43 protein-coding genes, 1 tRNA gene and 3 pseudogenes (1 of these 47 only partly in view) are annotated in these 57,671 nt (G+C 37.2%); 24 read left to right on the top strand and 23 right to left on the bottom strand.

Annotation, left to right across the window (positions count from 1 at the left end):
• Positions 1-11 precede the first annotated feature (11 nt).
• On the bottom strand, positions 12-1,322 hold the full coding sequence (locus tag HJG58_RS13360; protein WP_170249266.1) for a restriction endonuclease subunit S: 1,311 nt from the start codon (positions 1,320-1,322) through the stop codon (positions 12-14).
• A 2-nt stretch (positions 1,323-1,324) separates the two neighbouring features.
• Entirely contained in the window at positions 1,325-3,331 is a 2,007-nt protein-coding gene (locus tag HJG58_RS13365) for a type I restriction-modification system subunit M (protein ID WP_170249269.1), read from the bottom strand.
• Positions 3,332-3,498: 167 nt separating this feature from the next.
• On the opposite strand from HJG58_RS13365, the gene HJG58_RS13370 reads away from it, so the two are divergent.
• Positions 3,499-4,164 carry a hypothetical protein gene (locus HJG58_RS13370; RefSeq protein ID WP_170249271.1) on the top strand — a complete coding sequence of 222 codons (666 nt, stop codon included), beginning with the start codon at positions 3,499-3,501 and terminating at the stop codon, positions 4,162-4,164.
• Between the two features lie 444 nt (positions 4,165-4,608).
• Here HJG58_RS13370 and HJG58_RS19050 read toward each other — a convergent pair.
• The 7 genes and pseudogenes from HJG58_RS19050 to gmtY all read right to left on the bottom strand — a co-directional run.
• Positions 4,609-5,582: pseudogene (locus tag HJG58_RS19050) on the bottom strand (IS3 family transposase); the annotation flags it as partial.
• A gap of 381 nt (positions 5,583-5,963) precedes the next feature.
• Positions 5,964-7,835: a phospholipase D-like domain-containing protein gene (locus HJG58_RS19170; protein WP_170249273.1), complete on the bottom strand. Its 1,872-nt coding sequence runs from the start codon at positions 7,833-7,835 to the stop codon at positions 5,964-5,966.
• A 33-nt stretch (positions 7,836-7,868) separates the two neighbouring features.
• Positions 7,869-11,435, bottom strand: coding sequence for a DEAD/DEAH box helicase (locus HJG58_RS13385; protein ID WP_170249274.1), 3,567 nt, complete (start codon positions 11,433-11,435; stop codon positions 7,869-7,871).
• Between the two features lie 151 nt (positions 11,436-11,586).
• Positions 11,587-12,060 (bottom strand): transcription elongation factor GreB, encoded by a 474-nt coding sequence (greB, locus tag HJG58_RS13390; RefSeq protein WP_168378294.1) that lies wholly within the window; start codon positions 12,058-12,060, stop codon positions 11,587-11,589.
• Positions 12,057-12,668, bottom strand: coding sequence for a gamma-mobile-trio protein GmtX (gmtX, locus tag HJG58_RS13395; protein ID WP_168378293.1), 612 nt, complete (start codon positions 12,666-12,668; stop codon positions 12,057-12,059). Before gmtX ends, greB begins: the two co-directional genes overlap by 4 nt.
• On the bottom strand, positions 12,658-15,426 hold the full coding sequence (gene gmtZ, locus HJG58_RS13400) for a gamma-mobile-trio integrase GmtZ (protein ID WP_170249276.1): 2,769 nt from the start codon (positions 15,424-15,426) through the stop codon (positions 12,658-12,660). Before gmtZ ends, gmtX begins: the two co-directional genes overlap by 11 nt.
• The gene (gene gmtY / locus HJG58_RS13405) at positions 15,423-16,733 is read right to left on the bottom strand and encodes a gamma-mobile-trio recombinase GmtY (RefSeq protein WP_168378291.1); all 1,311 of its coding nucleotides are present in this window, start codon (positions 16,731-16,733) and stop codon (positions 15,423-15,425) included. The genes gmtZ and gmtY overlap by 4 nt, the downstream gene beginning before the upstream one ends.
• 108 nt (positions 16,734-16,841) lie before the next feature.
• Here gmtY and HJG58_RS13410 point away from each other — a divergent pair.
• Both HJG58_RS13410 and HJG58_RS13415 read left to right on the top strand, forming a co-directional pair.
• Positions 16,842-17,195, top strand: a pseudogene (locus HJG58_RS13410) (GreA/GreB family elongation factor); the annotation flags it as partial.
• Positions 17,196-17,284: 89 nt separating this feature from the next.
• Positions 17,285-17,374: transfer RNA gene (locus HJG58_RS13415), tRNA-Ser, on the top strand.
• A gap of 105 nt (positions 17,375-17,479) precedes the next feature.
• Here the strand turns inward: HJG58_RS13415 and HJG58_RS13420 are convergent.
• Both HJG58_RS13420 and HJG58_RS13425 read right to left on the bottom strand, forming a co-directional pair.
• Positions 17,480-18,262: an SDR family oxidoreductase gene (locus HJG58_RS13420; protein WP_170249278.1), complete on the bottom strand. Its 783-nt coding sequence runs from the start codon at positions 18,260-18,262 to the stop codon at positions 17,480-17,482.
• Positions 18,262-18,585 (bottom strand): nuclear transport factor 2 family protein, encoded by a 324-nt coding sequence (locus tag HJG58_RS13425; RefSeq protein ID WP_170249280.1) that lies wholly within the window; start codon positions 18,583-18,585, stop codon positions 18,262-18,264. The genes HJG58_RS13420 and HJG58_RS13425 overlap by 1 nt, the downstream gene beginning before the upstream one ends.
• 107 nt (positions 18,586-18,692) lie before the next feature.
• On the opposite strand from HJG58_RS13425, the gene HJG58_RS13430 reads away from it, so the two are divergent.
• Both HJG58_RS13430 and HJG58_RS13435 read left to right on the top strand, forming a co-directional pair.
• A complete protein-coding gene (locus HJG58_RS13430; protein WP_170249282.1) occupies positions 18,693-19,595 on the top strand; it encodes a LysR family transcriptional regulator in 903 nt (300 codons plus the stop codon).
• A 601-nt stretch (positions 19,596-20,196) separates the two neighbouring features.
• The gene (locus HJG58_RS13435) at positions 20,197-21,069 is read left to right on the top strand and encodes a MetQ/NlpA family ABC transporter substrate-binding protein (protein ID WP_046813551.1); all 873 of its coding nucleotides are present in this window, start codon (positions 20,197-20,199) and stop codon (positions 21,067-21,069) included.
• A gap of 80 nt (positions 21,070-21,149) precedes the next feature.
• Here HJG58_RS13435 and HJG58_RS13440 read toward each other — a convergent pair whose 3' ends face one another.
• From HJG58_RS13440 to HJG58_RS13450, 3 genes are all read right to left on the bottom strand, one after another.
• Positions 21,150-22,280 (bottom strand): DUF389 domain-containing protein, encoded by a 1,131-nt coding sequence (locus HJG58_RS13440; protein ID WP_170249285.1) that lies wholly within the window; start codon positions 22,278-22,280, stop codon positions 21,150-21,152.
• Between the two features lie 182 nt (positions 22,281-22,462).
• Positions 22,463-23,206, bottom strand: a complete 744-nt coding sequence (locus HJG58_RS13445) for a TSUP family transporter (RefSeq protein WP_170249337.1) — start codon at positions 23,204-23,206, stop codon at positions 22,463-22,465.
• Positions 23,207-23,407: 201 nt separating this feature from the next.
• Positions 23,408-24,226, bottom strand: coding sequence for an alpha/beta fold hydrolase (locus HJG58_RS13450; protein WP_170249286.1), 819 nt, complete (start codon positions 24,224-24,226; stop codon positions 23,408-23,410).
• A gap of 284 nt (positions 24,227-24,510) precedes the next feature.
• On the opposite strand from HJG58_RS13450, the gene HJG58_RS13455 reads away from it, so the two are divergent.
• Entirely contained in the window at positions 24,511-25,296 is a 786-nt protein-coding gene (locus tag HJG58_RS13455; RefSeq protein ID WP_170249288.1) for a hypothetical protein, read from the top strand.
• A 40-nt stretch (positions 25,297-25,336) separates the two neighbouring features.
• On the opposite strand, the gene HJG58_RS13460 is transcribed toward HJG58_RS13455, so the two are convergent.
• Positions 25,337-25,489: a phosphoglycerate mutase family protein gene (locus tag HJG58_RS13460; RefSeq protein WP_170249290.1), complete on the bottom strand. Its 153-nt coding sequence runs from the start codon at positions 25,487-25,489 to the stop codon at positions 25,337-25,339.
• A 6-nt stretch (positions 25,490-25,495) separates the two neighbouring features.
• Positions 25,496-26,317, bottom strand: a complete 822-nt coding sequence (locus HJG58_RS13465; protein ID WP_170249292.1) for an ROK family protein — start codon at positions 26,315-26,317, stop codon at positions 25,496-25,498.
• Between the two features lie 771 nt (positions 26,318-27,088).
• Here HJG58_RS13465 and HJG58_RS13470 point away from each other — a divergent pair.
• A pseudogene (locus tag HJG58_RS13470) lies at positions 27,089-27,649 on the top strand (TetR/AcrR family transcriptional regulator).
• 80 nt (positions 27,650-27,729) lie between these two features.
• On the opposite strand, the gene HJG58_RS13475 reads toward HJG58_RS13470, so the two are convergent.
• Complete coding sequence (locus HJG58_RS13475) at positions 27,730-28,347, bottom strand: TetR/AcrR family transcriptional regulator (protein WP_005073026.1); 618 nt, start codon at positions 28,345-28,347, stop codon at positions 27,730-27,732.
• Positions 28,348-28,425: 78 nt separating this feature from the next.
• On the opposite strand from HJG58_RS13475, the gene adeD reads away from it, so the two are divergent.
• Together adeD and adeE are read left to right on the top strand one after the other, a co-directional pair.
• Positions 28,426-29,550 carry a multidrug efflux RND transporter periplasmic adaptor subunit AdeD gene (adeD, locus tag HJG58_RS13480; protein WP_170249293.1) on the top strand — a complete coding sequence of 375 codons (1,125 nt, stop codon included), beginning with the start codon at positions 28,426-28,428 and terminating at the stop codon, positions 29,548-29,550.
• 9 nt (positions 29,551-29,559) lie between these two features.
• Positions 29,560-32,673 carry a multidrug efflux RND transporter permease subunit AdeE gene (gene adeE / locus HJG58_RS13485; RefSeq protein WP_170249295.1) on the top strand — a complete coding sequence of 1,038 codons (3,114 nt, stop codon included), beginning with the start codon at positions 29,560-29,562 and terminating at the stop codon, positions 32,671-32,673.
• A 78-nt stretch (positions 32,674-32,751) separates the two neighbouring features.
• Here adeE and HJG58_RS13490 read toward each other — a convergent pair whose 3' ends face one another.
• Positions 32,752-33,357: a nitroreductase family protein gene (locus tag HJG58_RS13490; protein ID WP_002118380.1), complete on the bottom strand. Its 606-nt coding sequence runs from the start codon at positions 33,355-33,357 to the stop codon at positions 32,752-32,754.
• A 51-nt stretch (positions 33,358-33,408) separates the two neighbouring features.
• Positions 33,409-34,551, bottom strand: coding sequence for a glycerate kinase (locus HJG58_RS13495; protein ID WP_170249297.1), 1,143 nt, complete (start codon positions 34,549-34,551; stop codon positions 33,409-33,411).
• Positions 34,552-34,950: 399 nt separating this feature from the next.
• Here HJG58_RS13495 and HJG58_RS13500 point away from each other — a divergent pair, with 399 nt between their 5' ends.
• The 5 genes from HJG58_RS13500 to epmA all read left to right on the top strand — a co-directional run bounded on the left by HJG58_RS13500 (position 34,951) and on the right by epmA (position 40,886).
• On the top strand, positions 34,951-37,359 hold the full coding sequence (locus tag HJG58_RS13500; protein ID WP_170249299.1) for an FdhF/YdeP family oxidoreductase: 2,409 nt from the start codon (positions 34,951-34,953) through the stop codon (positions 37,357-37,359).
• Positions 37,360-37,437: 78 nt separating this feature from the next.
• Entirely contained in the window at positions 37,438-38,229 is a 792-nt protein-coding gene (fdhD, locus tag HJG58_RS13505) for a formate dehydrogenase accessory sulfurtransferase FdhD (protein ID WP_170249300.1), read from the top strand.
• Between the two features lie 119 nt (positions 38,230-38,348).
• Positions 38,349-38,741, top strand: coding sequence for a YkvA family protein (locus HJG58_RS13510; RefSeq protein ID WP_069140875.1), 393 nt, complete (start codon positions 38,349-38,351; stop codon positions 38,739-38,741).
• A 106-nt stretch (positions 38,742-38,847) separates the two neighbouring features.
• Entirely contained in the window at positions 38,848-39,915 is a 1,068-nt protein-coding gene (locus HJG58_RS13515) for a 4-phosphoerythronate dehydrogenase (RefSeq protein WP_170249302.1), read from the top strand.
• Entirely contained in the window at positions 39,912-40,886 is a 975-nt protein-coding gene (gene epmA, locus HJG58_RS13520; RefSeq protein WP_170249304.1) for an EF-P lysine aminoacylase EpmA, read from the top strand. Before HJG58_RS13515 ends, epmA begins: the two co-directional genes overlap by 4 nt.
• A gap of 58 nt (positions 40,887-40,944) precedes the next feature.
• On the opposite strand, the gene HJG58_RS13525 is transcribed toward epmA, so the two are convergent.
• Positions 40,945-41,916 carry a Tim44 domain-containing protein gene (locus tag HJG58_RS13525; protein WP_032007052.1) on the bottom strand — a complete coding sequence of 324 codons (972 nt, stop codon included), beginning with the start codon at positions 41,914-41,916 and terminating at the stop codon, positions 40,945-40,947.
• Between the two features lie 82 nt (positions 41,917-41,998).
• Entirely contained in the window at positions 41,999-43,387 is a 1,389-nt protein-coding gene (gene radA, locus HJG58_RS13530; protein ID WP_005073053.1) for a DNA repair protein RadA, read from the bottom strand.
• A gap of 342 nt (positions 43,388-43,729) precedes the next feature.
• Here radA and HJG58_RS13535 point away from each other — a divergent pair, with 342 nt between their 5' ends.
• From HJG58_RS13535 to HJG58_RS13560, 6 genes are all read left to right on the top strand, one after another.
• Positions 43,730-45,223: an alanine/glycine:cation symporter family protein gene (locus HJG58_RS13535; protein ID WP_170249306.1), complete on the top strand. Its 1,494-nt coding sequence runs from the start codon at positions 43,730-43,732 to the stop codon at positions 45,221-45,223.
• 310 nt (positions 45,224-45,533) lie between these two features.
• Positions 45,534-46,940 (top strand): amino acid permease, encoded by a 1,407-nt coding sequence (locus tag HJG58_RS13540; RefSeq protein WP_046813161.1) that lies wholly within the window; start codon positions 45,534-45,536, stop codon positions 46,938-46,940.
• Between the two features lie 140 nt (positions 46,941-47,080).
• Positions 47,081-47,302 carry an LPS translocon maturation chaperone LptM gene (gene lptM, locus HJG58_RS13545; RefSeq protein ID WP_002118887.1) on the top strand — a complete coding sequence of 74 codons (222 nt, stop codon included), beginning with the start codon at positions 47,081-47,083 and terminating at the stop codon, positions 47,300-47,302.
• A gap of 22 nt (positions 47,303-47,324) precedes the next feature.
• The gene (gene lysA / locus HJG58_RS13550) at positions 47,325-48,575 is read left to right on the top strand and encodes a diaminopimelate decarboxylase (RefSeq protein WP_086265485.1); all 1,251 of its coding nucleotides are present in this window, start codon (positions 47,325-47,327) and stop codon (positions 48,573-48,575) included.
• Positions 48,576-48,580: 5 nt separating this feature from the next.
• Positions 48,581-49,426, top strand: a complete 846-nt coding sequence (gene dapF / locus HJG58_RS13555; protein ID WP_170249308.1) for a diaminopimelate epimerase — start codon at positions 48,581-48,583, stop codon at positions 49,424-49,426.
• Between the two features lie 110 nt (positions 49,427-49,536).
• Positions 49,537-50,142 carry an alpha/beta fold hydrolase gene (locus tag HJG58_RS13560; RefSeq protein WP_170249310.1) on the top strand — a complete coding sequence of 202 codons (606 nt, stop codon included), beginning with the start codon at positions 49,537-49,539 and terminating at the stop codon, positions 50,140-50,142.
• Between the two features lie 48 nt (positions 50,143-50,190).
• Here the strand turns inward: HJG58_RS13560 and HJG58_RS13565 are convergent, their stop codons facing one another.
• Complete coding sequence (locus HJG58_RS13565) at positions 50,191-50,814, bottom strand: LysE family translocator (RefSeq protein WP_216076576.1); 624 nt, start codon at positions 50,812-50,814, stop codon at positions 50,191-50,193.
• Positions 50,815-50,979: 165 nt separating this feature from the next.
• On the opposite strand from HJG58_RS13565, the gene xerC reads away from it, so the two are divergent.
• The 4 genes from xerC (at position 50,980) to gyrA (ending at position 57,109) form a co-directional block, all read left to right on the top strand.
• Positions 50,980-51,867 carry a tyrosine recombinase XerC gene (gene xerC / locus HJG58_RS13570; protein ID WP_170249339.1) on the top strand — a complete coding sequence of 296 codons (888 nt, stop codon included), beginning with the start codon at positions 50,980-50,982 and terminating at the stop codon, positions 51,865-51,867.
• 461 nt (positions 51,868-52,328) lie between these two features.
• Positions 52,329-53,078 (top strand): electron transfer flavoprotein subunit beta/FixA family protein, encoded by a 750-nt coding sequence (locus HJG58_RS13575; RefSeq protein ID WP_002118903.1) that lies wholly within the window; start codon positions 52,329-52,331, stop codon positions 53,076-53,078.
• A 17-nt stretch (positions 53,079-53,095) separates the two neighbouring features.
• Positions 53,096-54,028, top strand: a complete 933-nt coding sequence (locus HJG58_RS13580) for an electron transfer flavoprotein subunit alpha/FixB family protein (protein ID WP_002118921.1) — start codon at positions 53,096-53,098, stop codon at positions 54,026-54,028.
• A 366-nt stretch (positions 54,029-54,394) separates the two neighbouring features.
• Positions 54,395-57,109 carry a DNA gyrase subunit A gene (gene gyrA, locus HJG58_RS13585; RefSeq protein WP_032007057.1) on the top strand — a complete coding sequence of 905 codons (2,715 nt, stop codon included), beginning with the start codon at positions 54,395-54,397 and terminating at the stop codon, positions 57,107-57,109.
• Between the two features lie 44 nt (positions 57,110-57,153).
• Here gyrA and HJG58_RS13590 read toward each other — a convergent pair whose 3' ends face one another.
• A protein-coding gene (locus tag HJG58_RS13590; RefSeq protein ID WP_170249314.1) for an A1S_2622 family ABC transporter permease subunit crosses the window boundary here: on the bottom strand, positions 57,154-57,671 show its 3' end. It continues 580 nt past the right edge of the window; 518 of the gene's 1,098 nt are visible here — the last part of the coding sequence; its start codon lies off the right edge, out of view; its stop codon occupies positions 57,154-57,156.

The following is a 57,671-nucleotide window of genomic DNA, read 5'->3' on the forward strand; positions in this document are numbered from 1 at the left end:
TGCTAAAGAAATCATGCGCCAAACTCCCTTACGTCAATTTTGCCTGTAACTGCATGAGAGATAATCGAAGCTCGGTATTCTTTGAGTTTGTCGATAAGTTGATTTTGCTTTTCAATAAGAGTATCTATTTTAGAGTTTTCTATCTCTAGGTGATTAACAATCCCTTGTTGTTCGACTAATGGTGGAAGAACTACATCAACAATTCCTATTAGATCAGAGCTAATATTAGGAAAATTATCAGTTAGACCCACTCCTAGCATACGAATATTAGTTTGAAATCCATGACTAGAAACTAGGTAAAACACAAATTGCTTTATTGCGTAAGATGTTATATCAAGTCTACCTACACGTTGATTAATTAGAGCAAAACTTAACTCTTTAGGTAAAAGACCAACTTTCCCTAAACTTGCACCCGTCATGCAAAATATCAAATCCCCTGTATAAGCAGAGAATTGATTAAAAACTTTTTTAGTACAGCTATTAACATAGACAATTTTATCAGTTGAAATAGATTTATCTTGAATATTTGAAATTCGAATTACTGGATAATTACCTTCTTCAAAAAAATCATCACTTGAAAATGCAAATCCACCTTTACACCAAAATAATCTTTTGGATTTCACCACTTCCCAATGCTTAGGCACTTCCCCCAACCATTCCACACCACTGTCTTTCATCGGTGTATTAGGGTTTAAACCTTTGGTCACGGCATGAGAAATAATCGACTTACGCTGTTCTTCCAAAAGCTCAATTAACTTTTCTTGCTTGGCAATAAGGGTGTCAATTCGGGCAGTTTCGGTGTCGAGAAATGAAACAATGCGTTTTTGTTCATCTTTATTTGGTAAAACAACAGGCATTTTATTTAATTCGTCCATCTTTAAAGATTGACGCATACCTTCGCCCATCGAATAAAATACTTTCTGTAAGTCGTAAGCACGAAACAAATAATTATAAAAATCTGCATTCTGTTTGGTTTTGACGGCAATATATGCAGACGTAATAATTCCGTGATACTTTGAGATAGCACTTCTTAAACTACGTTTATCATTTTGCAAATCCGTAAAGCGGAAAACAATATTATTTGGTTCAATAATTTGATAAGTTTCAAAGGATTCAGGCAATAAACCTTTATTGTCATCAATATTCTTTTCTTTAATATTTCCATAACTTAAAGACAAAACATTAGTTTCTTTTAAGCCAATATTTTTCTTTTTGTTTTCATCAAAAAGATAACCAAACCTTTTTAAATTCCAATGTTCAGGTACATCACCTAACCATTCCACACCACTTTTTTTATAACTTGGGTATTGTTTAAATTCCATTTTTAAACCTCCCCAAGCAATTTTGCGACTTCGGCAGACAACTCTTTGATCTCCGCCATAATTTCATTTGGGTGGCGTGGCTGCTCGAATACATAGAAATAACGGTTAAAGTTAATTTCATAACCCACTACACCTACTTGACCATCTTTGGCATCGGTATAACTGGTATCAATTACCGCATCAGGCGCATGAGGAAGTACCTCTTTTGCCATATAGTCCTCAATATTTTGATTTAAAGGAATATTTTCATAGTCGGTGAGGTCACTGTCGATTTGTACTTCACCATTAATTTCAACGGCTTCGGCATCAGGATTTTGCACACCAAACGCAGCGATCAAAGCATTCTTTAAGCCCTTACTGACTTTGCTGAGTGGTAGATTTTTCAGGAATGTATTCTCAAACCAAGCATAGTCTTTGCTGTCACCAAACTGCTGCTCAATATAAGCTGATACCGCATTTTGGTCGCTGTCTGATAACTTGCCAAACTCTTTCGATGCTTTAAACGATTCCAGTTTTTCCGCATCAAATTGAAGATCAATCCGTAGAGGGCGCAAGACTTTGACTCTGCGATAGCCAAAGTCAGTATAGTCAAAGATTTTACTAACCAAACTTTCTTCAAAATCTGCATAAATACGGCTAATTTCATCAATCGAATTTTGGTCAATAAACTTGCGCTTGTTGCCCTCATTCTTGCGCATAGATGAACCCATGCCTGTAGCATCAATGAGCTGTACTTTGCCTTTGCGCTGTTCAGGTTTACGGTTTGAGATTAACCAAATATATGTACCAATACCTGTACGGAAGAAAATATCAGTCGGCAATGCCACAATTGCTTCGAGATAATCATTTTCTAAAATGAATCGTCTAATTTCCGACTCGCCTGAGCCTGCACCACCGTTAAACAATGGTGAACCTGATAGCACAATCGCACCACGACCACCACCATTTTCAGGCAGTTCTAGTTTGGAAATTAGATTTTGTAAAAAAAGCATTGAGCCATCACTGGCTTTAGGCAAGCCCGCACCAAAACGACCACTTAAACCCTTTTCTTTATGCTCTAACTGTACGGCTTTGGCATCGTTTGCCCAAGACAGTCCAAAAGGCGGATTGGAACATTGGTAATGAAAACGCTGATCTAAAAAATGATCTTTGCTTAATGTACTGCCTAATTTGATATTTTTGGAAAGATCACGACTTGGGTCAGATTCTAATTTTTTGAGTAACATTGCACCCAATGCGACAGCATGAGTTTCTTCTATCAGCTCTTGACCATAAGGCACAAGTACAGGAGCAACACTATATCGGTCTTTATAGCCTTCTACATAGTTCATCATGTCGGTTAAAAAACCCGAAGTACCACAGGTTTGATCGTAGATGGTACGAATTAAACCGTTCTTTTGTTCAAACAGCTCATTATCAGGCTCAAGCAATAAAGTTGCTGCTAAATGCACAATATCACGCGGAGTCATGAAGTCCTCAGACCCCGTACCGACTTCTGCACCAAACTTCGCAATTAAATGTTCATAGACATTACTCATGGTGCGGTCAGGCACAACATTCGGATGTAAGTCGATGGCAGCGAAATTATTGCAAATACGCAGTAATAGATTAGCTTTGGCTAATTTATTAATTGTTGTATTGAAATCAAATTGTTCAAAGATGACACGTACATTTTCAGAGAAATTGGCGATGTAATCTTCAAGATTAGCTTTGGTTTTTGTACCACCTAAATTAGAAAGATTATAGGTGGATTTGTTATAAAACGGATTTGTACTGACATTGGTTAGAATGTCATCAATGGCTAAACCTTGATCTTTAAATTGCGTATAAGTGTTGAGAACCGCTTCTTTCGTTGGCTCAAGTACACATTCCAAACGTCTTAAAATCGTAAAAGGTAGAATCACCTTGGCGAAATCTATATGCTGAAAGCCACCTCCACGAAGGTCATTGGCATTACTCCAAATAAAACTAGCGAGAGTAGATTCGGTATTGTTTGGTGTAGAAGCCATTTTATTTTCAACCTTATTTTGCAATAGTTAAATATTATGCAATTAATGCAAATTTTTCAACCTTGAAATGCAATATTTAAAAATTTCAAATCTGACTAATTTTCTATTTCAGAATAAAGACTTAATGTTAAAATTTATCACAGGATAATCATTAGGCTTGGTGTGAGATGCCAAATAAGCAAGAAAAAATGACAGCATTTGGACAGTTTCGTATCTTAAAAATTGGAACAAAGTATATTCAAGCTGAACTGATCGGTAGTGTAAAAAATTATCAAGCCCAACTTGTCAAAAATGCCGTGCTATCAGATATAGAAATAGGTGCAACCATTTTTCTGCGAGTAAATGATCAATCTATCCAAAACAGATACGGCACTAAAGTTCAGTTTGTACCAATTGAGCTTTTAACTGACCAAGCTGAAATAGAGAAATACATTTTGGCTGACAGGAAGCGAGTAGCAGAAATTTACATTCAAGCAGCACAAGAAAATTTGGATAAAGGTTGGTATAGTGGTGATGCCATAGATAAGGCACTATTTTTTAGCGCAAGTCATCCAACTTATAAACCAATCAATATTGAGCTACGCCACAGACGACTCAAAAATATCATTCATGCTTGTTGTAATTATCAGCACAAAACAACAGCACACTTCATTCATTTGTGTCGAGCAACTATAGATATGTACAAAGATGAACAACGATTGAGTGATTTGGAATTGAACCAGTTTGAACAAAGCATCATTAAGATTCAATCTGATTTGAATTTATCAGAAGAAAATACTCAACAAAAAGCAAATGAATATTTGAGTCAACTAAAAGGATTATTAAAAAGCTAAATTCACTTTCAACCTTATAATGCAAATTTTAAAATTGATTAGCTCAAGTAATTCAACCTTAGATTGCAAAAATTAGAGTTTTGGTAAGTTAAAAAATAAGGCGAGATTTAAAAAAAATCCCACCTTAAAATGCAAATAGCCATTTATTTAAACTTTTATTGGTTTACTGCTAAAAAATTATTAATAAGATTATCTTTTTGATAAGATTAGATTTAACAATTTTTCCATTGATTGAAGAAAATATTTTAAAATAAATACATGTATTTTGTTACACTAATTGATTTTTAATGCAAATAGGATATATTTTGGTTACTCCTACAAATTTTTGAAAGGAATGAAAATTAAGATATTACAGCTAAATACTGCTGGCTTTTGGCTACACTTGGTTATTAGATAACAATTTGATATATGTGCTGCTCCTAGTATCCTAGACATGAGATAGCCTCATTTTGAAGCTGCTTCAAAGGCTTCTGGACTCATACCATCGAGATGCGAATGACGCCTGATTCGATTGTAAAACATCTCGATATAATCAAGCACATATACACGGGCTATTTCTCGAGTTTTATAGATTCTTTTTTTAATTCTTTCCTTCTTCAAGCTGCTAAAAAAGGATTCAGCAGCGGCATTATCTCAACAGTTGCCCCTGCGGCTCATACTCGGAACTAAATTATGCTTCTGACAGAATTTCAGCCAGTCTCCGCTGCTGTATTGTGAGCCTGAGCAGCACTGCTGCGCAAAAGGGAGTGTATGATCCAGATTCATTGGGTCTGCGTCGCCATACTGCCATTAAAAGTGCATCTAAAACGATATCCTTGGCAAGCCTAGGTTTCATTGACCAACCAATGACTTTCCTTGAATATAAATAGCCAGACATAACCAGCCTTGCCAAGTATGTATGTAGGTAATATCAGTTACCTGAGAAACACTGTTTCGTAAGGTATCGGGTGTGTTTACAACAAACTCTCGATTTAAATGGTTAGGTGGCACAATCTGAGGAACGACCACAGCCATAACTCTTATGCTTTTTATATCCTCGAACAGCGGAAATACCATTATTCTTCTTCATGATCTTCAGCACAAGATTAGGTCCACAGCTTTCACCTAACTCTTTAAGATCCAGCATGATGCGATAATAACCCTAGATACCATAACTGGCATCATAAGATGAGCGGATGAGCTGTAATAACCGCTTATCTTTTCAATCGTTCTGCCTGATTTAGGTTCATGCAACCAAGCGCAATAACCAGCACGAGCAATCTTAAGAACCCGACACATCGTTTTAATCTTAAATTGATGGCTGTATTCAAGGATGAACTGGTACTTCACTCGGGCAGGCTTGCGAAGTACCTTGCGGCCTTTTTTAGGATATCTCATTCCTCTTCAGTCTGTTTAAGCTGGCTTTTAACTTCGGTTATTTATGGGAGGATTACCGGCAGTCCACAGAGACGGGAATCTATGAGGAAAAGACAAGGTAAAAACACAAACTAATTTTTAAAGAGGCTGAAAATATGCCTCTTTTATTTTATATTTATGTACGTAGAAAAATAGTCAGATCATAAGAGAATGGGTGGAGGTCGACAAATATTTTGTAAACATTACTCATAAGACATTGATAGAAAGTTATATATTATAGCGATACTTATTTGATCTTGACTGGAAAACTAAGACAACACAGTAAAGACTCATAGTATTTAGTATTAATGAGTCTTTACTTTTATTGATCTTTAGCTAGTTATAATGATCACTACACACATATAAGTTTCCTTGGGACTGCTCGAAATTTTGTGAAAGTATTTTTACATCTGTTCATGATTATTTTTATCATCAAAAAAAGTAATGAAACGTTTTGCAATATTGGGCGAATGTAAATAGATTCCAATTTCATGAAGTGATTCGTGATTATGATTAGATACTGAAGCATTTGATGATAGCCAGTTTAGGCTAGAAATTACCAAGTCGTTGTCGTCCCAAGCAAGTACTTTTGAGTGGTTAGTTTTTAATTTATTCCAGTTATGTCGTAAAAGTTTTATCCCTTTTACTAGAGCAGCTTTTTCCATAGCATTGACGGATTCTTTAGAAATTATATCTGTATCAAAAGTAGAATAAAAAGCTCTCTTGCTATTTGCCTTGCATTCTTCTAATGCGTTTAATATAGGACGGTTAGCAACATCACTAATTTTGTCGCTTAAAATTAATACTTTTTGTTTAGCTTCATTTTTAGCCTTCTGGATATAGGAATAATGTTGATCTTTTAATACAATTTCAACACGAGTTGTTTCTAATGAAGGGGTTGTCTGTCCGCTAATGCAGATATCATAAGTTAAATCAGCGATATACTTACTAGTAGCATCATAAATTCCACTCTTTCCAGTCGAGATGCTAGAAGCTAAGGTTAAAAAGTATTTAACAATATCATTGTTTTTAAATAATACAGATGCTTCAAATCGATCAAAATTTGAATATAACCAATTGCAAGAACCAACAATAACTATATTTCCAAACTCTGCATGATCAGAAATAATGAATTTAGCATGAGATCCGCACTGCTCTTGCAAGTGGATATATTTAGCCTGGGATGAACTTAAATTTTGACTAAAATAATTCAATACATTTTGATATTCATCAGTATTAGTAAATTCTTCATTATCTTTTCCCCATAAAATTGTTATTCTTACTTGTCTGTCGGCGGCATTTTTTAAATCATCAATTAAAGAATCTAGCGCCCATAAACCACCAATATAAGTGGTTTGAATTATTAAATAGCTTTCAGCATGATTTATTAAGTCCTTAAATTTTTTTCTGTGATCCATCCCACCAAGTACCAAATCAAATTCATTATCACCAATAGAGAATGAGATAGGGGGGCGATCTTGAGAGCTTAAGTTTGTATTATTTATCGCATCAACTAAATTTGTATTTCTTGAATTTTTTTTATGCTCATTGATTAATTCTTTTAATTTTTGTTCGATAAAGTCAAAAGTAGCAGCATCAAACCATTCATTGTATTTATTATAAAACCTATCAATAGATTCCTTTCCATTTTCTAAAGAGACATTAAATATGACAAAACGTTTATCTTTTGGAGAGGTTTCAAGTCTATCAACAATGGTTGCAACTTCATGAGAATAAGTTATTTCTTTCAATAAGCTATCTTCATTAACAAAAGAATGAGGATTGTCAATTTGTAGTATTGCAAGATTTTCACCAGCAGCTTTGAGTTCTTGAACTTTTAGATAGTTATATGTCCCGATATTTTTATGTCGTAATAATCCAATTACTTTACCAACTATAGGATCAATTAAATATTCTCTAGTTGCCGCATAACTAGATACAACAGGCGGAAGATCATTTCTATCTGCTGCTACTAACCCAATATTTGTAATCGCAACACATGTTGGATTTTTACTTCTATCTAGTTCAATCCATCCCATACGTAATAGAGGAATAATAATTTGAAGTATAATCTGTTTTGGTAATTGAGTGATTTCAGCTAAGTGCTCTAAAGTAAAAAAAGAACTACGTTTGGCAATTTCCCGTAATATAATAAAATCTAATACACTCCATCCATCAGTTCTTGTGACATTAAGCTTTTGTTGACCATAAGCAAATTCAATTGCAACTTTAAATTTACAGCTTCTATTCTGCTGTATGATGTTTTTAGTAATCACTAGAGGTGACCTCATGAAATTGGAAAAATTGCGTTAATTGTTTTGGTAAGCTATTGGAATATAATGACAAATTTCAAGTTCTTTAGCTTGAATTGAATTTGGAATTAACATATTCGTCATTTTGACCAAAAATTCTTCACTATCCTTTGCTCGCGAATCATTTGACCACCAAGCAAGCATATCTAAACTTCCCACAATAATCATTTGGTATTTAGCACGACTAAGCATTACATTCATTCTCCGCGCATCAAGAAGAAAGCCTAGAGCCTTGCGTATCGGCGTGTGTGTATTATGTCTAACTAAGCTTAATATAATTAAATCTGCTTCTCCTCCTTGAAAAGAATCTACAGTTTTACATAAGTTATCACCTTGAGCTATGCAAAATCCTTTCTGTTGTATTTTTTCCACAGTTTTGTGTGTTAAAAATAAACTATTTAACATATCAACTTGCTTTTTATATGGACTCAGTACCATTAATTTAATTGGCTTATTATTTTCAGCATTCAATTGAGATTTTGATTGAATGAGTTCAAGTGATTTTATAATAATTTGGGCTTCAAATTCATTAGTATAATCTTTTTCTTGGGGAAGAAAATTATATTTATTTGGGTCTTGAATTCCCAACCATACAATTCCTTTGTCTGAGTTAATGTTTGGGAAGTGATCATTAGTAGAGAAAATAAAAGGCTTTGTAGTAATATCTAAATATTTATTTTCTGTCTCTTTATGGTTTATTAATTGATCTTTATAAAATAAGGAGGATATTAGTTTTGATATATTTGGGTGCATTCGATACTGTATCTTAAGCAAATCGCCCATAGAGGATGAGTTATTTATATTGAGGCGTTCAGATGTTTCAACTAAATGTTTAAATAGAGAAAAATGGGTTTTGGTTTTAGTAAAAATACGTTTTATTGTCTGATTGAGTTGTTTGATGGTGTCATTGTCTAATTCATCTGACTGCATTAGCTCCGATAGCTCATCAAGTCCAGATATTCTAGTTAAATTGGTTTTAAAACTACCATTACTAATTCCATCAATTAGCAATGAATAATCAATGCTATCACGTTCAAGTATGCTATTAACCACGGTTTCAGAAAATGGTGGGAGTTGTTTATGATCTCCTATCATTAGTCGTCTGTGTGATAGCAATAATGGACTTATAAGTTCGTTACCAGATGCTTTACCTGATTCCTCCATGATCGTCCAATCAAATTGAATATTATTTTTGATTAATTCTTCAATAATTCCAGAGTTAGATGTTGTAAACAAAATATTGGCGGAACTAATTATTTGCTTATAAAATGGTTTTCTTTTTTCAGTTGATTGTATAAATTGATCCATATCATTTTTAAGACTAGGATATTCTATATACGCACGATTCCATAATAAACTACTCTTGAGATCTTCAATATATTTTTGAGTATGTTTTTCAATCTTTGATGTATCATCATCGAATATGCTTTCATTTTTAAAATCATCGATAGAAATAATATTTTTTGATAAATTAATATCACCACCCATTAAAGCATCATATAAAACCTGAACTGTAGCATGGCTTTGAGCTGTTATGACGATTTTACTATTTGGTTCATCTTTAAATATTTGCTCAATCAAGGCGGTTACTAAAAAAGTTTTACCAACTCCAGGGGGACCTTGTACAACATAGTTTGGATACGTTTGTAAGATATCTGTATAGACCTTTTGTTTTGAAGCATCCATTTCACTATAACTTGAGGTATAGGAGTGATTATATGGTATTTTTTTGATATTTTCGTCTGGGCTAACTAAACTTTTTATTAAGTATGAATTATTTATTAATGCTATATAGGCTTTATTTTTCCTATGTAATAGTGCAGATGAACCAGCTTGCGATATAGGTGTCAGATACAGAGGATGATTATTAAAATATTGAGCAAATCTTAATAAGTCTGGACTGTTTGAAACATGGAAACAAAATTGATCCCCAATTTTTTTATCATAAATCAATTCGAGTCTTATATCTTCATCATTAAAATGCATTGATGTAATATTATCCCAAGTTTTAAATTCAGAAGATTTTTCTAGTTCTCTTCTACTTAGTATCCATTTGTTATTTTCACCATCACTTAACTTGTTATTAAATAAATCTAAAACACTTCCATTAATTCCAAGTAACTTTGATAGATTTAATATATCGATATTTTTTTCCAATTTAAGTAAAATTGAATCCATCTTAACATCTGCAACTACCTTAAATATATTTCTTCTATACTCTGCAACTTCTATTGCATGGCACATGGCAAGACTTTGCAGGAATTCTTTTACGGTTGGATCTAAACTATTTTCTTGTTTTAATAGATCAAATTGAGACCAATCTTCATATCTAGTATTAGTACTTGGTTTGGCGTACTTTTGAGATACTTTTGATGGCGTAATTAATCTAACTGAAATTTGACAATCAATAGACTTTTTGGAAAATTTTGCCCAATGGGGAAGGCTTTCCGTAATATTGAAACATGTGGCACGGCTCCAACTTTCTATTGAAGTTGCCATGCTAAAAGATGTTGGTTCCCTATATTTTATGACTTCATAAATATAGCGTTTACCTTTTATGAAATATTTGTCCTCATCTTTATTATCCTTTGCATATATTAAAGTTATATTTTCCCCACTTAAATCATCATTAATAAAATCTAAAGCTTCTTCCAATAGGTAATTATCGTTGTTTGCTGCATTAGCTAATGCTTTAATTTGTTTAATTAACCTTGAATTTAGAAAATGATTATTAAAAAAAACAATATATTCTTTTCCTGACTCCTTGTCCGCTAAACTCTTTACATCATAAATAATATTTTCAATTTTATTTATGATGTAATCACCATTAATAGATTTTGCTCTGGTTTTGTTTGAAAGACTATCATCCAATAGTTCTTTAAGAAAAGTAAATTCACTTGGCATCAATTCAATACTTTTACTACGATAGTCGAGAAAAATATTACATAGTGCAGCAATTTGTACCCAATCTTGTAAGTATGAACTCTTACTAGCTTGTCCGGATATGGAAGATAAAGGATTTTTTAAATCACTCAGTGATAGGCAATATTCAAATCCTGTTAGTACAAAATTTTCATCTGTATTGGTGTCTTTTAATAAAATATTGCGACTACAAATATTTGAATGAAGAAGTCCTTGGTTATGTAAAATATTTAAACCTCTAGCTAATCGGAGAATATTTTTCCATAATGAAACTCTATATATTGGAAAAGTTAATTTATTTTTATCTAAATAAGCATATCTATCATTATCCCTCTCCAAGTACTGACTTAGAATTTGGTGCTCTTCATTTAAATCAAATACAATTGCATATGTATAATCATCAAATCTTGACTCTTTAGAGAGTAAAAGAAAATCTTGTGCTCCGTTAATTAATTGTAGTTTATTTAAATACCTTAACTCATGACTCCATAACTCTCGGATTAGAGTGTCGTCAATATTAGGGGTTCGAGTCCAAACTTTTACAAGTTCGATATTTTCTGCATCCTCATCGTATCTATAATAAAGTCTAGCGTTACTGTTCTCGTAACTGATGCCTAAATCTGTATAACTAGTCATGTCCATAATTTTGTCAAATTCCAATAATTAGTAATTTTCTGATTTAAAAATTCTGTTTTTGAACTGGGGTATATTGTTCATGTCTATGCTTCATTGATTGGCTAATCGCCAAAGCTAAAAGTCAAGCTCGAACTTTTTGATATACCTTAAAAGTAATTTAGGTTAAATAATGAATCTTAATAAGATACCAATTTTTATTGCCAGTAGGTGTATGCACTTGAATTTCATCATCTACAGATTTGCCTAAGCAAGCTTTTGCTATAGGAGACTGGAGAGAAATATAGTCTTTACGTCCATAAATTTCCTCATCTCCAACTATTCTAAACTTGATAGTTTCGCCTTCATCATTTTCTAATTCTACCCATGCACCGAAATAAGCTTTTCCATCTTGTTCTGGGCTGTATTCGACTTTATGAGCAACTTCAAAAAGCTTTATTAAATATCTAATTCTACGATCAATTTCTCTTAATTTTCTTTTATTATAGATGTAATCAGCGTTTTCAGACCGATCACCAAGACTAGCTGCCCAAGATACTATTTTAGTAATTTCGGGACGTTCTTTACGTACTAAATCATTTAACTCATCTTGTAAGCGTTGATAACCTTCAGCAGTTAATAGTTTACGATTCAAGACAAATACTCCAATGCTTTACGTAAGGCATCTAATGTTGAAACTTTAAAAACAGGCTTATTAGATTCATCGATTAGCTCACCAAAATGAGTTGGTTTAAGATTCCATTTTTTTTGGAAATCAGTAGATAATAAATATTGTAATGCCCGTACTTCTTGATCAGAAAGCTTAAATGATTCATCAGGTATCATATTCTTATGATCATAAATATCAATCCTTTGTTTGGGTGGAATGATTTCGCGGATCATTTGCTGAGCTTCTTTTAACTCAGATGCCATAATGCGTACAAGCAACTGATGTTTCGGATTTTGAATTTCTTCAATCCATGCATTATCTGTTTGTGATGGCTTAACCGAGTTAGGCTTCTGTGATGAAGCCTCTGCAAAACATTGAATTAATGCTCTATATTTTTCACCGGTCTTATTTCTAATGCTTTGCGCTTTAGGAACACCTCGATTAAATCCTAAATTAGCAATCGTACTTACAGAAAAATCCTGAATTCCACGTTCCTGTTGTTCAATACATACTTCATAGATTGCATCGAGTGATTGTTGGATTTTGTGTGATGAGCCATGTTTTAATTTATTTAATAACTCTTCAGAATTCATGAGTTGCCTCAATCAAAGTGGGTGAATTATGTAGAATGAGCTCAATTTCTGATTTTGAAATTTGTTCAGTTTCAGAAAGCTCGATCAATTTAAGCTTGCCATCTATAACACTTTGTACTTTATCCCAAGATTTGAGGCGACTCATCAATAATTTAAAAATTTGATTGCCTGCCGAAAGTTGCTGTTCTTTAGATAACATGAATAAAGCAGGCATAATTTCATTAAACATCGCCATTTTATCAATGAGCTGAGTCCTTGGATAAATAGCTTGATCTGCATTACAAGATTTATAAATGGCTGCATTTTCACAGACTTCTTGTAATTGTTGATAATGGCTCACTTCTTCCATTTCTAATATCAATTCAGCATTAGGGGCTGTAATTAAGGAGAGTTTTTCATCGCTCTCTATAAGGGGATTGTTATTGATGAGCTTGTGGCATTTTGTAATATAACTATATGCTGCTTGAATATCGCACAAAAGCATATCCAATTTCTTAGCAGCAGTTTCATATTCTGATTCGAAATTTCTAAGTTCAGTCTCGAGCTTTGATCTTTTTGCAGCACCTTCAAATTTTTCTTTCTTTAAGTTGGCTATATATTCTTCTTTTTCAATATTATCAATATCTTGATTAATCCGATTGATTTTAAATTGAAGTTTTGAACATATTTCAGACTGATCATTGGATTGGAGTAATATCTCATTTGTAATTGCCAATAAACCACCGATAAAGGCAGGCCCAGTTATAAAATGTCTACAACGGATACAATTCTGAGTTCCTAAATAACCTTGAGGTGTAGGGGTATAGAATGAACTACTTTTTATTAACTCACCACCATCCTCACATCTTGAAGCTGCAAAAGGGCAAATACCATAATCTCTAAAAATAAAATTACCCACAGGAACCTCATTAGATAAAGCTTGTAGTAACTCCAAGTTATTACCAACTAATTGGTTTTTAACACTTTCAATTTTATTCTGCTCAATTGTTTTTTGAATAGATTCAACTTCAGATTTTAAGGCTATTTTTTCACCTTCTTCTAATCGAGTTCTAATATCATGATTGGAAACTTTGCAATAATAAATCGACATGATCACGGAGCTATGGCCAACGATCTTCATCACGATTTCAATAGGCATACCCATTTCAAGAACATAGGCTGTAATGAGGCTAACACGCATGCTATGAGGTGTATATTTAGACTTATATGCACCTAAAACTGCTCTATTTCCTTCAAGTGTAGCTAAGCAAAGATTTGAGGGCTGTATATTATAAAGAGCAGCCGCTAATCTTGGGGTTAAAGCATTACCGACATTTGCTGGTTCAAAATCATTAAAGCGCCTAAAAAGAAAACAATTCAATCCTTTGGCTTTTCTTTGCACCTCATTTAAATTTGTTCTTTGGCAATCAATCCAAGCACTAGGATATGAGATAGGATTATATTTTTGTTGCCATTTTCGTAACCTAATTAGCCAATATGCTAAATCTTCGGGTATCCACGGAATTGTGTAGCCATGCCCATTGTTATTTGTTTTATTTGTAGTGGTAAAGATACCTGTTTGACCATCAGGCATTCTTTTAATGAATGATTGTTCTTTAGTCAACCCAGAAATTGGGGCATTATTTTTTTGCCAAATTACTTTGTTTTGCTGATCTAAATCTGCAATATACTCATCAGCTTCGCCAGAATCGTTATAGGCGATTTGTCGTCCTCTTAAGGGAACTTTGGTGAGTGTATAAGTATGAATCCAGTCTGTTGGACACCATAAATATGCTTGATTATCAATTACACGGTAAACACAATCTAAATCATGTAAATCTAATTGATCAAAGCTTACTTTTATCCAATCTGCATCGAATTTATGAAGGTGCTCTAAATCTTGAAAGCTTTTTGCATTGGTTGGAATAATCCATTCTTGGGCTTTTTTAACAAAATGGTATTGTAAGCATGGTTTTGTTGTTTCAGAGCGGATGGAGCTAGATGATATATTTTGTTGATTAAGTAGAAGGGTGAACGGATTTCGAGCATTATCGACTCGTACTATTTCGCCTGTTTCTTCATCTTCAATCGTTAAATCATTATCAATAATGTAATCTAAGAATTCATTGACATAAACAACGAGTTTCCTTCTCATTGGTTCAGATTCTATATTTTCAAGAATATCTCGAAAGGGTTTTACATCGAATTTTTCCTGTATAAGAAAAGCGTGTGGTGTTTTGCTTTTATCAAATTGTTCAATATAAAGTCGAACGAAACGACAGAGCTGAGTTTCTTTAGTGCCTCCGCCACGGGCTTTAGTCATAAATTCTTTGATCTTAATTGCCCAAGTGACATAGTCAGGAGAAATAAAATCTGGTTTAAATGGTTCTGTTTTACCTAAAAATTTATACCAGTTTTCCCATTCATTTGGATATGCAGTTTGTGGATCAAGTGGAAGACTTAGATCATTTAATTTTAAAATAAAAGCTTTGTATTCTTTAGCATTTTTAAGATTTTTGCTTTCTATCAAATTTTTTAGTTCGACATATGAAATAAAATCAGTTATATCAAAAAAATCTTTATAGCTAATCCATTCGTCATAAATTCTTTCGGGATGAGCAGGTAGCCCATATTCTCTATATTTCTGTTTATAGAGTACTGAGTTTGTAATACCTTCATTTTTACAAAATTTTTTTAAAGAATCTAAGTCAGGAAAAGTCGAAAACTCTTTATTAAATCGTTTACTTTCAATTTGTCTGATTGCTTGAGGTTTAATCATTTAATCGCTCTCAACTTTTCTTGTACTTCTTCAATTGTTGGTTTGATATAAACAAGGCATGAAGTTGGACTTTTATGATGCATAGCTTTTTGAATTTCGACTTGATTTAAACCAGCCTGACGCGCACGAAATCCATATGCATGACGATGACCATGCTCAGTCGTACCAAGAGATTTTTTGCTAATTAGCCCGATGCGCTCTACTGCACGTTTATGCAGGCGTTGAAAGTTTTTTATAGTTTCAGGCTCACCTAAATTATTTGTAAATGCAAAAGGATGTGGATTACTTTTCAGCGGCTCTACACGCTGATATTTGAGATAGTTTGCCCAAATTAATAAGAACTCTTTAGCTTTTTCAGGTGGATTAAATACAATCTCAAAGTAACCTTGTTTAGATGTAAGTAATGGGGACTTCCATCCCGCATATAAACGTTCGGTAAATGAATAGTTATTTCTAGGTTTGAATGATGTTTTGGATAAAAGAAATTCACGTCTATTTTTGAAATGAGGATCTGGAGCTAGACCTAATTCAGGATGATAAACACGAACAAGAGCTTCTTGAGGACGGTTTGGGTTTAATGTGATATCTGAAGTGTAAATATGAAAAATTTCACTTTTCCTAAGCCCACCGTAATTCATCAACATTGTAATCGCTTGCGATTTATAGTCGTATTTTCCATTTTTTTCGAACCCTAAATAAATCAATCTTTCAATTTGATCTTCGGGGAAACGAACTGCATATTCAAAATCAATTAGGTCTTCATTGAACGAACCAACCAAACGAACTTGCTGTTGTGATAAATCTTTTTTAGTTAAATGATTTAGAAAGACATTTGCTTGTTTATGATAATAAGCGCACCAATTTAGACGCTCTTCATAACTTGTAGCTTTGCGAAATGGATTTACACGAATTGTTGAATGTTCATCCTGTAACGTCATAAAATCAGTGTAATGGGTAATATGAAATAATAGATTATTGGTATCTCTGACTGTGCGTGGTCGCCAATAAAGATCAAGAGAATCTGTACGGGTTGTTGGGTCAATTGTGCCTGTGATTAATGCCTCGGTGAAAGCTTTGAGTAATTTAGTAGCATTCTCAATTTGTGGAACTGAATTTATATACTTCAATAAAAGTTTAACTGCATAACAAGATCTTTCTTTCCATGATTCACTTTTTGAATTAAACCAAGCCAAATAGCGCAAATGAGAAATGATGACTCCTTTCTCAGTCAAGAGACAAGGCAAGACCAAGGTGGTTTGAGTAGAACAATCTTTGTAATTTACATAAATTTTTTTAACGTAAGCCATATACTATTTAGTATGAAATATGGGGTTTTTATAATTAAAACTTATCATTATTTGATCAATTGTCAATATAAAATATTAGAAATAGTATGTTTTAAGGTGGGGTTATAATATCAATATAATAAGCAGCTTCTCAGAAAAATTGATCGACGTGTACGTTATTTAGGAAAACGCTTAGAAGAATTAAAAATCGTTGATTACTCTCCTGAACAAGACGGCAAGGTTTACTTTGGCGCTTGGGTTGAGATTGAAAACGAAGAAGGGGAACAAAAAACTTTACGTATTGTGGGAATCGATGAAATTTATGATCATCATCCTCAACATATCTCGATTGAGTCACCTATGGCTCGCGCATTGCTCGGCAAAGAAGTTGATGATGAGATTGAAGTACACACGCCATCTGGAAAAAAGCTGTGGTATATCAATACAATTCGCTATGAAAAGACGGAAAACTCAGAAATTTAAATGGATTTGTGTTTATTTTGAGCGGTTGAATTAAAAATTAAATAAAAGATTTGCCAACTTCAATTTTTATTTATATTATAGCGCTCGTTGGAAGCGTGGCAGAGCGGTTTAATGCACCGGTCTTGAAAACCGACGAGGGTGTGAGTCCTCCGTGAGTTCGAATCTCACCGCTTCCGCCAGATTCTTAAAAAGCCCTTGTTAGTGACAAGGGCTTTTTTTTTACCTGCAATTATAAACTGCTCAAGTGAAGAAAAAATATAATATGGCGTGATTCAACATTACTATTAAACAGTAGGAATCGTTCCGCCATCAATCACATATTCAGTACCTGTAATTGCAGACGCACGGGTTGATGCCAAAAATGCGATAAGATTTGCTATTTCATCTGGTTTAGCTGGTCGTCCAATAGGAACTCCTCCGATTGAATCCATGACTATCTTTTTACCACCTTCATAATCCGTGCCAGCTTGTAAAGCCAGCCGCTCTGCAAGAGCAACTGATGCCTCTGTTTCAATCCATCCTGGCGAGACTTGAATAACCCGAATACCTTTGGGGGATATTTCTTTTGACAGGCTTTTACTATAAGTTGCTAGTGCTGCTTTTGTAGCAGCATAAGCTGTCGTAGCTTCTGGTAAAGGAAGTGAGCGTTGTATTGACGTAACGTGGATTACTACACCTTGGCCTTGCTGAATCATATCGGGAATTAATTGACGATCAATACGTATTGCAGGTATCAGATTTAGGTGAAGCTCTTTGTACCACTCTTCATCGGTTAATGCTGCAAATCCGCCCGCTGGCGCAGATGAGCCACCAAGCATGTGTACAATGATATCTACACCACCTAATAACTCTTTTACTGCTTGGACAACAGCCTCACAACCTTCTCGAGTTGTGAGATCAGCAGAAACAAAATGTACATTATTCGGTAAATAATCTGGTTGAGTTCTAGCAGTGGTTAGTACTGTCGCGCCAAGTTCATTGAATAATTTAACGGTGGCAGCACCAGTACCTTTTGTACCCGCCGTGATTAAGGCACGTTTTCCTTTTAAAGTAATAAAATCTTCCATTAATAAATCCTCAATTTAACAACTTTGTCATTTTCAAGTGTGAACTGAAAATTAAGTCTCACAGGACTATTTGGAAAGTTGCCACTCCCTTGTGTTAAAACCGTGCTGATATGACCATTATTAGAAACATCAATAATTTCAAGTGAGTACTGGTATTTTTCTTTCATTGCCAGCAACCATGTACGAATTTCCGCAATTCCTCTGTATAGACTGCCATCGTCTTCAACAATGGCAGAGTTAGAAAAAATAAGGTTCAAAGCATCTACGTCGTTCGCTTGATCAGCATCAAAGTATGCACTAACCACTTCTGGTATATCTTTCATGAGTCGCTCTTTTTTAATGATCTAAATTGGTGTTTTAAATTTTATGATTTGACGATTGTTCTAACAATCCGTATAAAATGGGATGTTTAGTTGAATAAATCAGGATAATGGAACGAGCAAATTTAAATGATTTAAAAGCAGTAATGGCAATCGCCAAACGAGGAACTTTTCGTGGCGCTGCGATTGAACTAGGGATGTCGACAACGGCTTTAAGTCATGCAATTAGTAAATTAGAGGAAAATCTGGGTGTACGTCTGTTTAATCGGACAACACGTAGTGTTTCCTTGACAGAGGCAGGCAGACTTTTTGTAGAACAAGTCGGGCCTGCTCTTCAGGATATTCATAGTGCGTTGGATATTGTACGTTCGCAGAGAGAATCACCGTCAGGTACATTAAGAATCAATGCGGCTGCATTTGCAGCGAGAGAAATTATTTCTCCTGTGATTATTAAATTTCTTCGACGTTACCCAGAAATGAATATTGATTTGGTCACTGAGGGCAAACTTGTTGACATTATTGCTGATGGTTTTGATTTAGGTATTCGTGTCGCTCATCTTGTCCCAAGTGATATGATTGCGGTGTCCCTTGGTAAACTTCAAAAATATGTGGTTGTTGGTTCACCTGAATATTTTGAGTGTTATGGGAAGCCACAAATACCAACAGATCTTTTTAGACATAAATGTATTCGAGTACGTCTACCTGATGGTGCACTATTCCGCTGGAAATTTGAAAAAAATGGAGAAATTATTCAAATTGATGTGCAAGGACCGATAACCCTTGATGAAGCAAGCTTATCAAGAGCTGCAGTATTAGAGAGCATTGGCCTGGGATACTTTATGGAACAGGATGTTCGCGCTGAAATTGAGTCAGGTCAACTTGTTTCCGTGTTAGAGGATTGGATGCCTTGTATGTCTGGACTTTGTTTATATTATTCAGGAAGACGTAATCAATCTGCGGGTTTGAAAGCCTTCCTTGCCCTAGTTCGTGAAGTAGCCCTGAATAATGAGTAATGTGTTGTATATGAATTTTGAGTATTAGAATTATAAAAAGCTAGATTGTGCAGGATGAAGTTGGATGATTTTTAATTTAATTTTTTGAAATATATAATTTTATTTTTGAGCCGTATCAGAGAAGAGTTATATAAAAAACTTGCTTCCGTCAGATTTTTACAAAGTCCTTGTTAATGACAAGGGCTTTTTTTATGCCTAGTCTCTACATTACTGTAAGATTTAGCTTAAATACTGCTAACAAATCCTGAAAATTTCATATAAATCAAATGAGTATATATTTTAATCGAAATTGTTGTATTTATATAATATATTTTTTGTTTTCAGTATCTTACTTGTAACGCTTCTATATATCAGAATCGAACAAGTTATTTGTAGAATATTCACTTATTGATATATGATGATCCAATATTTAGAGACTGTTTCAAAACGTGATTCTATTGTTCAGCGAGCAAGATCAAGGAAGAAATAAGGCTGAATTCAGGCCTCTAAACCCTTATATATCTGGAAATTACTTCCAGCCAAATATTGTATTTTGACCCAATGGTTAGGAATGTCTCTCTCTCTTTTGTAGAGTAAGCATTTCCTATTTTAGGATGTATTTATGAAAAAATTATTTAGTGTCCTGTTCGGCGCATCTGTTCTCACACTGTCGGCATGTAGCAAACAACCTGCGCAAACTGAAAATACAGCTGAAAACAAAACTGAGTCAGTTCGAACAATTAAACTGGTTTCAACAGGTTCGGATACTGATGTGTGGAAATATGTTGCGACGCTTCCCGAAACTAAAGAAGCTGGTATTAAACTTGAAGTGACCAATCTGACTGACTATGTTGTGCTCAATACATCAGTTGCAAATGGTGAACAAGATGTAAATGCATTCCAGTCATTTAACTATTTGGCAGCTTATAATGCTTCAAATAAGGCTAAAGTTGCTGCTGTTGCGACAACTTACTTAGAGCCAATGGGTATTTATGCAAATAAAGTTAAATCTGTTGAAGAGTTCCCACAAGGCGCGACCATTGCGATTCCAAACGATACTGCCAATGAAGCTCGTGCATTAACTTTATTGCAGTCTGCAAATCTGATTAAACTTAAGCCGAACTTTGATCCTGTAAAAGGGACTACTAATGACATTGCTGAAAACCCTAAAAATTTGCAATTAAAACCAATTCAAATGACTACAGCAGTCCGTGTTAAAGACGATGTAGATGCAATTGTATTGGGTAATACATTAGCACTTGAGGGTGGCTTAAATGTAATGAAGGATTCTATCTTCCGTGAACCTATTGATCAGTCTACAAAACTTTATGTGAATTTGTTAGGTGTGGCTGAAGCGAAGAAAAATGACCCGATCTATACCAAACTTGGTGAACTTTACCACTTACCTAAAGTTCAAAAGTTTGTGAGCGATAAATTCGGTGGAACAAAAGTTGAAGTAAACAAACCTGTTTCTGAGTTTGAGGATGTTAAGTAAATAATTATTTGATTTAAAAACTATTTTTATAAAAGCTAAGCCTCGGTAATCGGGGCTTAGCTTCTTTCTACTTGGATATTTTATTTAACTAAACGTTCTGCTTCTTTATATTGAATCACTGTATTATTTGGACTGTTTGGTGCTTCAATTATCTCTACTGGAATAAATCTAATTTGGGCAATGGTGGATTTTTTATTTGAATCTTTCGGTAGCAATTGATTAAGTCTTTTAATATCTGATGCTGTTGGGGGAGTGTCTCCTCGAACTACTACACGAACGAGAGTAAAAGTATTCCGTTTATCGAACTGGATTGTATCGACAACATTATTGTTAATATTAAAAAATCCATTAACATTTGATTTTACTTTATTTTCATAAAATTGTTTATTTAGCATATGTGTAAAATTGAATGTTAAATAAATCGCTAAACCCACTAAAAAAAATAAACTAACTATATTTCTTTTTATAAATTCGAAGACATTACTTTTCACTTCAGTATCAGAACCTCGGCGAAAACCGGCAATCCACAACACCAGTGAAGAACTAACTTGAATGGCAATAATATTTGTTATAGCTAAAATCAGTGCATTTGCAGCACTTTTCCATTCTAAATGAGCAACTAAGATACCACTTGCAACTAACGGTGGAACTAAAGCGGTTGCCACAGCCACACCTACAACAGCAACAGAAAGTCGCGGTGATATAGAGGCAAAAGCGCCTGCTGCTCCACCTGCAAGAGCAATCATGAGGTCCATTATAGTAGGTTGTGTTCTAGCTAAAATTTCGCCAGTAATTGGTATATTTATATTAATTAGTCCCAAAATAATACCAATCGAATAAATCATTACTAAGCCTAAAATAAGAGTTAAGAATGATGTTCTAAATAAAATCCATCTATTATCAATGAATGACAGGGCTATTCCTGAAATGGGGCCAAGCATCATTGCGACTAACATTGCACCAATAACTACAGCGGATGAATCGGCGAGAAGACCATATCCTGCTATGATCGCTGCAAGCGCATTCATTATAAAAAATGTCTTACTGGGTAAAGCATCTGCTTGAATATTTAAGCGGACATTTTTGTGGTCAATTTTTTTTGTATTTGCTCTAAGCGCCTGTTTATACCTCAGTTTTTCTTTTAGCACCTCATATTTTTGGTGACCGGATTTTTCTTCTACAATGATTGTAGCATCATCTTTTTTTTCCATATCTAAATTCTATTTAGTAGTTTATTTATTAAACTTTATTATTAAAAAAAATAGAGAGAAATCAAGTTTTTCTAAATTTAATAAGGTTTATTTTATTGTGTTTCATAATAAAAGGCTCTTAACAGATGTAAGAGCCTTCTAAAAAAGCACACTATTGAGATACAATTAATGTAATGGATAGATTAAAAGAAATGACTAAAATATATGAAAATCGGGTTCTTATGATCTAATAATAATTTAAAAGCCATACATAAACTTATCAATATTAACAGAGGCTTAATCACTCTTGATCCAAATCTTACCGCAAATTTCGCACCAATCGAAGCACCTATAAAAGCTCCACCAGCCATCACTAGAGCTATTGGAAAAATGACATATCCTTTAATGATGAAAATAGATAAAGAACCTAGGTTACAAGCCACATTTGCTAACTTGGTATAAGATAAGGCGCTTACCAACTTAAAACCTAATAATAGTACAAATGCAACTATGAAAAATGAACCGACTCCAGGACCAAAAACTCCATCATAAAACCCTAGTAACGGTGCGACTAGAAGTGCAAACAGAAAATAAGGAATAAGTGGTTTTTTATCTACATCACTTAGTTTGGGTGAAAAAATAAAATATAAGGCTACTAAAATCAAAAGTATTGGAACGATAGTTAAGAGTACCTTTTTAGGCATGAGCGTAACTGAAAGTGCCCCTAGTGTACCTCCTAAAAAAGACATACAAGCAATAGGCATTGCTTTACGCCATTCGATTAGTCCTTTTCTTGCGAAACTAATAGTTGCTGAAAGAGTTGCCGAGGCAGCTTGCAATTTATTGGTCGCTATTGCAGATACAGGAGGGACGCCTGATAAGAGCAATGCAGGTAGAGTGATTAAGCCACCCCCACCTGCAATAGCATCAATAAATCCAGCTACCATAGCCACTAAGCCTAAGATAAGTAGGATTTCAAAATTCAATTTATTAACTCATATGACATTTCATTAATTAAATGAGAAAGCTCGGAAGAAAGATGAAGATGATAAGTTTCTAAGTTCTTAACTATTTGATTCATGACTAGTTTATTGTGGTTAAAATTCTGCTAAAGACTAAAGTGTCTTTTTTGGAAAATCAATATTTTTTCAAATATTATATTCTTTTATATTTTTTATTAGATAACGATCTTTATTTTTCTCAATTCTTAAATTAAAATTAGCTTTTCGAATGGAAATTTTTTTAAATGCTTGGACTATCTCATAAGGGATTGGAGAGTACTGGGTGGTACCATTAATTTCATAAAATCCTTTCGACTTTCCATTATTGGTTTTTATTCCATCTAATTCACCATAAATGATTAATATATTTTTTCTATAACTCATTAAGAAGTTACAAATTGATGAGGAATAAAAACTATAAGGTTTTGAAATTTCATTTTTAAAATCGAGTCCATATATTTTATGTAATGCTTGATCTGAATATATGGCTGGACAAAATAAAATTAATTGATTAACTTGGATTTTTTTTGCTAAATTAATTGCAATATAGCCCCCCAAACTATATCCAATAATAATATCTACTTTTTTTAAAAGACTATAAAAAGTCATACTTTCATTTATATTTTGAGATAATGATGACTTTATTTTGCTCGTATTATTTAAACCACTTAAGTTAAAGGAAAGTGTTGCAATATTTTTACTTCTAAGAAGCTCTTCTAAAGGGCTTAAGGAACTTAAATCAGAGTTACCTCCATGTATAAGTAAAGCTATTTTTTGTGGGGAGCCTTCGCTGTAACTAAATTTGGCCTCTAATTCATAAGTATCGAAATTATGAATAAAAAAGAAAGAGTTTTCATTTTTAGTAGGTTTATAATTTTTTAGCTCATGTGTGGGCTCATTTGTTACTTTAGAAATGGTATTACTAAGATATTTATGAGCAATTGATATTTTATCTTGTTTTTCCATGACTGATTATTCCTGATAGAAGTGTTAAGGATTTTATTATGTGTAAAATAAAATTTGAATAAATTAAAATAAAAAATTAATAAATCTCTTAAATTTAATTCTTTGCAAGCTTATACAAGATTTTAGTTATATATTTAATATATTCTTTAACATCAAAAAGATGTATCTCTTCTATATTGTAACTACTTAATTTATTTGCTAAACATTTCTATTTTTTAAATACGGATATACAATTTTCTTAGTGACCCGCCTTAGAAAAATATGAAGTTAAAGATTTAAAAATTATGATACCAGTACAGCCATTCTCTTTTTTCGCAATTTTTCTGTTATTTATTATTCCATTGATTGGAGTTGTACTAACACTAGGCTTGTTGGTGAAAGTAATACTCTTTTGGCGAAAGAAGGTTGAAAAGCCTGTTAGGTTTTTTTCTCGAAAGACATTATTCATTACCGTATTGACACTAATATGTGACCTATGGGCAGGTTATTTATTTTATATGATTGAATCGGTAGGGTATGAGATTGCTCTTAAGCAGCATTATAAGGAAAGTCGCAGTCATTTCGTTTTATCTCAAGATGCACAATATGGAGAACTGTTGATTCCCAAAGGGAGCTTAATTAGTCGTTATGATGCTTTTGACAATGGTGAGCCACAATTACCTCTGAGTTTACGGGGATTACAGGCTGTACGTTTCCCTCATCCTGTACAAGTCGCAGGAATGTGGGTAACTGCGATGGAACCTCCTCGAATGGAATTGGCATGGGATCAGCAAATAGGGCCCGTCATGCGCTTTGATCGTAAGGAAGAAAATGGTTATGGTAAATGGGTTTACGACACAAAGCATCCTACAATTGCTTGCTCTCGTGGAGACATCGTACTACTTGAAATTCCATTAATTGATCACGATATTGTAAAAGAATTTGGTAAGCCTGAACCCGATGGAGCTAATGCGCGTTTTCGCCCTAGTGAGTGGGGTGTTCAAGAATGTGAAAAAGGTCATGGGCCAATTAAAGTTAGTCCTGCATATACTGGGACTGCACCAAAGAAACCTTGGTTTCAACCTTACTGAAAAGCTTTATTCGACCTCTTTAGAGATTAGGTCAGTAATCTTATGCATTTACATGATCAATTTTAGGTAATTGTGAACAGAGTGCTTGAGCTTGATTATGGCCATGCTCACTTAAAGCAATCAAAGCATGCGAAAGGGTTTTTCCATTAATATTGGCTTCACTCTCAGCATGTCGGATCAGAAAAATACTCATATTATTTTATTGTTCAATTGCACGTATAGCACCTAAAGCAGCTACTTTTCTTCCCGCTTTTATTTTTGATATGTCGCAATCTTGCCAAAGCTCAGGAAGGCAGTTTTCTTTAGCAGACTTTAAAGCCGCGTCTAAATAACCGGGTAATTCTATTGTTCCTCCTCCTATTACTAATTGCGATGGATTCAAAAGATTAATAACAGTTGCTATTCCAAGACCTAAAGCTGTGCCTGCCTCTTTTATAACAGTTAAAGTTGCTTGATCTCCATTGTTAGCCATTAATGCTAGATTAGATGGGCTGAGTGCACATTGCTTGGCAATTGCTGAGCCACTTGCAACTTCATCTAGACGTTTAATTCCTTCATTACTTTTTACTGGTAAGTAACCTAGCTCACCAGCCCAACCACTAGCTCCCAGTAAGGGTTTTCCATTTATTATGAATGCAGCCCCAATACCTGTACCAATCATAATAATGACACTTGCAGCATGAGCCGAGGAATCATTTAGTTCCGCATGCATGGCAGCTTTTACATCATTTAAGATAATTGTTTTACTACATAATAATTTTAATGCTTCATTTCCCTGCCAACCTATAAATGCAGGGAGAACATCACAATTAACAATGTGCCCATTTTCGTTAACTAGACCCGGCACTGCTAGGCTTATGCTTTCGGGTTTAATTCCATGTTTTAAAATAAAAGATTGTAGGTGTGATATTAATTCTTCTGGGGTGAATGAAATTCCTGTACTAAATATCTCCTCAATTTCATCACATAATATTAATAATTTAGTACCTCCAAGGTCTACACCAATTTTCTGTCTGTTCATCCGATGCCTTATGTAAAAATCATTTTTTAAAATTCTATCTCGTCTAGAGGATAGTGTTTTTATAATTATCAGTGTTTGTGTAATAACTTTTAAATTTAATTCAAATGAAGATCTATCATTTTCCTTACCCTGAATATTCGCGTAAACATAACAAATAGTTGTTTACTAATTTTTCTGTTTTTATGCGTTTATAAACCCCACTTGAACAATAACTCACGCATTATTTATCCTTACTTTTTAATGATCTAAATTAAAACAAATGTCATTTTGTGTGCTTGACTGTAATAGGACAGGGCACTATTCTTTGCCTGCTGGCCACATTGCCAGCCGGTTTTAGCAGACCGTGCTCAAGAACATTGAAAAAATTCATTTTTTTGATGTAGACCCGTTCGTCTCCCTTTTTTGTAGCGGTAGGACGGAAGGGGGACACCTTCGGGTGTGCTGGGTCTTGAGCCAGTCTGCTAACCCCCTTTCGTTCTGCCACCATAATTCTATAAATGTCTGGCAGAACTCCCAATAAAAAGGAGTTGGCTTTGCACATCCATTATTTCTTGGCAGTCTCTGCCAAAGTCTATATCGACACCACTTAAATTTATAAGTAGCTTGATAGCGATTAGCGCTTTCAGGCTTTAATTCGTCGCGACCAAAAACTTAATCAACAATAAAACTTGAGATGTGCAAAACACAGTCTTAACGGCTTTGCTATGCCTTTTTTTCTCCCAAAAAAGTATCTCGTTTACATACAACAAGAATTTTTATAACGGTAAAACTATGCCACATTTAGTGATCTCCCCACGTGCCATACAAGTCGTAAATAAATCAATTGATCTGTTTCACCATCACGGATTTCATACGGTTGGAGTCGACAGAATTGTGAAAGAATCTCAAATTCCAAAAGCGACTTTTTATCATTACTTTCACTCTAAAGAGCGGTTTATCGAAATCTGCATGATCGTGCAAAAAGAACGTTTAAAAGAAAAAGTAGTTTCAATGGTTGAGTACGCCAGTCAAACAAGTGTGATGGATAAACTTAAGAAACTTTATGTCTTACACACCGATTTGGAGGGGCTTTACTATCTATTATTTAAAGCAATTTTTGAGACCAAGCTGACCTATCCAAAAGCTTATATAACTGTAATGAGATATAGAACATGGTTGCTTAATGAAATCTATAGTCAGTTAATAAAACTAAAAAAAGATCTTTCCTTTCAGGACGCCAAATTATTTTTATATATGATTGAAGGAACCATTATTTAGCTTTTAAGCTCGGGTCAAGTAGGGGATAGAGAGATGATATTAGACTGTTTTTTGAAGCAGTTTAAAGCGGCGTAGTATGTATCGTTCATCATTTTTCAAGTTTAGCTATTTCATATAAAGAGCCCTTTTATAACAAGGGCTTTTTTGTATTCAGTCTATTCTTTATATTGCCATGCTTTTAAAAAGGTTTGGCAAACTTCTTGATTTAACCGCTGTAGTTCTTCTGGAGTTGGAATATTTCCACTAATCAACGTAGCGGGATAGGTATAGCCCATTACGGCACCGAGGAAAGCCTTTGTTGCTTCCTCTGGCTGATCAATTTTAACAATACCAGCATTGTGTGCAGTTGCAAGAATATCGGTTAAAGATCTTTTAATATTCCCTTGAGTACGTTGCTGAATTTTAGGAAGAATTTCTTTCATTTCAACTAAGGCAATAATCAGCAATCTTTGCAGGCGAATGACGTCAATATGATAAAAATGATTTTGTACAGACTGTCCAATTTCTAACAATAATTGATCTAGTCGCTTATTTTTCAATTCATGCTGCTCAATGAAAGGTGCTTCCATTTCTGCTTTTAAATGATCAAAGACTTCAATAAGTAACGCTGTCTTTGTCGGGAAATGGTTGTATAAAGTTTGTCGATTTGTACCGGCTTTCGTGGCAACAGCCTCTAAACGGACTTCTAATCCATGCTCAAGGAATAGTTCACGGGCTGCTGCCACAATAGTAGGGCGAATTCGAGACGGACGACCTGGTGATTTTTTTAGCATATCGGTTTTCTTGCACATCGTATTTATTTACTTTACAGTAAAGTAAATAAATTGTCTATAAGTCTAGGGTGCCAAAATATGTTTGGTTCGGTTTTTTTTAATCATAAGTACTTGTGGTTATTGCCTTTGCTACTTTTTCTTAATGGATGTGATTCTGATCCGCCTGCCCCTAAAAATATTCAGCAGGTGGGTACGATCACTATAAAACCAGAGACGATTGAATCTACCTATCAATTGGCTGGTAGAACGGTGGCCTCTGAAATTTCTCAGGTCCGTCCACAAGTCAATGGAGTAGTAATAGAGCAATTATTTAAGGAAGGCACGCAAGTAAACAAAGGGCAGCCACTTTATAAAATTGATTCATCACTCTATCGGGATAGTGTGGATGAAGCCGCTGGTAATCTTGCATTAGCAAAAGCCACTGTAAATTCGACTCGCCTTCAAGCCGAGCGTTATAAAGAATTAATTAAAGTAAATGGGGTGAGTCAACAGGAGCTTGATAATGCTCAAAGTGCATATGAGCAAGCGAAAGCGACTGTTGCCGTAAATGAAGCTGTATTGAAAACAGCACGAACCAATTTACGTTACACACAAGTTAGTGCGCCAATTTCAGGACGGATAGGGCGTTCATCTATTACACGTGGGGCTTTAGTCACCTCTGCTCAAACAGAGCCTTTAGCAACGATTCAAAAACTGGACCCCATGTATGTTGATTTGACTCAGTCGAGTGATGAATACATGGCACTGCGTAAACAGCTTACTGAAAATGGAATAAAACCGACTGAACTTTCAGTACGTTTGAAGCTTGAGAATGGCACTGCCTATGCAGAACAGGGGACTTTTAAGTTTAGTGATGTTGCTGTAGATGAGGCGACAGGAAGTGTCACCTTACGTGCAGCATTTCCCAACCCCAATAATGCGTTATTGCCCGGCCTGTATGTGCGGGCAGAACTTGGAACGGGAACACGTCCTAACAGCGTCTTAATTCCTCAAGGTGCGCTGTTCCGAGACGCAGAAGGAAATCCACTTGTTTGGATTGTTGGAAAAGATAATAAAGCCGAGCAACGAAAAATTACTCTAGGCGATGCAATTGATAATCGTTGGTTAGTGACCTCTGGCTTGAAAGCAGGAGATCAAGTCATTGTTGAGGGTCTGCAAGGCTTAAGTGCCGGCATGACGATTGAACCTACCCCAATGAGTTGAGGATTGCGTATGTTGTCGAGTTTTTTTATTGCACGACCTATTTTTGCTTGGGTCCTCTCTATTTGTATTATGGCATTGGGGACAATTTCGATTTTAACATTACCCATTGAGCAATATCCTGACATTGCACCACCAGGTGTAAATGTTACTGCAAATTATCCGGGAGCATCTGCTAAAACTGTTGAAGACAGTGTTACCCAGATTTTGGAGCAACAAATTAAAGGGATTGATGGTCTACTGTATTTTTCATCGAGTAGTAGTTCGGCCGGTCAAGCACGCATAAGTCTTAGTTTTGATCAGGATACCAATCCTGACACTGCTCAGGTGCAGGTGCAAAATGCTGTGAATCAGGCACTGAGTCGATTGCCTCAAGAGGTTCAGCAGCAAGGGATCACTGTGACAAAGTCACAAGGCGATAGTTTACTGGTCTTTGCGCTTTACGATGAAAGTGGGACTAGATCTTCTGTCGACATATCTGACTATATGGTGAGTACACTGCAAGATCCATTAAGTCGGGTCGATGGAGTGGGTGAAATCACCGTATTTGGTGCTCAATATGCAATGCGCATCTGGCTTGATCCTCATAAATTAAACAGTTATGGATTAATGCCATCAGATGTTAGAACTGCAATTGAAGCACAAAACACTCAAATTACAGCGGGAGAGTTGGGCGCATTACCCACGCGTGATGGGCAGGCTCTAAATGCAACAGTAACAGCATTATCTCGGTTACAAACCGTGAGCCAATTTGAAAATATTATTTTGCGCACACAAACCAATGGTGCGGTTGTATTACTTAAAGATGTTGCTCGAGTCGAGCGTGGTGCAGAGAGTTATCAGACTTCTACACGTTTGAATGGAAAGCCAGCTTCGGGTATGTCTATTCAGCTTGCATCTGGTGCCAATGCATTAGAAACGGCTGAACGAGTTAAAGCTGAAGTCACACGGTTAACTGCCTCTATGCCAGCGGGTTTAAAAGTTGCATACCCACGCGACAGTACGCCATTTGTAGAAGCCTCGGTAAATGGGGTGATTAAAACTTTAGCTGAAGCGATTGTTCTCGTCATTATTGTCATGTTCTTATTTTTGCAAAGCTGGCGTGCAACTTTAATTCCGGCAATTGCAGTTCCGGTCGTATTGTTAGGTACATTTGCTGTGTTGAGCGTACTTGGCTATAGCATTAATACACTGACTTTGTTTGCAATGGTACTCGCAATTGGTTTACTGGTAGATGACGCGATTGTCGTTGTAGAAAATGTCGAGCGGGTTATGCATGAGCAAAATGTTGATGCTCGGCAAGCCACCCTAATTTCAATGCAGGAGATATCGGGTGCGCTGGTGGGTATTGCCATGGTACTCGCAGCGGTATTTTTACCTATGGCATTTTTTGGTGGTTCCGTCGGGATTATCTATCGCCAGTTCTCGGTAACGCTTGTATCGGCAATGGTACTTTCTGCAATTGTTGCTTTAACACTTTCACCTGCGTTATGTGCAACATTACTCAAACCTGCAAATGAAAAACATAAGCAGAGAAAATTCTTTACTTGGTTCAATCGTAAAGTCGAACAAGGGCAGTCAGGCTACCGCACAAAGCTAGTTGCTGTTTTAGGTAAACCCAAAGTCTTTATGATCATATTCGTAGGTATTACCGCTTTGTTAGGCTGGCAATATACGCGTATGAATACGGGGTTTTTACCACAAGAAGACCAAGGCTCGGTTATGGTTCAATTTAGTACGCCTGTAGGCACGACACTAGCTGAAACAGAGCGGGTTGGTAATCAGATTGCAGATTACTTTTTGACGAAAGAAAAGGATAATCTCAATGTGATTTTCATGGTGATGGGTAGAAATAACGCAGGCAGTGGGCAAAATGTTGGGATGGCATTTGCTGAACTTAAACATTGGGATGATCGAAAAGGTAGTGAAAATACGGCAGAAGCTGTGATTGCTCGTGCAAATGCACATTTTAAGTCGCTACGTGAAGCTCGCGTTCAGGTACTGTCACCTGCTTCTGTAAGAGGTCTTGGCCAATCAAGTGGTTTTGAACTTTGGTTGCAAGATGCTGAAAATAAAGGACGTGATGCCTTACTCGCCGCAAAAGATAATGTACTCAAAGAAGCAAATGCTGATGCAGGATTAGCAGCAGTACGCTTAAATGGTTTAGATGATAAAGCTCAGTTACAAGTCGATATCGATCAAAGAAAAGCCAGTGCTTTTGGCTTGGCTCAAGCTGATATTAGCAATACTTTGTCGACCGCATGGGGCGGATCTTATGTAAATGACTTCATTGATAGAGGACGTGTTAAGCGTGTTTATTTACAAGGAGATGCGAACTATCGTTCCTTACCCCAAGATATTGGACAGTGGTATGTTCGTGGTACTAGCGGTGAAATGACGCCATTTTCTAGTTTCTCTTCTATGAAATGGCAGATGGGCCCTCAAATGCTGCAACGCTTTAACGGTCTTTCAGCCGTTCAAATACAAGGTTCTGCGGCAGCTGGTGAGAGTTCTGGTGGGGCTATGGATAAGATGCAGCAGTTAGTTGACCAACAACAAGGTTTTAATCTTCAGTGGAGTGGGTTGTCTTATCAAGAGAAACTAGCGGGTGGCCAAACGATCTGGTTATATTTAGCCTCAATCATCTTTATCTTTTTATGTTTGGCAGCACTTTATGAAAGTTGGTCTATTCCTGTCTCTGTCATGCTAGTGATTCCTTTAGGTCTTATTGGCGCTGTAGTTGCTGCAAGTCTGGCAGGTTTTGTTAACGATATTTACTTTCAGGTCGCTATGCTTACCACCATTGGGCTTTCTGCCAAAAATGCTATTTTGATTGTTGAATTTGCGGCAGCTAAGTTAGAGGCTGGTCAGGCATTAATGGATGCCATTATTGAAGGTGCTGGTCAGCGATTACGGCCAATTATTATGACATCTCTGGCTTTTGTTGCAGGTGTTCTTCCATTGGCTGTATCTACAGGAGCAGGGGCTGTTAGCCGAAAAGAAATTGGTATCGCCGTAACTGGTGGGATGATTTCGGGAACTCTACTTTCTATTTTCTTTGTGCCTTTATTTTTTCTTTTAGTTCGTCGTTTAACCAATAAGTTAAACACCAAAAAGGCAAAATGATTTTACAAAACAGAATGTCATTAACAATTAGGCCCTCATGCTATAAATAGCATGAGGGCCTAAAATCTGACTAAAAACTTAGAATGTATTTTGAATAATGACATCGTCGTAAGGAAGTTTGCCCACGCGTGGGTAAGGCTCGGAAGCTGACTTACCAACAGCAATCATTAAACATACCACGTGATCTTCAGGTAAGTTAATGAGCTTTGCCATCGCGTCAAAGTCAAAACCATCCATAGGGCAACTGTCTAAACCATGCTCTTGAGCAAGAAGCATCAAGGTTTGAGCAAAAATACCTGCACTACGCATAACTTCGTCACGTTGGGTTTGTGGACGGTCACGGTAATATTGGTCAATTGCGCCAGCCATAATATTTTGTACTTCTGGAGTTGCGCCATCCCACACACGCTTAGCATCAACTTCCCATGTATTTACTTTTGCACACAACACAATTAGTAATGATGATTCTGTAACTTGTGGTTGATCCCAAGCAATGGTGCGAATTTTTTGTCTTAACTCAGTATCTTCAATGATGACTGGACGCCAATGTTGTAAGTTAAAAGCGCTTGGCGCATTTGCTAAAACTTCTTGTAATAACTGCTTTTTGTTATCTTCAGAAAGTTGAAAAGCAGGGTCGAAGCGTTTAACTGCGCGGCGGTTACGGATGGCATCAATAACATTCATAAGATTTTCCTATCTCTTGGTTTGACCGTTTTTAAAATAACAAAGTAATATTTAAGCTTGGTTCATATTAAACTGAATTAATCTCGCAATATCGATAGTTCTTTCATAAATGAGTTCTGCTGCATGTTCGCAGGCTTGTTCTAATGTGATGGGACCATTTGTTAGCGAAAAAGCAGCCTTAACCCCATGTTCATAAAGCGCTTGGTAGCCTTCGCCTAATGTCCCTGCAATGACAATGACAGGAACATTGTGTGTTTTGGCAATTTGACTCACCCCAAAAACTGTTTTACCACTTAATGTTTGTTGGTCAAATTTACCTTCACCGGTAATGACCCAATTTGCATTAGAGATTTTATGTTCAAGTTGATTCAGTTCACCTACGACTTTAACGCCAGCTTTAAAATCTGCATTTAAATAACTTTTGGCTGCAAAGCCCAAACCGCCAGCAGCACCAGAGCCTGCGTCATCTCGTTTATCGAAACCTAAAAGTTGTGCCGAGACATCGGCAAAATGGGCAAGAGCTCGATCAAGTAACTTTACTTGAGTAGGGGAAGCCCCTTTTTGTGGACCAAAAATATGAGATGCGCCGTTTGGACCGCAAAGTGGATTGGTCACATCGGCAGCTAGTAAAAACCGCGTGTGCTGAATACGTGAGTCGAAATGTGTTAAATCAATTTTTGATAGGTTGCTTAGAGCGAGACCACCAGCGGGTAAAACCTTTTGTTTGGCATCGAGCAAAACAGCACCTAAAGCACTCAGTAATCCTGTGCCACCATCATTAGTAGCACTACCGCCTACAGTTAAAATAATGTCTTTTGCACCTGCGTCTAAAGCATCCAAAATGAGTTGGCCTGTTCCAAACGTTGTGCTGTGGCAGGCATCACGTTCTGACGGTGGGACTAACTGTATGCCGCTCGCTTGAGCCATTTCAATGATGGCGATTTTTTGTTTTTCTAACCATCCCCATTTGGCTTGAACAGGCTGACCTAATGGCCCGACTACAGTTTTTTCACGCCATTCACCTTCACAGACCTCTAACACTGCTTCAATAGTTCCTTCGCCGCCATCGGCCATCGGGCATAAAATCGTTTCTGCATGAGGAAAAACTTCTTGCCATCCTTTGGCAATGGCCTGAGCTACGTTTAAAGCAGATAAGCTGTCTTTAAATGAATCAGGGGCGATCACAACCTTCATAAATGCTCTAATGTGGATAGATTTTTAATTGTTTTATACTGTTTAATGCGAAAAAAACATAGATAAAGACATGTAAACATCAATTTTAAAAGGCTTTCAATCTGTTAAAAATAAAAGCCAATAATGTTTTGATCTGTAAAAGGCGGAGTTTCTATCTTTTTAACTCATTGTTTTATATGTTTTTCTATAAATAGCGCCGTTGGCCTAAATGATTGTAATTGTAAAAAATATGGCACATATTATAAGAACAGTTGAGCCAGCTTTTTAAAATATGGTGAATAACATACCAAGCGGACTCTACCCACAAGCAAGACACCAGCGATTCTTAATATAAGCATAATTAAATTGTGGTTTTATTGGATCTGTTGAATGCCTAAGAAGAAATAAGAGGATGAAAAAGTGGATAATTCAGAAGAACAAAAGCATATACAAGAAAATAACGGTTTTGCGCGAATTGAGCCATACACTCATCCTGCTGGCGGGTGGGGCGCACTCCTTAGTGTTGCTCGAAACTTAAAGCGACAAGATATTTTAGGTAAAGGTTCAATTACCTTACTCAACATTAACCAGCCTACAGGTTTTGACTGTCCTGGCTGTGCATGGCCAGAAAAGAAAGATGCTCATGCGTTTAACTTCTGTGAAAATGGTGCAAAAGCAGTTGCCTTTGAAGCAACCAGTAAAACAGTGACTCCTGAATATTTCGCAGGACATACCGTCAGTTGGTTATCAGAACAAAGTGACTTTTTCCTCGAAGACTTAGGCCGCTTAACAGACCCAGTTCGCTACGATGCTGCAACCGATAAATATGTGCCTATTTCATGGGACGATGCATTTAAACTCATTGCTCAACATTTACATGCGCTAGACAACCCAGACCAAGCGGCATTTTATACCTCTGGCCGTGCCAGTAACGAAGCAGCATTTTTATATCAATTGTTTGTGCGAAGCTTTGGTACAAATAACTTTCCAGACTGCTCGAACATGTGCCATGAAACCACAAGTGTTGGTTTGCTTGACTCGATTGGTTTAGGAAAAGGCACAGTCACCCTAGAAGACTTTGACGTAGCCGATGCTATTTTTAGTTTTGGTCATAACCCCGGCACAAACCATCCACGTATGTTAGGTACTTTGCGTGAAGTGTCTAAACGCGGCGGTAACATTATTGCGATTAACCCAATTAAAGAAAGAGGTCTTGAGCGTTTCCAAGACCCGCAAGCACCGCTTGAAATGATGACTAACGGCAGTACACCAATTAGTCGCTATTATTTCCAACCTAAAATTGGTGGTGACTATGCACTCATGTTGGGTATGTTAAAACACTTAAATGAGTGGGATAAAAAAGCACTTGCCTCAGGTAAACCAAGTATTTTTGACCGAAACTTTATTGCGGTGAATACCGTTGGTTTTGATGAAATGATTGCTGAGGTTGAAAGAACTGAATGGGCAGATCTTTATAAACACTCAGGCCTATCGCCTGAACATTTAGAAAAACTCGCCAAACTCTTTTTAGAATCAGAGCGTTCAATTTTCTGTTGGGGAATGGGTATTACCCAGCATCGTCACGGAACTGCTAACGTACACATGCTGGCAAATTTATTGTTGGCACGTGGTCAAATTGGCAGGCCAGGTGCAGGGTTATGTCCAGTTCGCGGGCATAGTAATGTGCAAGGCGACCGAACCATGGGCATTAATGAACTGCCTAGCCCTAAATTACTCGACAACATTGACCGTGTGTTTGGTATTAAATCACCGAGAAAAAATGGACATGGTGTCGTTGAAACCATTAAAGCCATGGCTGAAGGCGAGGTCAAAGTCTTTATTGGTTTAGGTGGGAACTTTGCAGTTGCAACGCCAGATACGCCGTATACCCAAGAAGCACTTAGAAAGTGTAATTTAACTGTTCATGTCGCAACTAAGTTAAACCGTAGCCATTTAGTGTGTGGTAAAGATGCTCTTATTTTGCCATGTTTAGGCCGTACCGAAATTGATGAGCAGCTTCATGGCCCACAGGCAATTTCAGTCGAAGATTCGATGAGTAATATTCATTTGTCAGCAGGGCGTAACGCTCCAATTTCTGACAATATTTTGTCTGAACCAGATATCGTCGCCCGAATGGCTGAAGCAGTGCTTCCAGACAGTCAGATTAAATGGAAATGGTATATCGAAAGCTATGACCGTATTCGTGACTCAATTGCCGATGTGTTTGATGAGTTCCATGACTTTAATTTACGTGTCTATAAACCGGGTGGCTTCCACCTCGAACATCCAGCCAATCAGCACATCTGGAATACAAAAAGTGGTAAAGCGCAGTTTATGATTACACCGCTGAGTGAAGTCTATGCCGATAAAGAAAATCAGTACGCTGCCGCATATACCGACAGTAAAGTTTATACCTTGATGACCACGCGTTCTCATGACCAATACAACACTACTCTATATGGTCTAGATGACCGTTACCGTGGGGTGTTCGGTCAGCGCCGTGTGTTGTTTATGAACCAAGCTGATATTGATGAAGCTGGATTTGAAGCAAATCAGTGGGTCGATATTGAAAGTGTTTTCTCGGACGGTGTAAAACGTATCGTGCATAGTTTCCGTATTGTGCCGTACAACATTCCGCGAGGCAGTTTAGCCGCTTACTATCCGGAAACTAATCCTTTGGTGGCATTAAGCAGTCATGATAAATATGCCAAGATTCCTGCTTCAAAAAGTGTTCCTGTGATTTTGCATCCCGGAAATGCGCCAGAGCATTTTAACTTGGCAACGGCAGTAGCCCCTGAAGATGCCGATAAGAAAGTAAGCAACCTTTAATCAAAGGCAATATTAAAAAATATCATCCAAACAAATGGCGCTCTAAACAAGCGCCATTTTGAAATAAAGGAAATAATTTTGACACCACATTCTTATGGGGTTGAAACATTACTAGTACAGCGGTTTAACAAAACCAACTCTGAAAATGTTTTAGATCATATTGTGCAAGAGTACCCAATCGCCTTGGTGTATAACGGTATTTCGCATGCGGTGATGATGGCCACACCGACTGATGTTGATTTATTTGCCAAAGGCTTTAGTCTCTCCGAAGGAATTTTAACAAGCTTAAAAGAGCTATATGCGCTTGATGTACATCAAAATGAATTGGGCATTACGGTAGAAATGACCATTTCATCGAGAGCATTTGCTGCCTTAAAGGAACATCGCCGTATGATGGTAGGCCGTACAGGCTGTGGTTTGTGTGGAATTGAGAGTTTAGAGCAGTTTCAGTTAGATGTTCCAAAAATTACAACGCATGCATCAAAAATATGGCTTGAGCAAATTCCGAGTGCCATTTCCCATTTAAAAGCCCAACAGGAAATTACCGCTTTAACGGGTGGCGCACATGCCGCAGCATGGGTGATTGATGGACAAATCGTGGCTTTATTTGAAGATGTTGGCCGCCATAATGCTTTAGATAAATTAATCGGTTATTTAGCGCAAGAAAACTACGACACCAGTTTAGGTTTTGTGGTGATGACCAGTCGGGCAAGTTATGAACTAATACGAAAATGTGCCAAGCTGAATATAAGTCTACTGGCGTCAATTTCAGCACCTACCAGCATGGCTATTCAATTAGCAAAACAATCTGGCCTGACTTTGGCGAGTTTTTGTAGGGGAGATAGATTTGTTTTATATACAGAAATTTAAAATATATTGTTCAAGATGAAGAACCTAAAATAAAGCTCATCTGACATTTCTTTGGCTTTTAAGCTAAGGATAGGTTTTATGGATTATTATAAAACTCTAAAGGTTCAGAGTCTGTCCAAATGTCTTGGTTACAATCACTAAAAGAATGGGCAAAACGTCTAAAAAAACAAATTATTATGCTTTGGTTTGCGTCAAAGCATCCTCAAATGCCATGGTTCCCAAAAGTTATTGCTGTGGTGGCTGTGGCTTATGCCTTTAGTCCAATCGATTTAATTCCAGATTTTATTCCTATTTTAGGCCTTTTAGATGAGGCCATCATTCTACCGATGCTGATTTGGTTAGCTGTTCGTTTTACACCTCAACAAGTCATTTTAGATGCGGAACAACAAGCTGAAGAATGGCTAGATCAACAGGAGCGTCGACCTCAAAATTATTTAGTTGCTGTGTTGATTATTCTAGTTTGGATCACACTGGCCGTGATGGCCTATTTCTACTTTGGTGGTGGCTTGTAATTAGCAAACCGTCAAAGTTTAGAATCGTGAATTTAAAGGCATTAACATTGTGCTTTGCTACAACTCAAAGGATAATAACGTTTTTATAAGCTATGGGTTGCAGACAATGAAAATCGTCGCAGATGAAAATTTGGCATTTACCGATTACTTTTTTTCTGAGTTTGGCGATATTCAACACAAAGCTGGGCGCACTTTAACCCATGCAGATGTAAAAGATGCTGAAGCTTTACTGGTCCGTTCGGTTACTGCAGTTAACGCAAGTTTAATTGAAAACACAGCATTAAAATATGTGGGCAGTGCCACAATCGGGACCGATCATTTAGATATTGCGGCGTTAGAAAAACAAGGAATTACATGGGCAAATGCGGCTGGTTGTAATGCGCAAGCGGTTGCTGAATATGTCATTACTGCTTTACTTCATTTAGATGCAAACCTTTTAGAACAACAAGAAAAATTTACCCTAGGTATTGTTGGCCTTGGCAACGTCGGTAAGCGTTTGGCTTATATGGCTCAGTTACTTGGCTGGAATGTAATTGGCTTTGACCCATATGTGAAACTAGACACAATTGAAAATGTAAGCTTAGAAACTCTGTTGCAGCAAGCCAATGCCATTTCAATTCATGTGCCGCTTACTAAAAATGGTGAACATGCCACATATCATCTGTTTGATGAAAAAGCTTTTGCAGCGCTTCAACCTGACACTATTTTAATTAATAGTGCACGTGGCCCAGTTGTTAAAGAAGCCGCTTTAATGGAAGATATTCAACGTACCCAGCGTAAAGTCGTGCTTGATGTATTTGAGCATGAACCAGTCATATCAGAAGAACTCATAGACATGTTGGCTTTAGCAACACCGCATATTGCTGGTTATAGCCTTGAAGGAAAAGCTCGCGGTACACAAATGATTTATGAAGCGTTTTGCCAAAAATTTGGATACGACATTAATAAGCGTTTTGAAACTCAGCTACCTGCATGCGAAGACTATTTTTCGGGACATGATTTAAAAGCTGTATTAAAGCAAAAACTATCTCAAATTTATGATATTGCTCAAGATGATGCCAATATCCGTGCTTGTATTAAAGACGGAAAAGTAGAGCAAAAAGCATTTGATTTATTACGTAAAAATTATCCGCTGCGCCGTGAATGGGCAGCACATGAGGGACCACAGGCATGAGTTTAAGTTATCAACCTACTTGTTCAATTGATGCCTTAAAAGCACGTGCCAAGCTCTATAGCCAAATCCGTCAGTTTTTTGCGGAACGTGATGTCATGGAAGTCGAGACACCGATCGTTTCACAAGCAGGTGTCACCGATGTGCATTTAGCTTCGGTTCAGGCTTTGCGCCATATTAATGGCAAATTGAAAACGCAATATTTACAGACTTCACCAGAGTTTGCGATGAAGCGTTTATTGGCGAGCGGTAGTGGGCCAATTTATCAGATTTGTAAGGTTTTTCGAGACGATGAGCACGGGCGTAAACACAATAGTGAATTTACCATGCTTGAATGGTACCGTCCCGGTCTAGACTTAAAAGCGTTAATGCATGAAACAGCCGATTTATTGCAAACCTGTTTGCAGCATCGTTTTGGTGAAGTTCGTCCGTTTATTCTAAGTTATAAACATGCCTTTCAAGACCGTTTAGATATTAACCCTTTGCAAGCAACTTTGAAGCAACTCAAAGATACGGCAAATCGTGTGGGGTTAAATCTTGATTTGGGCGATGACCGTCTAGCTTACATGGATTTGTTATTTTCTCATTTTGTTGAACCAAGTTTAGGATTTGATGCTCCAGTTTTTTTAACTGACTTTCCACCAGAAATGGCATCTTTGGCAAAAGTGAAAGTAGATGAAGATGGGGAGGAGGTCGCGGCACGTTTTGAGGTTTATATTGAAGGCTTAGAGCTAGCCAATGCCTACGATGAATTGCTTGATGCAGATGTGTTACGTTCACGCTTTGAAGCAGACAATGCAGAGCGGGCTAAGCAGGGGCTTCATGTCATGCCTTTAGATGAACATCTATTATCAGCGTTGCCTCATATGCCGGAATGCTCAGGTATCGCTTTAGGTGTAGACCGTTTACTCATGGTTGCAATGGATCAGGTCAAAATTGAAAAAGTAGTGACCTTTCCAGCAGAAATTGCTTAAACGCTGACAAATAAAAAAGCCACAATATTGTGGCTTTTTTATTTAGGATTTATTTAGCTTAAGCTTGTTGAATACCTGCAACAACCCAGTCTTGCTGAGAACCAGCAGGTTTAACAAAGTGCCAGATTTCGGTAAACGGTTGTGGCAAGCTGTTTAAGTCTTCACTTACTGTACCAGTGAATCGTACGCTTACTACGTATTGACCATTTTCAGTCGCACTGTCTACAACCATCGCATTCAAGTTACTAAATTCAGCAACATCCTGATCTTGGTTGGCCATGATGTCGTTATACATTGAACTATAAAGTTCTGGCGTTAAGTAACGGCGAATTTCTTCAATGTTACTTGCAGTATTCATCGATTGGATATGATTAAAACGTTGACGTGCAATACGTAAGAACGCAGCTGGTTCACTACCATCTGGAAGTTGATTGCCATTGCTCGTTGTTACACCGCCAAAAGGCGCTTGCGTTGCTGCACCGCCACCCACAGATTGACCAAAGATATTTGTATTATCGCCAGCATTGCGTGGAGTTGCTTGTGGTGCAGCAGAACGGCCAAATGGGTTTTGACCGCCATTATTTGGTGCGTAAGGATTATTAGCTGCTAATTTTTTTTTTGATCCCAATTTACGGAATACAAAGAAAGCTAGAGCTGCTGCAAGTAATACCCAAATCCAACTTGGAATACCACCTTTTTTCTCTTCTTGTGCTTGCGCCTGTGTTGCTTGTTGTTCAGTAGATGTTGGTTTGTCATCAGCTAAAGCATTTGCTGCAACAGCACCTACGGCAGCACCAGCCACACCAGCTGCAACCATTGAACCAACGCCTGGACCAGATTTCTGAGGCGCTGTAGTAGTTTGTTGAACTGGAGTCACTTGACGAGGTTGTTGATAAGACTGGCTTGAAGTGGTAGATCGTGCCATACCGTGGCTTTTACCACCACCTGCACGTTTAGCTTCAGCAAGAGGCGAAATTGCTAAAGCAGCCATTAAAATACCGGTAATCAAGCCACGCTGGTGTACTTCCATAGGAAATTCCTGTTTAAAGTTAATTTACAATAGTATTTATGCAGGTATTTACCTTAAATTTCAACCTTAAAAGTATGTTTTTTTATGTCAATTCATCACTGAGTTGCATGGCTTCGGTCAAGGCTTCATGCAATCGAGCAACGGCAATGACTTGTACGCCCGGAATTGCCTTTTGAGGGGCGTTTCCTCTTGGTAAAATGACATATTTAAAACCATGTTTTGCTGCTTCTTTTAAGCGTTCCTGACCGTTAGGAACAGGACGAATTTCACCTGAGAGACCAACTTCACCAAAAACTGCAAGTTGTTGGGGTAATGCTTTAGTACGTAAACTTGAAGCACAGGCTAATAAGACAGCCAAATCAGAACCTGTTTCAGTAATTTTTAAGCCACCTACAATGTTGACGTATACATCTTGTCCAGTGGTTTGCACGCCGCCATGACGATGCATTACAGCAAGCAGCATATTTAAACGGTTTTGTTCCAGACCAAGTGCAACACGTCGTGGTTGTCCTTGAGCATCATCAACTAAAGCTTGTACTTCAACCAAAAGAGGGCGAGTTCCTTCACGGCTAATCATGACAATTGAACCGGGAATCGCTTCATCATAACGACTTAAGAAAATGGCAGAAGGGTTAGCAACTTCACGTAAGCCTTTATCAGTCATGCCAAATACGCCAAGTTCATTGACGGCGCCAAAACGGTTTTTAACAGCACGAATCATTCGATAACGTGAGTCCGATTGGCCTTCAAAGTAAAGTACGCAGTCCACCATATGCTCTAAAACACGCGGACCTGCCAGTGCACCTTCTTTGGTCACATGACCAACAATGAATAGCGCTGTGCCACTATTTTTTGCATAACGGGTTAATAAAGCAGCTGATTCACGAATTTGTGAAACACCACCCGGAGCTGACTGGAGGGTTTCTGTATAAAGGGTTTGAATCGAATCTAGAATAGCGACTACAGGTTTTTCTTGTTCTAAAACTTCACAAATGCGTTCTACACAGGTTTCAGCCATGACTTTTAATTGGTCAGTTGGCAGGTCGAGACGTTGCGCACGAAGCGCCACCTGAGATAAAGATTCTTCACCTGTAATATAAAGTGCAGAACTTTTTGCGCTTGCCATGTGGGTTGCTGTTTGTAAAAGAATGGTTGATTTACCAATACCAGGGTCACCACCAATCAATACAACAGAACCTGTCACCAAGCCGCCGCCGAGCACTCGGTCAAATTCACTAATGCCTGTAGGTAAGCGGGTTTCATGAGAAACTGAAACTTTATTTAGCGTTGTAATGTTAGCAACTTGACCCGCATAGCCCCCAATTTTAGGACGCGCACGGTGAGCAGTGGTAGGCTCAAGTTTAACTTCAGTCAGAGAATTCCATTCACCACACTCTGAGCATTGACCAGCCCATTTAAGATGATCGGCGCCACATTGTTCGCAACGGTAAACAGTTTTGACTTTGCTCATAAAAAATTGAAATTTTGCTCAATATTATATAAATATAGTTCTATAAAGAGTCCTTAACTTTTTCTCCTACGTTTTTCATGTAGAACATTAGGAATTAGAAAAGGTTCTTTTTTTAAGAACTAAAAGGGAAAGACGTCAAAAATAACACGATATAGGATTTTTACAAGTCAGATAGAGTTTGTTTTAAGTGGATATAGAAAATCTAATCTATCCCCAAGGAAGGTGTTTTTACTGATGTATGTATCTAACTGTTTATTATAGAGATGGCATGGATATTGCTGAAGTAAAAAATGAACAAAATAATATGAGTATTGTATTTTTAAATACAAAAGGTTGAAATGTATGAGTGCAGCAGAAATTGTTGATTGGATAAATAGCATAATCTGGAGTAAGGGACTTATTTACCTGTGCTTAGGCGCGGGTTTATTTTTTTCTATTTTGACAAGATTTGTTCAAGTACGTCAAATGAAGGAAATGGCTAGACTACTAATAAAAGGTACGTCTTCAGAGCAAGGGATTTCATCTTTTCAGGCTTTAGCCGTTTCATTATCAGGGCGAGTAGGGGTAGGTAATATTGCAGGGGTTGCGGCAGCAATTGGTTTTGGTGGACCAGGTGCTGTCTTTTGGATGTGGTTAGTTGCATTTTTAGGGGCTGGCACTGCATATGTAGAATCTACTTTAGGTCAAATCTATAAAGTCGAATATCAAGGGCAATATCGTGGTGGCCCAGCATTTTATTTTGATAGAGGATTGGGACAACGTTGGTTAGGGGTTGTATTTGCTATAGCAGCGATTGTTTCTTGTGGTTTATTTTTACCCGGTATTCAAGCAAATGCTGTAGGGAAGGCATTTACCCAGATTACAGGTGAAGGGGCAATTATTTTTGGTGATATTGGTTTATTTAAACTTGTAGCGCTTGTGGTGATTGTTGGTTTACTTGCCATCATTATTTTTGGCGGAATCAAACGGATTGCGCGATTTGCTGAGTTTGTTGTTCCTTTTATGGCTGCTGGATATATTCTAATGGCTGTAGTGATTGTAATTGCGAATATTCAAGAGTTACCAGGAGTCGTTAAATTAATCTTTGAAGATGCCTTTTCTCCTATGGCGGGTCTCGGTGCAGCGATCGGTTGGGGAGTAAAACGTGGTGTTTACTCAAATGAAGCAGGGCAAGGAACAGGTCCTCATGCAGCATCAGCAGCCGAAGTACAGCACCCAGCTCAACAAGGTTTTGTGCAGGCATTTTCAGTTTATGTTGATACCTTATTTGTATGTTCTGCAACAGCTTTCATGATTTTAATTACTGGCAAATACAATGTTCAAGGAACTTTAGAAGCTGGTCAATTTATTGTGCAACATGTGGGAGCTAGTGTAGAAATAGGCTCACCTGCATTTACACAGATGGCAGTCAGCACAATGTTTGGTGATTTTGGGCAAATCTTTGTTGCTCTAGCTGTGTTCTTCTTCGCTTTTACAACAATTGTTGCATATTACTATATTGCTGAAACTAACATTACTTATCTAAGCTACATTACTAAATCTCCATCATTATTATTTGTGACCAAGTGCTTTATTATTCTTTCTGTATCTTATGGGGTTTTAAGTGCAACTGGTTATATTTGGGGTATTGGTGATATTGGTGTCGGTTTAATGGCATGGATTAATATTGTCGGAATTATTGTGACTTATTTTGTATGGAAACCAACTATTAAGGCATTGAAAGATTACGAAGAACAGCAAAAGGCTGGTGTAAAGGAATTCACATTTGATCCTGTTAAATTAGGAATTAAAAATGCGACTTTCTGGGAGGAAAGATTAAAAAATAAGCAGAAATAAATTTAATTTACTTTTCCAATAATATCTCTCAAAAAAGTAGCCGTAAGGCTACTTTTTTTGTTTGTATAGAGCGTTTGAAGTTATTAGACAAAAGTTGACTTAAGAGTCCGTTGTATTGCAATAGGCTTGTGCGTATTATCGCCAATGATTGTATGTAGCTTGAAATCATCAGCAATACAGACAAAAATTGGTTAGTTGAAAAGTTGTCAAAAAATATACATTTAAAAGATGCCTGCAAATGGTGCGATATCGTCTTTTTGATTTGCGTTTAGCTAACTGACTAAAAAAATTACTGGAGTGCGTTCATAAAATGTCGAATCAAAATCTGAGTGAATCTCATGAACAAGGTGAGCTCCATCGAAGTCTTTCTAATCGACATTTACAGTTGATTGCGATTGGTGGTGCAATTGGTACCGGATTATTTATGGGATCAGGTAAAACAATTAGTCTTGCTGGACCATCGATCTTATTCATTTATCTGATTATTGGTACGATGGTTTTTTTTGTCATGCGTGCGCTTGGCGAATTACTTCTTTCAAATCTTGCCTATAAATCATTTATTGACTTCACCACAGATTTAATCGGTCCATGGGCGGGTTACTTTGTGGGATGGACATACTGGTTATGTTGGATCACCATTGGTATCGCTGACCTTTCTGCAATTATCTACTACTTACAATTCTTCAATAATGGTCTGCCTTTCTCGCCTGTCGAAGGGGCGATGATCAGTGTTGCCGCGATTGTATTTATTATGGGTTTAAACCTGTTAACAGTTCGCTTATTTGGTGAGTTAGAATTCTGGTTTGCGCTTATTAAGATTCTTGCGATTATTATTTTAATCGCTGTGGGCCTATGGATGATCTTTACAGGCTTTACCTCAAGTACAGGTGAAGTTGCTTCATTTACTCATCTTTGGGCGAATGGTGGTTTCTTCCCAACAGGAGTGCATGGCTTCTTGGCAGGCTTTCAAATCGCAATCTTTGCCTTCGTTGGTGTGGAACTTGTGGGAACAACGGCTGCGGAAACGAAAGATCCAGCACGTAACTTACCAAAAGCAATTAACTCAATTCCAATCCGTATCATTATTTTCTACGTATTGGCATTATTGATTGTAATGTCTGTAACGCCATGGAATAAAATTGATCCAGCGATCAGCCCATTTGTAAACTTGTTTAGTCAAGCAGGCGTGGCAGCAGCTGCGATCTTGATGAACTTAGTTGTATTGTCATCAGTGATGTCGTCAATGAACAGTGGGGTCTTCTCAACAAGCCGTATGTTATTTGGTTTATCTCGTGAAGATCAGGGTCCAAAAGCTTTTGGTAAATTAAACAAACGTGCAGTACCAGCAAATGCTTTGTATTTCTCTGCTGCCTGTTTATTGTTAGGTGCAGCATTACAGTATTTTGTACCAAATACAGTTGAAGCATTTACGCTTGCAACAACACTTTCAACGATTCTGTTCATTTGCGTGTGGTTACTTATTATCTGGAGTTATATCCGTTATTACACTACGCGTCCTGAGCTGCATGCAAAATCAACATTTAAATTGCCAGGCGGTCTATTTACATGTTGGATCACGATTATTTTCTTTATTGGTATGATTTACGTGTTGTCGTTGGAACCAGATACGTTCAAAGCGCTTAAAGTCAGCCCAATTTGGTTTGTTATCTTGATCATTGGTTATTTCTTCTTCTATAAACCACGTCATAAAAAGTAATTAAATTTATTTGCTTATGATCAAACGCTGGCTGAAAAGCTGGCGTTTTTTATGCATATTGTTTTTCTCTTTAAGTTTACTCTTTAGCCGTCTGCATGATCACGGTATACTGCATCGAATTGTTTAAATCAGGTGCTCAGATGCGTCGTGTCATTTGCCTCATCAGTTTATTGAGCAGCAGTATTTTGCTTAGCGCTTGTGGTCAGTCAGGAGCATTACAGCTACCTTCTGATCCGAATTATGACAAACGTGCGAAATACTTGCTCTATCGTAATAAAGAACAGAAACAAGTTGTTCAACAGGATGAGCAGGCTGAACAGCCAGTTGAATCATCAGCCCCAACCCAAACAACTTCACCTTAAGCTTTGAAATAAGGACACATTCATGAGTTTCACTCGCATTAATGGAGTATTGCATGCAGAGCAATGTTCTATGGAGCAGCTTGCGCAGCAATTTGGCACCCCTTTGTATGTTTATTCAAAAGCAGCTTTTGAAAAACATTACTTAGATATGGACCGTGCTTTTGATTTTATTGATCATCAAATCTGTTTTGCGGTGAAATCTAACTCAAATATAGCTGTTCTTAATGTGTTGGCAAAACTTGGTGCTGGTTTTGATATCGTATCAGGTGGTGAACTTGCACGTGTTCTAAAAGCGGGTGGAGATGCATCTAAAGTTGTTTTTTCTGGCTTGGGTAAAACCGAAGCCGATATCGAAACATCGTTAAATGTAGGCATTGCTTGTTTTAACGTAGAGTCTTATGCAGAACTAGACCGCCTTCAAAAAGTTGCAGCTCGTCTAGGCAAAAAAGCGCCAATTTCTTTACGTGTAAATCCAGACGTAGATGCAAAAACTCATCCTTATATTTCAACTGGTTTAAAAGAAAATAAATTTGGTATCCCAAGTGATACCGTTTATGAAACCTATCAATATGCTGCATCTTTACCAAACCTTGAAATCATTGGAATTGACTGTCACATTGGTTCGCAATTGACCGAGACTAAACCGTTTGTTGACGCTTTAGATCGTGTCATGGTGATGATCGAAGAATTGAAAAAACTTGGTATTACTCTTAAACACATTGATATCGGTGGTGGTTTGGGTGTTTGTTATAAAGATGAAACACCACCAAGTGTTGAAGAATATGCCAACTCAATGAAACCTGCTTTAGAAAAGTTAGGTCTCAAGGTCTATATGGAGCCGGGTCGTAGCATTAGTGCAAATGCAGGTGTGCTTTTAACAAAAGTTGATTTGCTCAAGCCAACGAGCCACCGTAACTTTGCCATTATTGATGCAGCAATGAATGATTTAATTCGCCCTGCTTTATATGAAGCTTGGATGGATATACAACCTGTAGTGCCAAGTTCTGATACTGAAGAAAAAACTTGGGATCTTGTGGGTGCAATCTGTGAAACAGGTGACTTCATTGGTAAAGATCGTTCATTGGCTTTAAAAGAAAATGACTTATTAGCTGTTCTTGGCGCTGGCGCTTATGGTTTTGTAATGAGTTCAAATTACAATACACGTGGACGTGCCGCAGAAGTGATGGTGTCAGGCGATAAAGCCCATTTGATTCGTGAGCGTGAAACGGTTGAATCCCTTTGGGAAAAAGAACGCTTATTGCCTGAGGAGTAAATGAAATGTTGTTAGAATTTACTAAAATGCATGGCCTAGGCAACGACTTTATGGTGGTTGATCTAATCAGCCAACGTGCTTATTTAGATACAGAAACAATTCAACGCTTAGCTGACCGCCATTTTGGTATTGGTTTTGATCAGCTATTGATTGTTGAACCACCAGATTTACCAGAAGCAGATTTTAAATATCGTATTTTTAATGCTGATGGTTCTGAAGTTGAACAGTGTGGTAATGGTGTACGTTGTTTTGCTCGTTTTGTCCATGAGCGTCATTTAACAACCAAAACAAGTATTACTGTCCAAACCAAAGCAGGTATCGTAAAACCTGAATTGGGACAAAATGGTTGGGTTCGCGTGAATATGGGCTACCCGAAGTTCTTGCCGAATGAAATTCCATTCATTGCTGAACAACCAGAAGCTTTATATACACTTGAGTTAGCTAACGACCAGAACATTAATATTGATGTGGTTAATATGGGCAACCCCCATGCTGTCACTATTGTTCCAGATGTATTAACTGCAGATGTTACTGGCATTGGCCCACAAGTTGAGTCGCATAAACGTTTTCCTGAACGTGTTAATGCTGGCTTTATGCAAGTAATTGATGAAAAACATGTTCGCTTACGTGTATTTGAGCGTGGTGTCGGTGAAACACTTGCATGTGGTACAGGTGCTTGTGCCGCTGCAGTAAGTGGTATGCGCCGTGGCTTACTTGCGAACTCAGTTGAAGTTGAGCTTGCTGGTGGTAAGTTACAAATTGAATGGCAAGAAGGTGATGTGGTCTGGATGACGGGTCCAACAACTCATGTATATGATGGGCGTTTGGATTTACGTTATTTCCAAGGTTAATAGCATTACCTAAATAGAAGCCTCTTTTCATCAGCTAAAGTGATAAAAGAGGTTTTCTTTTATATGTATATATGTACAATAAATTTTTAATTTTATTACTTTATAAAAATATGAATAATTTAATTTTCTTACCCGGTGCTTCAGGAAGTATTAGTTTTTGGCATCCTTTAATTGAAAAATTACCTCAGCAATACCGTACAAAAATTATTGGTTACCCCGGTTTTGGCGATACACCAGAATCCCTTGAAGTGAAGAGTTTTGAAGACCTAACAAATTATGTGGTCGATCAAATTAATGAAGAATCTGTAATTATTGCTCAATCAATGGGTGGGATTTTTGCCGTTGCCGCAGCGCTAAAAAAAACTCATTTGGTGAAAGGGCTGGTCTTAATTGCTACTTCTGGTGGAATCGACCTTAAGCGATTTAATGTACAAGACTGGCGTGAAGCATACCGCCAAACATTTTTAAAATATCCTGATTGGTTTATTACTACCAATGTTAACTACGAAGAGTTTTTATCAGATATAAACATTGAAACTTTATTAATCTGGGGCGATAACGATCCAGTGAGCCCCGTTCAGGTGGGTCAATATTTAAATCAAAAATTTGAAAATTCGATGTTATATGTTGTGAAAAATGGCGACCATCAATTGGCAGAAGAACATGCTGATGAAGTGGCCGCACAAATTAATGATTATTTAAAAAAGATGAAGTAAGTTTTTTAAAAACGGAAGCGTGCTCTGTTAGCACGCTTTTTTTAAAATTTATCTTTTACTCAAAGCTAATTTCAAAGCAAATAACACAAAAATACTGCCAGTAATCCGATCCATATATTTCACAAATTTGGGTTGCTTAAGATAACGTGACAGTGGCTGCATAGCTAAAATTAATAAAGTTGACCATAACATTCCAATGACGACATGAATCATTACCAGTCCCATCACCCAAGTAACTGCTGATGCTTGTGGTGGAATAAACTGTGGAAGAAATGAAATATAAAAAATTCCGACTTTGGGATTAAGTAAGTTACCCAAAAAACCTTTAATAAACCAATTCTGTGAAGGGGACGTATTTGAACTATTCTCTTGCATGTCTGCGAGTTGGCTACGTGGTTTTAAAATCATATTCAAACCCAGCCACGCTAAATAAGCAGCACCCATCCATTTCAGAATATTAAAAGCTAAATCAGAAGCCATGAGTAAAGCACCCAGACCACAAGCAACCACAATTCCCCAAGCAATACAACCAAGACAAATGCCAATAGCTGCTTGAAATGCTTTCGATTTACCTTCAAGTGTAGCGGTACGAATAATTAAAGTCGTATCTAAACCAGGTGTAAGCGTAAGTAAGGTAATCGCAATTAAATAAGGAATGAGTATGGTGGTCATGGCGGCAAGGTCCAATGAATACTTGGTTTAAATTGTAATATATAAATTAGATCAGCATTAGATTGTGCGGTATCAAATTTTCATGATCACATAGTTTTTGGTACACTCAAAAAAATGAGCAAATAAATGGAGAGCAATTTGGATTTTGCATTACAACTGCTCTCAATGTGGTTAAAAGAAAGAAAAATTCAGAATCAGTCTGAGCACACGATTACTGCTTATGAAAGAGATGTTAAAAGCTTTCTTGAGTTCTGCGAGCACAAACAACTAGATTTGAGAAATATTGAAGCTTCAGATTTAAGAGAGTACTTAGCGCAGCGTGTCGAACAGGATCAGTTAAGTTCAAGTAGTATGCAACGCCATCTCACCTCAATTCGCCAGTTTATGAAGTGGGCTGAACAAGGCAAATATCTAGAAATTAATCCTACTGACGATTTTAAGTTAAAACGCCAACCTAGACCTTTACCAGGCATGATCGACATAGAAACAGTTAATCAAATTTTAGATCAACCTATGCCTGAAAAACCAATTGATCAGCAATTGTGGTTACGTGATAAAGCCATGCTTGAGTTACTTTACTCAAGTGGTTTACGGCTCGCTGAACTGCAAGGCTTAACGATTAAAGATATTGATTTTAATCGTCAACTCGTTCGTATTACCGGTAAGGGGAATAAAACCCGTATTGTACCGTTTGGGAAAAAGGCAAAAGAAAGCTTATTGAATTGGCTAAAAATTTATAATATCTGGAAAGGCCATTTTGACCAAAATGCTTCCGTTTTCATTTCACAGCGAGGCGGTGCATTAACCCCTAGGCAAATTGAAAAGCGTGTAAAACTTCAGGCACAAAGAGCGGGTGTAAATGTCGATTTACACCCACATTTACTTCGACATTGTTTTGCTAGCCATATGCTATCGAGTAGCGGTGACTTGCGTTCAGTACAAGAAATGCTAGGCCATAGTAATTTATCTACAACACAAATTTATACCCATATTGATTTCGATCATTTGGCTCAAGTGTATGATCAAGCCCATCCAAGGGCACATAAAAGCTAAAAGTTAAAAAATAGACTCAATCAAAGATAATTAAATTGAGATGTTTTAGGTGAATGTAGAGATCATTTGTATTTTTTTACAAATTTGTTTAAGAGAAATAACGGAAACTACCCAATTGACAATTTTGATCTTTGAGTATTTTGTGGACGACTGGGTCTAAAAAACCTTGAATTGAAGGCTTTAAAAAGTAATCTTATGTTTCTAGCTAATATGCTAAATAAGATAAAAAGATAATAAAAATCAATATATAAAATAGAGTGTAAAAAGAATAAAATAGATCCTCATAGCAGTTTAAAAATTTTTTATGAACTGAGCATTTCATCTTTTTTATAGCAGTAGCGGAAATTGTGACTTGACCGAAATGCCAAACACATTGCAAGATAGGGTACCTAAAAAATTTTAATTGAAGAGTTAATATACTTTTCTCAACATTTACTTTTGCTAGAACAGCCGAGGATTACATGAAGGCTCTTGTTGCTGTAAAACGCGTGGTTGATGCCAACGTTAAAGTTCGTGTTAAGCCGGACAATAGTGGGGTTGACCTTACCAACGTAAAAATGTCAATTAACCCATTTTGTGAAATCGCAGTGGAAGAAGCGGTTCGCTTAAAAGAAAAAGGAACAGTATCAGAAATCGTTGTTGTTTCTGTAGGTCCTAAAGAAGCTCAAGAACAAATCCGTTCTGCAATGGCTCTAGGCGCAGACCGTGGTATTTTGGTTGAAACTACTGATGAAATTGGCGCTTTAGAAGTTGCTAAAATTTTAAAAGGTGTTGTTGAAGCTGAAAAACCAGAACTTATCCTTCTTGGTAAACAAGCAATTGATGATGACTCTAACCAAGTAGGCCAAATGCTTGGCGCATTATTAGGTGCTGGTCAAGGTACATTCGCTTCTGAAGTGAAAGTTGATGGCGGTAAAGTACAAGTGACTCGTGAAGTTGACGGTGGTTTACAAACTGTTGAGCTTACACTTCCTGCAATCATCACGACTGACTTGCGTCTGAACGAGCCACGTTATGCAGCATTGCCTAACATCATGAAAGCTCGTAAGAAGCCACTTGATACTAAATCTCCTGCTGATTATGGCGTTACAGCTGGTACTAAGCTTAAAACTGTTAAAGTTGAAGCTCCAGCAGAACGTAAAGCTGGCGTACAAGTGAAATCTGTAGATGAGCTTGTTGAAAAATTGAAAAATGAAGCGAAAGTGATCTAATACGGAAGGATAAAATCATGAGTATTTTAGTTATCGCTGACCACAACAACCAAGTACTTAACGGTGCTACTTTAAACGTTGTTGCTGCAGCACAAAAAATCGGTGGTGATATTACTGTATTAGTTGCTGGTTCTGGTGCTCAAGCAGTTGCTGATGCTGCTGCTAAAGTTGCTGGTGTAAGCAAAGTTTTACTTGCTGACAACGCTGCTTATGCAAACCAATTAGCTGAAAACGTAGCTGGCTTAGTTGCTGACTTGGCTAAAGGTTACAAATACGTTTTAGCTGCTTCTACAACGACTGGTAAGAACATTCTTCCACGTGTTGCTGCTCTTCTTGATGTAAGCATGATCACAGATATCATTTCTGTTGAATCTGCGAACACATTCAAGCGTCCTATCTACGCTGGTAACGCGATTGCAACTGTTCAATCTGACGAAGCAATCATTGTTGGTACTGTTCGTGGTACAGCATTTGATCCAGTTGCTGCGGAAGGCGGTTCAGCTGCTGTTGAAACAGTTGGCGAAGTAAAAGATGCGGGTATTTCTCACTTCGTATCTGAAGAAATCGTTAAGCTTGATCGTCCAGAATTAACTGCGGCTCGCATCGTAGTTTCTGGTGGTCGTGGTGTAGGTTCTGGTGAGAACTACCATAAAGTACTTGATCCATTAGCTGACAAGCTTGGTGCAGCACAAGGTGCTTCACGTGCAGCAGTTGATGCGGGCTTTGTACCTAACGATTTCCAAGTTGGTCAAACTGGTAAAATCGTTGCGCCTGAGCTTTATGTTGCTGTAGGTATTTCTGGTGCGATCCAGCATTTAGCTGGTATGAAAGATTCTAAAGTTATTGTTGCGATCAACAAAGACGAAGAAGCGCCAATCAACAGTGTTGCTGACTACTGGTTAGTTGGTGATTTGAACACTGTAGTACCTGAATTGGTATCTAAACTTTAATCTTTACTGATTAAAGCTAAAAAACCCTTAGTTTTTACTAGGGGTTTTTTTATTATGAATAGTGTCCTGAAATGTATAACTGAGACTTTTATTTCATTTGAGGTTTGATTTTTATAGAATAAAAATCACATAGTTTTAGTAAGAATAGAACGTGCTCGTTATAGCGATATGATAAGAATAATATGCAATTAAATTATACAAATATCACCAGATTAGCGGTGTAGATTCCGCACATTACACAGTGCTTTTATGCTATAGTATACAGCTATATTTTTTTCGATTTTAGTTCAGTTTCCGGAACTAAATTTTTTGCAAGATCAAGACATATAAGCAGATGGAAATTTCTATCTGTAAGAAGGAGTATGCATGAGCGTATCGGAAATCCGACCGATTGCCATTGAGGACGAACTCAAGCATTCATATTTAGATTACGCGATGAGTGTAATCGTATCTCGTGCATTGCCGGATGTGAGAGACGGTCTTAAACCTGTTCACCGTCGTGTGCTTTATGCCATGCACGAATTGGGCAATGACTATAACAAAGCCTACAAGAAATCTGCTCGTGTTGTTGGGGACGTAATCGGTAAATATCACCCTCATGGTGACTCAGCTGTTTATGAAACCATTGTACGTATGGCTCAGGACTTTAGCTTACGTTATTTATTGGTAGATGGTCAGGGTAACTTCGGTTCGATTGATGGTGATAGCGCAGCTGCAATGCGTTATACCGAAGTCCGTATGACCAAGCTTGCACATGAGCTTCTTGCAGATCTAGAAAAAGACACGGTTGACTGGGAAGATAACTACGACGGATCTGAGCGTATTCCTGAAGTACTTCCGACACGTGTTCCTAACTTGTTAATTAATGGTGCTGCTGGTATTGCCGTAGGTATGGCAACCAACATGGCACCGCATAACATGACAGAAGTTGTGAATGCGTGCTTAGCCTATGCTGACAATCCGAATATCTCGATTGAAGGATTGATGGAATATATTACTGGTCCTGACTTCCCTACAGGCGGTATTATTTACGGTAAATCTGGTATTGTTGATGCTTACCGTACAGGTAAGGGCCGCTTACATATTCGTGGTAAGTACCATTTCGAAGAAGATGAAAAGACAGGCCGTACAACGATTGTCTTTACTGAAATTCCATATCAAGTAAACAAAGCAAGAGTTATTGAACGTATTGCCGAGTTAGTGAAAGAGAAAAAACTTGAAGGTATTTCAGAACTTCGTGATGAGTCTGACAAAGAAGGTATGCGTATTGCAATTGACTTAAAGCGTGGTGAAAACGCTGAAGTCGTTGTAAATAACTTATTCTTAAATACTCAACTTGAGAACTCATTCAGCATCAACATGGTTTGTCTTGATAACGGACAACCAAAATTGATGAATCTGAAAGATATTATTGCGGCATTTATCCGTCACCGCCAAGAAGTTGTGACACGCCGTACTATGTTTGAACTGCGTAAAGCACGTGAACGTGGTCATATCTTAGAAGGCTTAACCGTTGCTTTAGCCAATATCGATGAAATTATCGAGACTATTAAAACTTCTGCTAACCCTGCTGAAGCGCGTGAACGTTTACTTGCAGGTGAATGGGCAGGTGGTGGTGTCGTTTCATTGCTTGAAAAAGCTGGCGCAATTTCTGTTCGTCCAGATGAAATCGAAGGTGAAGATCCAAATCGTCCATTTGGTTTAACTGAATCGATTTATCGTTTATCACCAACACAAGTAGGCGCAATTTTAGAATTACGCTTACATCGTTTAACTGGTCTTGAACAAGACAAATTACATGCAGAATATACTGAGATCTTAGGTCAAATCGCTGAACTTACTGCGATTTTGAATGATTTCAATTTATTGATGGCTGTAATTCGCGAAGAGTTGGCACTGGTACTACAACAGTATGGTGATGGACGTCGCACTGAAATTATTGAATCACGTATTGATTTTAGCCGTGAAGATTTAATTCCTGAAGAGCAAGTTGTATTAACGGTTTCACAAACAGGTTATGCAAAAACTCAACCACTTTCAGACTATCAGGCTCAGCGCCGTGGTGGTCGTGGTAAGTCGGCAACTTCAATGAAAGATGATGATTTTATTCAACATCTCATTGTAGCTTCAAACCATGCGACTGTGCTGTGCTTTACCAACGTAGGTAAAGTATATCGTCTTCGTGTGTTTGAAGTGCCTCAAGCATCACGTGGTGCCAAAGGCCGTCCGATTGTGAACTTGTTACCTTTAGATGCGAATGAAACAGTAACAGCTATCTTGCCGTTAACTGAGTTCCCAGAAAACCATTACGTATTTATGGCGACAGCATCAGGTACGGTTAAACGTGTTGATTTAGAGCAATTCGCTAATATCCGTTCAAATGGTTTACGCGCAATTGAACTCAATGAAGAAGATACCTTAATCGGTGTTGCGATTACTGATGGTAATCAGCAAATCATGTTGTTCTCGAACGAAGGTAAGGCAATCCGTTTTGCTGAGACTGACGTACGTGCAATGGGGCGTACTGCGAAAGGTGTTCGTGGTATGCGCGTGAGCTTTGCAAGCAGTACTTTAAGTGAAGAAGATGCAGATGTTGAAAATGATGAATCAGATGACAATGACGATTCAGCAGATTCAAATTTAGTAAGCCGTATCGTATCGCTTGTAGTTGTACCTGAAACAGGTGAAGTACTGTGTGCAAGTGCCAATGGTTACGGTAAGCGTACTCCAGTAAATGACTTCCCGACCAAGAAACGTGGTGGTAAGGGTGTCATTGCGATTAAGACAAGCGAACGTAACGGTGAGCTTGTTGGTGCAGTGTCTATTGACGAAACCAAAGAATTGTTACTTATTTCTGATGGCGGTACATTAGTTCGTACCCGTGCAGCAGAAGTTGCAATGACTGGTCGTAATGCACAAGGTGTACGTCTAATTCGCTTAAGCGAAGAAGAAACTCTAGTGGGCGTTGTGTCTATTGAAGCTGTCGAAGATGAAGAAGAGTTTCTCGAAGGTGAAGTAGATACTACCGAGACTGATAGCGAAGAAGCTGTATCAAATAATGAAGATGCTTCTGAAGACTAAGTAAAACTTTAATAAAAAAGGAAGCATAAGCTTCCTTTTTTATTTTATGAAGAAGATTTTTTAACAAGCCGATAATAAGATAAACCCACCAATATTAATCCAAGGGTCCCAAGAAAAATCAGTTTTGGTACAACCGTGGCTAATGGAACACCCATCTGGTTAAGTTGCACAAACATTTGTACCGCATGTGTTGAGGGTAAACACCACGCAAACCATTGTAGCCACTCAGGCATTGCTTGATGAGGCCAAGCAGCTCCAGTTAGTAAGAATAAAGGTACAGAACTAAACACAATAATATGTCCGGCACGTTCAGGCATATCTAAAAGTGAACCGATCAACATGCCTAGTCCAATCACACAACTAATAAAAATTGGAACAGCAATGAGTAGACCTATAAAATTTCCACCGTGTGGATAGTCATTGAACCACAAGGTAAAACCAAAAAGATAAAAACAGCCCAAACAACCAATAGTAAATATACTTGCGAAGATTCCAGCAAAACGAACAGCTGTAATTTTTTCATTTTGCTCCCGATAGCTAGCTATTAACATTGCCAAACCTA

Origin of the sequence: Acinetobacter geminorum, assembly GCF_013009345.1 — a bacterium.
Taxonomy (GTDB): domain Bacteria; phylum Pseudomonadota; class Gammaproteobacteria; order Pseudomonadales; family Moraxellaceae; genus Acinetobacter; species Acinetobacter geminorum.

Excerpts from the sequence above, each read along its gene's own strand:
- HJG58_RS13360 (WP_170249266.1), bottom strand. The coding sequence starts at position 1,322 with ATGGAATTTAAACAATACCCAAGTTATAAAAAAAGTGGTGTGGAATGG.
- HJG58_RS13365 (WP_170249269.1), bottom strand. The coding sequence starts at position 3,331 with ATGGCTTCTACACCAAACAATACCGAATCTACTCTCGCTAGTTTTATT.
- HJG58_RS13370 (WP_170249271.1), top strand. The coding sequence starts at position 3,499 with ATGCCAAATAAGCAAGAAAAAATGACAGCATTTGGACAGTTTCGTATC.
- HJG58_RS13385 (WP_170249274.1), bottom strand. The coding sequence starts at position 11,435 with ATGGACATGACTAGTTATACAGATTTAGGCATCAGTTACGAGAACAGT.
- gmtX (WP_168378293.1), bottom strand. The coding sequence starts at position 12,668 with ATGAATTCTGAAGAGTTATTAAATAAATTAAAACATGGCTCATCACAC.
- gmtZ (WP_170249276.1), bottom strand. The coding sequence starts at position 15,426 with ATGATTAAACCTCAAGCAATCAGACAAATTGAAAGTAAACGATTTAAT.
- gmtY (WP_168378291.1), bottom strand. The coding sequence starts at position 16,733 with ATGGCTTACGTTAAAAAAATTTATGTAAATTACAAAGATTGTTCTACT.
- HJG58_RS13420 (WP_170249278.1), bottom strand. The coding sequence starts at position 18,262 with ATGGAAGATTTTATTACTTTAAAAGGAAAACGTGCCTTAATCACGGCG.
- HJG58_RS13425 (WP_170249280.1), bottom strand. The coding sequence starts at position 18,585 with ATGAAAGATATACCAGAAGTGGTTAGTGCATACTTTGATGCTGATCAA.
- HJG58_RS13430 (WP_170249282.1), top strand. The coding sequence starts at position 18,693 with ATGGAACGAGCAAATTTAAATGATTTAAAAGCAGTAATGGCAATCGCC.
- HJG58_RS13435 (WP_046813551.1), top strand. The coding sequence starts at position 20,197 with ATGAAAAAATTATTTAGTGTCCTGTTCGGCGCATCTGTTCTCACACTG.
- HJG58_RS13440 (WP_170249285.1), bottom strand. The coding sequence starts at position 22,280 with ATGGAAAAAAAAGATGATGCTACAATCATTGTAGAAGAAAAATCCGGT.
- HJG58_RS13445 (WP_170249337.1), bottom strand. The coding sequence starts at position 23,206 with ATGGTAGCTGGATTTATTGATGCTATTGCAGGTGGGGGTGGCTTAATC.
- HJG58_RS13450 (WP_170249286.1), bottom strand. The coding sequence starts at position 24,226 with ATGGAAAAACAAGATAAAATATCAATTGCTCATAAATATCTTAGTAAT.
- HJG58_RS13455 (WP_170249288.1), top strand. The coding sequence starts at position 24,511 with ATGATACCAGTACAGCCATTCTCTTTTTTCGCAATTTTTCTGTTATTT.
- HJG58_RS13460 (WP_170249290.1), bottom strand. The coding sequence starts at position 25,489 with ATGAGTATTTTTCTGATCCGACATGCTGAGAGTGAAGCCAATATTAAT.
- HJG58_RS13465 (WP_170249292.1), bottom strand. The coding sequence starts at position 26,317 with ATGAACAGACAGAAAATTGGTGTAGACCTTGGAGGTACTAAATTATTA.
- HJG58_RS13475 (WP_005073026.1), bottom strand. The coding sequence starts at position 28,347 with ATGCTAAAAAAATCACCAGGTCGTCCGTCTCGAATTCGCCCTACTATT.
- adeD (WP_170249293.1), top strand. The coding sequence starts at position 28,426 with ATGTTTGGTTCGGTTTTTTTTAATCATAAGTACTTGTGGTTATTGCCT.
- adeE (WP_170249295.1), top strand. The coding sequence starts at position 29,560 with ATGTTGTCGAGTTTTTTTATTGCACGACCTATTTTTGCTTGGGTCCTC.
- HJG58_RS13490 (WP_002118380.1), bottom strand. The coding sequence starts at position 33,357 with ATGAATGTTATTGATGCCATCCGTAACCGCCGCGCAGTTAAACGCTTC.
- HJG58_RS13495 (WP_170249297.1), bottom strand. The coding sequence starts at position 34,551 with ATGAAGGTTGTGATCGCCCCTGATTCATTTAAAGACAGCTTATCTGCT.
- HJG58_RS13510 (WP_069140875.1), top strand. The coding sequence starts at position 38,349 with ATGTCTTGGTTACAATCACTAAAAGAATGGGCAAAACGTCTAAAAAAA.
- HJG58_RS13515 (WP_170249302.1), top strand. The coding sequence starts at position 38,848 with ATGAAAATCGTCGCAGATGAAAATTTGGCATTTACCGATTACTTTTTT.
- epmA (WP_170249304.1), top strand. The coding sequence starts at position 39,912 with ATGAGTTTAAGTTATCAACCTACTTGTTCAATTGATGCCTTAAAAGCA.
- HJG58_RS13525 (WP_032007052.1), bottom strand. The coding sequence starts at position 41,916 with ATGGAAGTACACCAGCGTGGCTTGATTACCGGTATTTTAATGGCTGCT.
- radA (WP_005073053.1), bottom strand. The coding sequence starts at position 43,387 with ATGAGCAAAGTCAAAACTGTTTACCGTTGCGAACAATGTGGCGCCGAT.
- HJG58_RS13535 (WP_170249306.1), top strand. The coding sequence starts at position 43,730 with ATGAGTGCAGCAGAAATTGTTGATTGGATAAATAGCATAATCTGGAGT.
- HJG58_RS13540 (WP_046813161.1), top strand. The coding sequence starts at position 45,534 with ATGTCGAATCAAAATCTGAGTGAATCTCATGAACAAGGTGAGCTCCAT.
- lptM (WP_002118887.1), top strand. The coding sequence starts at position 47,081 with ATGCGTCGTGTCATTTGCCTCATCAGTTTATTGAGCAGCAGTATTTTG.
- lysA (WP_086265485.1), top strand. The coding sequence starts at position 47,325 with ATGAGTTTCACTCGCATTAATGGAGTATTGCATGCAGAGCAATGTTCT.
- dapF (WP_170249308.1), top strand. The coding sequence starts at position 48,581 with ATGTTGTTAGAATTTACTAAAATGCATGGCCTAGGCAACGACTTTATG.
- HJG58_RS13560 (WP_170249310.1), top strand. The coding sequence starts at position 49,537 with ATGAATAATTTAATTTTCTTACCCGGTGCTTCAGGAAGTATTAGTTTT.
- HJG58_RS13565 (WP_216076576.1), bottom strand. The coding sequence starts at position 50,814 with ATGACCACCATACTCATTCCTTATTTAATTGCGATTACCTTACTTACG.
- xerC (WP_170249339.1), top strand. The coding sequence starts at position 50,980 with ATGTGGTTAAAAGAAAGAAAAATTCAGAATCAGTCTGAGCACACGATT.
- HJG58_RS13575 (WP_002118903.1), top strand. The coding sequence starts at position 52,329 with ATGAAGGCTCTTGTTGCTGTAAAACGCGTGGTTGATGCCAACGTTAAA.
- HJG58_RS13580 (WP_002118921.1), top strand. The coding sequence starts at position 53,096 with ATGAGTATTTTAGTTATCGCTGACCACAACAACCAAGTACTTAACGGT.
- gyrA (WP_032007057.1), top strand. The coding sequence starts at position 54,395 with ATGAGCGTATCGGAAATCCGACCGATTGCCATTGAGGACGAACTCAAG.